This is a genomic window from Aeromonas sp. R1-2 (assembly GCF_040908505.1).
Classification (GTDB): Bacteria; Pseudomonadota; Gammaproteobacteria; order Enterobacterales; family Aeromonadaceae; genus Aeromonas; species Aeromonas veronii.
Genome location: NZ_JBFODU010000020.1, coordinates 56,363 through 114,033, shown reverse-complemented (window position 1 = coordinate 114,033; position 57,671 = coordinate 56,363). Strand labels below are relative to the sequence as shown.

Here is a 57,671-nt window from a genome sequence, read left to right as displayed (position 1 = left end):
CTCTCTATCAACGATCCGGCCACCTCGCTGGCGGTGATCGAGATGGTGCAGAAGCACTTCCCGCACCTGAAGATCCTGGCGCGAGCGCTGGATCGACCCCATGCCCACGAGATCCTGCGCCACGGGGTCGAAAGCGTGCACCGGGAAACCCTGGGCTCTGCGGTCGATCTGGGGGTGGAAGCCCTGACCCAGCTCGGTTTTCGGGCCAACCAGGCCTGGCGGGCGGGGCAGACCTTCAAGCAACACGATAACTGGCTGTTGCGCGAGCAGGTCAACTATCTCGACGACGAACACACTTATATCAACAAGAGCCTGCAATACCGGGAGATCCTCTCCGATCTGTTGCAAGACGACGAGGAGGGGCAGGAGCGTATCCATGCCCACAACTGGAACAGCGGGCTACCCGACGACGACAAGGAAGCAAAATGATTGCCTATTATCCCATGTTCAAACACCTGCATATGACGCTGGCTCTGGTCAGTCTGCTGCTCTTTATCTATCGCTGGAGTCTGGCGCTGGCCGGCAGCGATCGGTTGCAGCAGAAGTGGCTGAAGATCCTGCCGCATATCAACGACACCTTCCTGCTGCTGTTTGGTGTGTTGCTGGCGGTGGCCTTGCAGTTGAGCCCGGGTCAACAACCCTGGCTGATGGCCAAGCTGATTGCACTGGTGCTCTATATCGGTCTGGGTGTCATGGCGCTCAAGCGCCCGGCCCGCGGTCAGAAGCTGGTGGCCGGTGTGGCAGCGCTGGCGGTATTTGGCTACATGGTCGGTGCGGCCATCACCAAGTCAGCCTGGTCGTGGCTGATGTGAGCAAAAGGGGAGAGTCATGCTCTCCCCTGAAATCATATTCTGAGATGAATTAATTAATCGGAGTTTTATGCTAACAATAAATCGCAACATAGAACTTTCATTTGAGGTATTTCTGGCTAATTTTAGCCTCTAGCGGCTCCTTTTTTGAGTGCATTGTCTTTATAAATCAATTGTTTAGTGTGTTTTGTATGAAAATGGCGACAGTTGTCGCAGCAAAACTTGCGACATAGACTGTCGCAAGTCACGACTAGCATACAGTCAACGCTAAACCAGTGAAGGCAAGCACCATGAGCAAGAAGCTGTTACGACAACTGACCTTGGCGCGTTGCATCCCGCACCGCCCTTACAAGCTGACCGCCAGCCAACTCCAGGTAAAACTGGAAGAGGAAGGTATCCACGTCAGTCTGCGTACCGTGCAACGGGACCTGGAGGAGATGTCCGGCATGGGACTGTTCGACCTCACCTCGGACGAGCGCAGCAAACCCCATGGCTGGTGCTTCGAGCGCCACGGCCTCAACGACTTTGCCAATATCATGCCGCTCTCGCTGGCGGTGGCCCTGAAAACCTGGAGTGATCAGGCGAGCCAACTGTTGCCGGCGAGTGTACTGACAGAATTGAATCCGCTGGTCGACAAGGCGAGCCAGGTGATCCGCGACAGCCAGAGCGAACTGGCCGAACGCTGGCTGGAGAGTGTCCACCAGTCACCGCGTCCGTTTGCCGGCAACCCGGAGATCCGCCGCAGCACCCTGATCCGCGATGCGCTCTGGCGTGGTCGCAAGTTCAGTGCCGAGATCCAGCGCGTGATCAAAGAGCGCACCGTATGGCTCTGCTACGACCGTATCAACCCGCTCGGCATTCTCAATCAGCCGGACGGCCCGATCCTGCTCTGCACTCTGTCCGAGCTGGATCCCAAGGTCTACGGCATCCCGTTTGACCATATCAAGAACGTGGAGCTGACCAACTTCAGCGCCACCCAGCCGAAGGATTTCAATATCCAGAAGCTGATCCGCGATCAGGGCTATCAGGATGTGAGCGGCCCGATCCGCTTCGTCGGCCGGATCGATGCCAACAGCCAGTCGCTGGTGGATAACCAGATCCCCGGCAACAATCCGCGCATGACCCGTTATGACAAGCGCAGCGTGGTGGTGGAGACCGAAGTGCAGGACACCCCGGAGTTTCGCAGCTGGTTGAACAACATCGGCGGTGAACTGGAAGTGCTGGCACCGGAATCGCTGCGCAAGGCCTATCTCAATCCGGCCAACCGCTTGAGCTGATTAAAAAATTGGAATGTTGAAGAGTCGAGCCTGGCCTCGGCTCTTTTTTTTGCGGTTTTTTTAAGCATATTTATTCAACTAATTTTTAAGTCTTAACGTCAGGATTGAACCGTTTTCCTGCCCCGTTTTCGGGGGCGAAACCCGTGTAAGAGATCTGCCATAGCGACTGTAAGAGGCTGGCGCTTTGAGCCGTACGCGAAGCCATGCCAGAATGATCGCGTTTTCCTGTGAAACTAAATAAATGACTGATATTAAAGGATTAGTTTTTAAGTTCGTATTTTTGGATGGGAGCTGCATCGGATCTTTATCATTGGATGGCCCTTGTTCGGGGTGCGCATTTCCTTAGTATGGGTCTCACAAGGACGGAGCTGGTCCGGCAGGATGCAGGGCAGCGCATAAAGATGGAATAGTCCGCAGGATGTGAACAAGGGACACCTCAGGATGAGCTCGATAATCAGGATGATTATCGTCACGGATGAATAAAGGAACACCGCGGGATGCGGCAGGACACTCTCGGGATGGGAGCAGAACGAACGGAACCTCGTTCTTCAGGATGAACAGGACCTCGCCGGATGCGAGAGGAATACTTCAGGATGAAGTGAGATAACCCGGATGGTTATCTGTCAGGAAGACGCAAGGAACCCCACAGGACGTGGTAATGGACACCTCCAGGATGGAGACAGGGAAGCAGTTCAGGATGAATTGCCAGGCCAGGAACGCCGCAGGACACGCCAACGGATTGGAAAGGGGATATTCCAAAGGATTAGGATAACGTCAGGGATTGCAGGGAGCATTGCAGTTCTACGGACAGGACGACACGACTCTAGGGGACGGCTACCGCCGTCCCCTTTTCTTTTATGGTTTGTCCGAGAGATTGCCGCGCTGGGCGGCGTTGACGATCTCTTGCAGGCGCTGACGAATGTCGACCATGCCAAACACGCCAAAGATCAGCACAGTGACAAACTCGGTCTTGGTGACCGCGAAGTAGCGTTTGCAAGCTGCCTTGATCATGCTGGCCTGCAGCCAGTGCAGCAGGGCGACGATCACGCCGCAGACCGGCAGAAAGCCGTTGAGTTTGCCGGGCAGCGGGGCAATCAGGCTCACCAGCACGCCAAACCAGAAGAACAATATCAGCCCCATCGCCAACAGATTAAAGACTCGCTTCATTGTTTACCTCTCTTAGATAGAGTTGATAGCAGACCTGACCTGCTTGTTTGTCCTTGAGTAACTGCCAGTTGGCGGGCAGCGCCAGATCGGCCATCTCTTTTTCCCGCTCCAGATAGATGAGGGCGTCCGGCGCCAGCCAGCCGCGCTGCTCCAGCAGTTCGCACACTTGCGGCAGCAGCTCGCGGCGAAACGGCGGATCGAGGAATACCAGATCAAACGGCGTGGCCGGGCCTTGCAGCCAGCTCACGGCATCTGACTGGATCACCTGACCCTGACTGCTGCCGAGGGCGGTCAGGTTCTTCTTGATCTGGTCGGCGGCCCCTTTGTCCATCTCGATCAGGGTCACCTGCTCGGCATAGCGCGACAGCGCCTCCAGTCCGAGTCCGCCGCTACCGGCAAACAGATCCAGGCAGCGGGTGCCGCGAATGTGGGGGGCCAGCCAGTTGAAGATGGTCTCCTTGACGCGATCCGTGGTGGGTCTGAGCCCCTCCACATCCTTGACCGGCAATTTGCGGCCTCGCCACTGGCCGCTGATGATTCTTACAAAGCCCGATTTTCCTTGCGGGGCGGGACTCTTGCTCGGGTTGCTACGGCTGGATTTCACTCTGGGCATCGCGTTTCATCGTCAGAAAATAAAGTGGTAGTATAAGGCGGTTCATTTTTATGCCGACCCGCCAAGGGACGGCTATCTTAGCAGTCAGCCTTTGATGTGAGTATTTTTAGATGGCAAAAGGTTTGTTTTCCTGGCTGGGTTTCGGCCGCAAGAAAGAAGAGGCTGAGGCTGTCCAACCACAGACACCCCAAGCCACCCCCGTTACCGTTGAGCCCGAGGTCACTGCTACCCCCGCTCCCGTTTCCGATACCACTGTTTCCGATAGTACGCCGGCCGTTGCCCCCGAAGTGCCTGCCAGCGCACAGAATTCCGTTTTGCAAGATGATTGCTGCCTGCCGACCGAGCTGGACGATCACGGCCCGCTGGTGGTGGAGGAGTGCGCCTCCGATCTGGAGCCGGTGATCGTCAACGAAGCGCTGATCGCCGAAGAGGAGCGTGCCGCTGAAGCCGCTCGCATTGCTGCCGAAGCACAATCTGCAGAAGAGGCTCGTATTGCTGCCGAGGCTCGCGCTGCAGAGGAGGCTCGTATTGCTGCCGAGGCTCGCGCTGCGGAAGAGGCCCGCATCGCTGCCGAAGCCCGTGCTGCGGAAGAGGCTCGTATCGCTGCCGAGGCTCGCGCCGCAGAAGAATCTCGCATTGCCGCCGAAGCCCGCGCCGCGGAAGAGGCTCGTATCGCGGCCGAAGCCCGCGCTGCAGAAGATGCTCGTATCGCCGCCGAGGCTCGCGCCGCAGAAGAGGCCCGCATCGCCGCCGAAGCCCGCGCTGCGGAAGAAGCTCGCATTGCTGCCGAGGCTCGCGCCGCGGAAGAGGCTCACATTGCTGCCGAGGCTCGCGCCGCGGAAGAGGCTCGTATTGCTGCCGAAGCCCGTGCTGCGGAAGAGGCTCGCATTGCCGCTGAAGCTCAGGCTGCGGAAGAAGCCCGTATCGCCAAAGAGGCCCAGCGCGCGGAAGATATGCGCCTGGTCGCCGCGATGGAGGCTGAGGCCGCAGCCCTGGCCGCTCTGCCGCTGGCCGCCAAGGTGGACGACGACACCCAGGACAAACCGCAGCGGGAGGGCTTCTTTGCTCGCCTCAAGCGCAGTCTGGTGCGCACCAAAGAGAATATCGGCTCCGGTTTCTTCGGCCTGTTCCGTGGCAAGAAGATCGACGATGAGCTGTTTGAAGAGCTGGAGACCCAGCTGCTGACCGCCGATCTCGGCGTCGACACCACCACCCGCATCATCGAAGGGCTGGTGCAGCACGCGGATCGCAAGCAGCTCAAGGATGCCGAGGCGCTCTACGGTTTGCTCAAACAGGACATGGGCGAGATGTTGGCCAAGGTCGAGCAGCCGCTGGTGATCGACACCAGCAAAAAGCCTTACGTGATCCTGATGGTCGGTGTGAACGGCGTCGGCAAGACCACCACCATCGGCAAGCTGGCCAAGCAGTTCCAGGCCGAGGGCAAGAGCGTGATGCTGGCCGCGGGCGACACCTTCCGTGCCGCAGCGGTCGAACAGCTGCAGGTTTGGGGTCAGCGCAACAACATTCCGGTGATTGCCCAGCATACCGGTGCCGACTCTGCTTCCGTCATTTATGACGCCATCGAGGCCGCCCGCTCCCGCGGGGCTGATGTGCTGATCGCCGACACCGCCGGTCGCCTGCAGAACAAGAGCAACCTGATGGAAGAGCTCAAGAAGGTGGTGCGGGTGATGAAGAAGCTGGATGAAGAGGCGCCCCACGAGATCATGCTGACGCTGGACGCCGGCACCGGCCAGAACGCGCTGAGCCAGGCCAAGCTGTTCAGCGAGGCGGTTGGCCTGACCGGCATCACCCTCACCAAGCTGGATGGCACGGCCAAGGGCGGCGTCATCTTCGCGGTGGCCGACAAGTTCCAGATCCCGATCCGCTACATCGGGGTGGGCGAGGGGATCGACGATCTGCGTCCCTTCGTTGCCAACGATTTCATCGAGGCGCTCTTTAGCCGCGATGAATAAGTCCGGCCGCGATGAGTCAGCTCAGCCGTGATGAGTAAGTGTTCCATGCCCCGACTCCGGTCGGGGTTTGTCAATTTCAGGGAACCGTTATGATTCGTTTTGACAAGGTCAGCAAGGTATACAGCGGCGGCCATCAGGCGCTGCAAAAGGTCAGCTTTCACCTGCGCAAGGGAGAGATGGCCTTTCTGACCGGGCACTCGGGGGCGGGCAAGAGTACCCTCCTCAAACTGATCAGCGTGATGGAGCGCCCGACCGATGGTCGTGTCTTCTTTCATGGCGATGATGTTAGCCATATCCAGCGCAGCCAGATCCCCTATGTTCGCCGCCAGATCGGGATGATCTTTCAGGATCACCGCCTGCTGATGGACCGCACCGTGTTTGACAACGTGGCGCTGCCGCTGGTGATCGATGGCTACAGCCACGCCGATATCAACAAGCGCGTAGCGGCGGCGCTGGACAAGGTGGGGCTGCTCGGCAAGGAGCGCTACCAGCCGCGCATGCTCTCCGGTGGTGAGCAGCAGCGGGTCGGCATCGCCCGCGCCATCGTCAACAAGCCGCCGCTGCTGCTGGCGGATGAACCGACCGGTAACCTGGACCCCCAGCTCTCCATGGATATCATGCGGCTATTCCAGGAGTTCAACAATTTTGGGGTCTCGGTACTGATTGCCACCCACGATCTGGGGCTGATCGCCCGTATGCGCTATCGCACCCTGACCCTCAAGGCGGGCCGCATGTATTCGGCCGGGGAGGAGCTCTGATGGCTATCGTTCGTCATAAACAACCGCCGCTGCGCCGTCTGATGATGTACGGGGTTGACCATGTGCGGCAGGCGTTTGCCAGTCTCGGGGAGCTGTGGCGCAATCCGCTCGCCTCACTGATGACGCTGGCGGTGCTCGGCGTCAGCTTGGCACTGCCCTCCTGTTTCCATGTGCTGCTGAAAAACGCCGAGGTGGTGGAGGGGAGCTGGCAGAGCAGTTCCCAGATCTCTCTTTATCTGCGCAAGGATCTGCCGGAGCAGAGCATTCTCGATCTGCAGCACAGGATCCTGCTCTATCCCGAGGTGGATTCGGTCACCTACCTGAGCCGTGACGATGCGTTGCGGGAGTTTCGCGAGATCTCAGGCTTTGGCGATGCCCTCGATTATCTGGACAGCAACCCGTTACCGCCTGTGCTGAGCGTGATCCCGGATCCGCGCTGGCAGAACCCGGAAGGGGCCGCCGAGCTGCTCAGCAAGCTCAATAACGAGGTGGGGGTCGAACAGGGCAAGCTGGATCTGCAGTGGCTGACCCGGTTGCAGGGGATCATGAACCTGCTGCGCCACACCATTACCGGTATCGCGGTGCTGCTGCTCTCCGCCGTGTTGCTGATCGTTGGTAATACCCTGCGTCTCAACATCCTCAACCAGCGTTCCGAGATTGAAGTGCTCAAGCTGGTGGGGGCGACCGATTCCTTTATTCATCGCCCTTTCCTCTATACCGGTATCTGGTTCGGGGTGATCGGCGGCATGCTGGCCTGGTGGCTGACCGAAGTGATGGTGATCTGGAGCGAAGGGGTGGTGAAGGAGCTGGCGGGCTTGTATAACAGTAACTTCCGGTTGGTTGGCATGGGGGCGGTAGACGGGATCAATCTGATCTTGCTGGGCGCCCTGCTGGGGCTGATTGCCTCCTGGTTCTCGGTCCATCGCCACATTCGCGACATCGAACCATCCTGATTACTTTGTCATCAAAGTAAATCGCTGGATTTTGAGAGGCGGATCAAGTAAAAGAGGGGCCGTTTCTGGCTTGGCCCCCATAGTCAGAGTATTCTGAATAACAATGATCTTCCGGATCTTCGCTAGATCCAGTGAACCTTCTGATTTATAAGCAGTCTATTAAAGCTGAAGCATTTATACGGGTGTGGCCCCTCTGCCTTGCTCGTCAGACTTGGCAAGCATGTGAAGGTTGCGAGCTCCGCAACAATGGACTTAGCATGCTACTTTTCGGGGGTCCTTCATTGTGACCCCCTTTTTTTGACTGTTCATTCATGATTCATCCTGCAGGCTTAAGATAAGCCGGTCTAAAACTGGGCATGTTCTTTGATACACGCCGCAGAATGGCATCCGGTCAGTAGACAGACCCTCTCAGGGTGTTAGACTGATTCGATTGAAAAGTAAGAGGTAACAGATGGGAACTTCATTGCAGCGCACTATGGCTCTGATTCCGCAAGGTAGTCTGGAAGGCTATATCCAGGCAGTAAACTCTATTCCTGTGCTGAGCGCAGAGGAAGAGCGTGAACTGGCTGAGCGTTTGCAGCAGGATGGCGATCTCGAGGCTGCTCGTCAGCTGGTTATGTCGCATCTGCGCTTTGTCGTTCATGTCGCCAAGAGTTATGCCGGTTACGGTCTGCCTCAGGCCGATCTGGTTCAGGAAGGCAACATCGGCCTGATGAAGGCGGTCAAGCGCTTCGACCCGACGGTCGGCGTGCGTCTGGTCTCCTTTGCCGTGCACTGGATCAAGGCCGAAATCCACGAATATGTCCTGCGCAACTGGCGTATGGTCAAGGTGGCGACCACCAAGGCCCAGCGCAAGCTCTTCTTCAACCTGCGCAAATCCAAAAAACGTCTGGGCTGGCTGAACCACGAAGAGGTTCAGGCCGTGGCGGCCGATCTCGGCGTTTCTGCCGCTGACGTGACCGAGATGGAAGCGCGGATGGCCAACTACGATCAGGCGTTCGATCTGGTGGGTGACGATGAGGAAGAGGGCGGTTTCGCTCCGGTTCACTATCTGGAGGACAAATCCTCCGATCTGGCCGCGACCATCGAGAATGACAACTGGGACGATCACGCGACCCGTCGCCTGAGCTCGGCCCTCGCCACCCTGGATGAGCGCAGCCAGCACATCATCCGCGCCCGCTGGCTCGATGATGACAGCAAGACCACTCTGCAGGAGCTGGCCGATACCTACGGCGTCTCTGCCGAGCGTGTGCGTCAGCTTGAGAAAAACGCACTCAAGAAGCTGAAAGATGCCATGGAAGCCTGATGCTTCCTCTCATAAAAACAGGGCCTGATGGCCCTGTTTTTGTTTCGCAGGGATCTGGTCGGCCTTGCTTTGGTTACCCTTGAGTGTGTTATGTTGCCGCCACTGCCACATTAGGGAGAGCAGAAGTGAAACTGTTGAACGACCTGTTTACCAACAACCGTGAGTGGGCCGAACGGATCAAAGCCGAAGATCCCAATTTCTTTGCCACTCTTTCTGCCCAGCAGGCCCCCGAATACCTCTGGATCGGTTGTTCCGACAGCCGGGTCCCCGCCAACCAACTGATGGGGTTGCTGCCGGGGGACGTCTTCGTCCACCGCAACGTCGCCAATCTGGTGGTACATACCGATTTCAACTGCCTCTCCGTGCTGCAATACGCGGTAGAAGTGCTCAAGGTGAAGCACATCATCGTCTGCGGTCACTATGGCTGCGGCGGCGTCAAGGCCGCGATGCAGAATCAGGAGCTGGGTCTCATCGACAACTGGCTGCGCAACATCAAGGATGTCTACTTCAAATACGGTGAAGAGCTCGAGGCCATCGAGGATGAGCACGAGCGCTTCGACTACCTGTGCGAGCTGAACGTCGCCGAGCAGGTCGCCAACGTCTGCCACACCACCATCATCCAGAATGCCTGGCGCAAGGGGCAGGAGCTGGCGGTGCATGGCTGGATCTACGGGATTAAAGACGGTCTGCTGCACGATCTTGATCTCTGCATCAGCGGCCCGGATCAGATCCCCGATGTCTATCGTGCCTGGCCGGACATGCGTCCGCCCCACCGTCGGCGCTAGGGAGCTTCATGGTGGTGCCAGCCCTCTATCTGCAGATCAAGCAGCATATTCTGGACGGGATCCGCGAACGCCACTATCAGGCGGGGGACAGGATCCCGACCGAAGCGGCCCTGTGCGAGCAGTTCACCGTGAGCCGGATGACGGTCAACCGTGCGTTGCGGGAACTGGTGGCGGAAGGGTGGTTGGTGCGTACCGCCGGTTCCGGTAGCTTCGTGGCGGACAGGCGCACCGAGTCACCGCTGCTGGCTATTCGCAATATTGCCGACGAGATCGCCGAGCGTGGCGGTGAGTACAGCGCCCGGGTGATCCGGCTGCAGCGGCTGGCCGCCGACGAGAAGGTGGCGGTGCAACTGGGGCTGCGGGTGGGCGCCCCCATCTTTCACAGCCTGATCGTCCATCAGGCCGATGGGGAGCCGTTGCAGCTGGAGGAGCGCTTTGTCGATGCCGGGCGCCTGCCTGGCTACGGCGAGCAGGATTTCACCCTGCAAACTCCCAACCGCTATCTGATGGATGTCTGCCCCCTCTCCGAGATGGAGCACGTAGTGGAAGCCGTGTTACCCAGCGCCGGTGAGGCGGGATTGTTGCAGATCCGCGTAGATTCCCCCTGCCTGTTGTTGCACCGGCGTACCTGGTCGGAGGGGCATCTGGTCTCCTACGCCCGTTTGCTCTCCCCCGGTTCCCGCTACAAGCTAAGCTCCAAGACTCAGTTGGAGTGAATGTATATACAACTAGATTTTGCAAAGCCCACCTCCTGGTGGGCTTTTTTGTGCTTAAACTCTAAGTTTGATGCTGTTATCAGGATGTGAACTTCGCTCTTTCTTTCGTCATAGAGATCGACTATAAGAATATGTATATACATTTGAGGTCGCTATGAACAAGGAACTGTTGAACTGCGAGCGGGTCTGGCTCAACGTGACGCCCGCTACCCTGAATGATGAGCTTGCCGACTACGGCCTGCTGCCGCTCCACGCCATCGGCGTGAAGGATGGCAAGATCCACGCGCTGGTGCCGATGGCCGAACTGAAGGGGCCCCATCCTGCTCACTGGCAGGATATGCAGGGCAAGCTGGCTACCCCCGGCCTTATCGATTGCCACACCCATCTGGTCTTCGCCGGCAGCCGTGCCGAAGAGTTCGAACTGCGTCAGCAGGGTGTGCCCTATGCCGAGATCGCCCGTCGGGGCGGCGGCATCATCAGCACGGTGCGTGCCACCCGTGCCGCCAGCGAAGAGCAACTGTTCGAGCTGGCGTTGCCGAGGGTGACATCCCTGATCCGCGAGGGTGTTACCACTGTGGAGATCAAGTCCGGCTATGGCCTGACGCTGGATGACGAACTCAAGATGCTGCGGGTGGCCCGCCGACTGGGAGAGGCGTTGCCGATCCGGGTCAAGACCACTCTGCTGGCGGCCCATGCTGTGCCGCCGGAGTATCGCGATGATCCCGACAGCTGGGTTGAGACCATCTGCCAAGAGATCATTCCGGCCGTAGCCGAGGCGGCTCTGGCTGATGCGGTAGATGTCTTCTGCGAGCATATCGGCTTCTCGCTGGCCCAGACCGAGCAGGTCTATCTGGCGGCGGATCAATACGGCCTGCCGGTGAAGGGGCATATGGATCAGCTCTCCAATCTCGGCGGCAGCACGCTGGCCGCCAACTTCGGCGCCCTCTCGGTGGATCATCTGGAGTATCTGGATCCGGAAGGGATCCTGGCGCTGGCCCACCGTGGCGTGGTCGCCACCCTGCTGCCCACCGCCTTCTACTTCCTCAAAGAGACCAAGCTGCCGCCGGTTGCCGCCTTGCGTAAGGCGGGGGTGGCGATGGCGGTCTCCTCCGATATCAACCCGGGTACGGCCCCCATCGTCTCGCTGCGGATGGCGATGAACATGGCTTGTACCCTGTTTGGTCTGACGCCGGTGGAGGCCATGGTCGGGGTGACCCGTCACGCTGCCAAAGCGCTTGGCGAGCAGGATCGCCTTGGCCAGCTCAGGGTTGGCATGGCGGCCGATTTCCTGATCTGGCACTGCGCCCATCCGGCCGAGCTGAGCTACATGGTTGGCGTCGATCAGCTGGCAGGCCGCATCTTCAACGGCGAGGAGACCCTCCATGGATAAGTTCAACCCGATCGACATGTCGCTCTGGCAGGGGCGGCAGGATCCGGAAGATGGTGAACTGGCCCTGCGTTGGCACGACAAAGTTCTGCCTTGGCAAGAGGCGCAGCCTAGGCAAGCCGATAGCGAGCCCGGAGTGGTGCTGCTCGGCTTTGCCTGCGATGAAGGGGTTCGCCGCAACAAGGGGCGTGTCGGCGCCGCCGGTGCTCCGCAAGCGGTGCGCAAGCTGCTGGCCAACACCGCCTGGCACCTGAATCGACCTGTCTACGATGGTGGGGATGTGAGCTGTACCGATGGCAATCTCGACGCCGCCCACGGCCATCTGGCCGAGCGGGTCGCCGCTGCGCTCGATCTGGGCCACTTCCCGCTGGTGCTGGGGGGCGGCCACGAGGTGGCTTTCGGTAGCTGGAGCGGCCTTAACAATCATCTGGGCGGCAATGGCAAGATAGGCATCATCAACCTCGACGCCCACTTCGACCTGCGCATGAAGCAGGAATTGGCAAGCTCCGGTACCCCCTTCTTCCAGATCGCCGAGCAGTGCGCCGCTCAGGGCACACCGTTTCACTACGCCTGCCTCGGGGTAGCCGAGACCGCCAATACCCAAGCCCTGTTTGCCCGCGCCAAGGCGCTGGGAGTGTGGCATGTGCTGGACGAGGCGATGACTCAGGCCGGGCTGCCTGCCTTGCTAAGCGGGCTGGACGCCTTTATCGCCGATTGTGATCACCTCTATCTAACCATCGACCTTGATGTGCTGCCCGGAGCCGTGATGCCGGGAGTGAGCGCCCCCGCCGCCCGTGGTGTGGAGCTGGCGGTGATCGAACCGCTCATTGCCCATATCCGGGCCAGCGGCAAGCTCAGGCTCGCCGATCTGGCCGAGTACAACCCGACGCTGGATCAGGACAACCGCAGTGCCCGCGTGGCCGCGCGACTGGTTCATCTGTTGACCCGTTAACCCTTTGGCCGCCCGTCGCCAAAGGCACCCTATTGATACAACAAGGAGTGTGTATGTCTGTGCAACAGCAGGATCCCCGTCATGATCCGAACCGCGTGATCCGTGCCCCGCGCGGTACCGAGCTGACCGCCAAGAGCTGGCTCACCGAGGCGCCGCTGCGGATGCTGATGAACAACCTGGACCCTGAGGTGGCCGAGCATCCTCAGTCGCTGGTGGTCTATGGCGGCATCGGTCGCGCTGCCCGCAACTGGGCCTGCTTTGACAAGATCGTCGAGGTGCTGACCCGGCTCGAGGAGGATCAGACCCTGCTGGTGCAATCCGGCAAGCCGGTCGGGGTGTTCCAGACCCACAAGGATGCGCCGCGGGTGCTGATCGCCAACTCCAATCTGGTGCCGCATTGGGCCAACTGGGAGCACTTCAACGAGCTCGATAAGAAGGGCCTGATGATGTACGGCCAGATGACTGCGGGTTCCTGGATCTACATCGGCACCCAGGGAATAGTGCAGGGCACCTACGAAACCTTTTTCGCGGTGGCCAACCAGCACTTCAACGGCTCGCCTGCGGGCCGCTGGATCCTCACCGGTGGGCTCGGCGGCATGGGCGGCGCCCAGCCGCTGGCTGCCACCATGGCCGGCTTCTCGATGATCGCCGTCGAGTGCGACGAGACCCGCATCGATTTTCGTCTGCGCACCCGTTATGTGGACAAGAAGGCTCACAGTCTGGATGAGGCGCTGGCCATGATCGAAGAGGCCAAACAGAGCGGCACCGCCATCTCCATCGGTCTGCTCGGCAACGCCGCCGACGTCTTCGCCGAGCTGGTGGCCCGTGGCATCACCCCTGACGTGGTGACCGACCAGACCTCCGCCCACGACCCGGTGCACGGCTACCTGCCGCAGGGCTGGAGCGTGGCCAAGTGGCGCGAGCTGCAGCAGAGTGCCCCGCAGGAGGTGAATCTGGCCGCTCGTCGCTCCATGGCCCGTCAGGTGGAGGCGATGCTGACCCTGCAAGAGCGCGGCGCGGCGACTCTGGATTACGGCAACAACATCCGCCAGATGGCGTTGGAGGAGGGGGTGGCGAACGCCTTCGATTTCCCCGGCTTCGTCCCCGCCTACATTCGCCCGCTGTTCTGCGAGGGGATTGGGCCGTTCCGCTGGGTGGCCCTCTCTGGCGATCCGGAAGATATCTACAAGACAGATCAGAAGGTGAAAGAGCTGATCCCCGATGATCCTCACCTGCACAACTGGCTCGACATGGCCCGCGAGCGCATCGCGTTTCAGGGACTGCCGGCGCGGATCTGCTGGGTCGGGGTCAAGGATCGGGTACGGCTCGGTCTGGCCTTCAACGAGATGGTGAAAAACGGCGAGCTGAAAGCCCCCATCGTCATCGGTCGCGACCATCTGGATTCCGGCTCGGTGGCGAGCCCGAACCGCGAGACCGAGTCGATGATGGATGGCTCCGATGCCGTCTCCGACTGGCCGCTGCTCAACGCCCTGCTCAACACCGCCGGTGGCGCGACCTGGGTTTCGCTGCATCACGGCGGCGGGGTCGGCATGGGCTTCTCCCAGCACTCCGGCGTGGTGATCGTCTGTGACGGCTCCGATGACGCTGCCCGCCGCGTCGGTCGGGTGCTGCGCAACGATCCGGCCACCGGGGTGATGCGCCACGCGGATGCCGGCTACGATATTGCCATCAACTGTGCCCATGAGGCGAAACTGGATCTGCCGATGATTGACGGCGCCAACGGTGTCAAAGGAAAGGTGTAACACCATGTTTGAATTGACTATTACTCCGGGCGAGCTGGATCTTGCCACCCTGCGCCGCGTCAGCCGCGAGCCGGTACATGTTTCACTGGATCCGGCCGCGCTGCCGGGGATCCACGCCTCCGCCGCCGTGGTTACCAAGGTGATCGAACAGAACCGGGTGGTGTATGGCATCAACACCGGTTTTGGCCTGCTGGCCAACACCCGCATTCCGGTGGAGCAGCTGGACGAGCTGCAGCGCTCCATCGTGCTTTCCCATGCGGCAGGGATTGGCGAGTACATGGATGACGCTACCGTGCGGCTGATGATGGTGCTCAAGCTCAACTCGCTGGCGCGCGGCTTCTCCGGCATCCGGCTGACGGTGCTTGAGGCCTTGATGACCCTTATCAACGCCGAAGTCTATCCGGTAGTCCCGAAGAAGGGATCCGTCGGTGCCTCCGGCGATCTGGCGCCGCTGGCTCATATGAGCTGCCTGCTGATCGGTGAAGGCAAGGCCCGCCACAAGGGCGAGCTGATCGACGCCGCTACTGCGCTGAAAATTGCCGGGCTCGAGCCTATCGCGCTGGCGCCCAAAGAAGGATTGGCGCTGCTCAACGGCACTCAGGCGAGCACCGCCTTCGCGCTGGAAGGGCTGTTCCATGCCGAGGATCTCTATGCCGGTGCCATCACCATCGGCGCCATGAGCGTGGAGGCGGCGCTTGGCAGCCGCCGGCCGTTCGATGCACGCATCCACGTGGTGCGTGGTCAGCGCGGCCAGATCGACGCGGCCGCCTGCTATCGCCACCTGCTGGTGGATGGCAGCGAGATCGGCATGTCCCATCACAACTGCGAGAAGGTGCAGGATCCCTACTCATTGCGCTGCCAGCCGCAGGTGATGGGCGCCTGCCTGACCCAGATCCGCCACGCCGCCGAGGTGCTAGTGTGCGAGGCCAACGCGGTCTCCGACAACCCGCTGGTGTTTGCCGATGACGAGGAGATCATCTCCGGCGGCAACTTCCACGCAGAACCCGTGGCCTTCGCCGCCGACAATCTGGCGCTGGCCATCGCCGAAATCGGCTCGCTCTCCGAGCGGCGGATGGCACTGCTGATCGACTCGCGGATGTCCGGTCTGCCGGCGTTTCTGGTCAACAACGGCGGGGTGAATTCGGGCTTTATGATCGCCCAGGTCACCTCGGCGGCGCTGGCCTCCGAGAACAAGACTCTGGCTCATCCCGCTTCGGTGGACAGCCTGCCGACTTCGGCCAATCAGGAGGATCACGTCTCCATGGCGACCTTCGCTGGCCGCCGGCTTGCCGATATGGCCGAGAATACCCGTGGCATTCTGGCTGTTGAACTGCTGGCGGCGGCACAGGGGCTCGATTTTCGCGCGCCGCTGCGTAGTACCGAGCTGATCGAGCTGGCCAAGGGGCGACTGCGGACAGAGGTGAGCTTCTACGACAAAGACAGGCACTTCGCGCCGGATATCGAAGCGGCCGCCGCCCTGCTGGGCCGTGCCATCTACAACGATCTGATTCCGGCCGGGGTGCTGCCCAGCCTGTAAGCCTTGATCACCCTTCTCCCCTGGTGGGGGAAGGGTTGGGGATGAGGGGGAAGCCGCTTCACAGGCGCCGGTGAGAGCCGGGAGCAGATGACAAAAGACCGCCCAATCGGGCGGTCTTTGCATTTCTGGTGTTTGCTGAACGCGGTTATTCGTGTTCGAACATCAGGAACAGATAGACCACGAACAACACCAGATGGGTCGCACCATGGAGTACATTGGTGCGGCCGCTGCTGAAGGTCACTTTACAGACCATCAAGGTCGTGACCAGCAGCACCATATCGGCGGGGGAGAGGCCGAGGCGCACCTCCTGATCCAGCATGGAGCCGATAAAGAGCACGGCAGGCACGGTGAGGGCGATGGTGGCCAGCACAGAGCCGAAGTAGAGGTTCATTGCCCGCTGCAGCTGGTTGTTGAAGGCGGCTTTGATGGCGCCGACTGCTTCGGGGGCCAGCACGATGCAGGCCACGATAAAGCCGCCCAGTGCGGCGGGTGCTTCCATCACATGCACCCCGTAGTTGATGGGGATGGCCAGGGTCTTGGCCAGCAGGATCACTACCAGCAGGTAGGCGAGCAGCAGGATGGTGTGATAGACGTTGCTCTGCAGCGGGCCGTGGTGCTCCTCGTAATCCTCGTGATCGCTGTCGACGAAGAAGTGGCTGTGGCTGCGGGTCTGGATCAGCAGAAAGACCCCGTAGAGCAGGATTGAGATGATGATCAGCATCCACGACATGGCGCGCGACATACTGCCGATTGCACCGCCCTCGGTGAAGTTGGGCAGCACCAGACAGAGCAGGGCCAGCGGGATGATGGCCACCAGATAGGATTTCACTCCGTCCAGATTGAAGCTCTGGGTGTGGTAGCGCCAGCCGCCAAACAGCAGGGTGAAGCCCACCAGACCGGTACTCACCAACATCACTACCGCAAACATGGTATCGCGGGCCATGGTGGGGTTGGGTTCACCGGTCAGCATCACCGAGGAGATCATCACCACCTCCAGTGAGATGACCGAGAGGGTGAGGATCAGAGTGCCGAAGGGCTCGCCCAGCTTGATGGCGAGGGCATCGGAGTGGCGCACCACCGAGAAGATGGCCCAGGTGACGATGGCCAGTAATGCCGCCGAAACCGGAAGATAGATCCCGAGCGGAGTTGTCTCTGTCAGCAGGTCACTGCCCAGGGTCTTGAAAAAGAGCAGGGTCAGCAGGCCAACGGGCAGGGCAATCTCTTGCCGGATAACTGTCTTCATAGGCAATGGTTCTCTATTGGGGGTCTTGACGACCGGATGACATAAACAGGCTGCACGATTATCGGTTGCGCAATAACCGGCTCCTTATGATAAAGGTTGTTATCCCCGTCAGGGCAGATCATTTTGTTGCTGAATGTAAATAAGGGGTGGCAGGAGCCGCTTCGATTTCACCACTGAGCCGGGCTGGGTTACGGCGCTACCGCCAGCATCAACCTGATGATGTCGAACCGCTGGCCAAACTATTTCGCGGCTAGATCCTGCCATCTCTGCGTTAGCTGGCCTTCTGGTGTTGCAGCTGCCACTCCCGTTGCCAGTGGGTCAGTACCTTCAGCGGCATGGGTTTGCCGAAGAAGTAGCCCTGGATCAGATAGACGCCGTGCTGGCTCAGATAGTCGACCTGCAGCTGGCTCTCGACCCCTTCGGCGATCATCTCCATGCCCGATTCCCGACCGAAGATGATGATGGCATCCAGTACGCTGCGCTTGAGGTCGTTGGTGCCTATGGTATCGACGAACATCTTGTCGATCTTGATCTGGCGGATCCCCAGGCTCTGCAGGTAGGCAAAGCCGCCGTAGCCGGTACCGAAATCATCCAGCTTGAAGTGATACCCCATCTGTTGCAGCAGGGTGATCTCCTCGGTGGCCGCCTTGATGTCAAGGATCGGCTTGCGCTCCGTCAGCTCGAAGGTGAGTCGGGCGGGTGAGGGGTTTTGGCTGTGAGCGAGCAGGGTGCGCAGCAGGGGCTGCTCGATATGGGCCGCCACCAGATTGACGCTGACCCACTGCTCTGGCGCCAGCTGCGGCAGGTCGGTGATCACCTGCTCCAGCAACTGTTCGGTCATCGGCAGGATCAGCCCCTGCTCCTCTGCATATTCGATAAAGGTGCCCGGGGGGATCAGCTCGTTTCCCCGCTGCCAGCGCAGCAGCGCCTCGAATCCCACCACTTGGTGGGTACGGGCATCCACTATCGGCTGGTAGAGGGGGATAAATTCCTTGCGGATCAACCCTGTTTGCAGCAGTCCCTTGAGGGAGCGCCGATAGCTGCGCAGCAGCCAGTATGTGACGCTTAACAGGGCGCCGAGCGCGATTCCGAACCAGAGACCGTAGTGATTGAGTTGGTCATGGGCATATTGCTCCAGTGCTTTTCCCGCCCAGACAGTCTGTTTGGTGAGTTCATTGGGATCGAAGAAACTGAGGCTGATATTGCTCTCTTCCTGTTTGATCTCCTTGTCGCCACGGGGAAAGTGGACTGTGCTTGCATCGGTATCCTGTCGGCTGAACTCCAGATAGAAGCAGTGGCTGCAGGGGTGTTGCAGCAGGTCGTGGCTCCAGCTGTTATCCAGCACCCAGTAGGCGAGGTTGTCACCGGATCGGTAAAAGGCCACCAGCTCCTGTTCTGTATTGTATTTGGCCACTGTGGCGGTGATCCCCAGTTTGCCGAACTTCTGCCCGCTGTTCTGGAGCTCTTTGATCAGCGGGATCTCCACCCCCAAGCTGGAGCAGCTGTTGCCGGAGGCGAGCTCCAACCCTTGCAGGCGGATATGAGCGCTGTAGAAGCGCGGATCGCGCAGCAGCTCCATGTCTTTGGCGCCGCAGTTGAACTCAAATTGTGCCAGTTGTTTGTTGATGGCGGCATCCAGCTCCCGGTGGCGTACGGCCATGGCTCCCTTGAGCTCGGCAACCTTCTCTTCCAGCATATGAAAGGCCATCGGCTTGGCAAACCACAGGCCGAGAAACTGGCTGCCCACGACAGGCAGGACGAACAGCAACAGAGCGATCCAGACGGGTGATTTACGCAAAGGAAGTACCTGCCAGTTTCATGAGACACAAATGGACTTAGCCATCATAGAGCATTAGTGCAATCAATTTGAGTCCGACTTGTCACACTTGTTGATTGATTTTTTAACTACATGATTTTAAATGTGTTTATTATTAACTTTGGCTAGATTCAATCGCTGACCTGTCATAAATGACAATTGCTCAGCTTATCCGAACTGCATTAGAGTAGCCCTGCGGTTTGACTCACCGTGTGTTCAATACTCCTGTATCTGTTTTTTGTCAGTAGCACAGAGTGTTAGTTTTGATATGAGTGTTCCTTTTGGTCCCCTTTGAGGGACCATTTTTCTGCCTGTCATCCCGCCCTTTCCCGCGTCTGTAGCCCGTCATCCTTGGTATTCTTCCTCTGCTTTGGGTTATGCTTGCCCGCTTAAATTGCAGAAGCGGGATCTTCATCCATAGCTGTGGCCCGATCGCCGCTGCTACCATGAGGCGACATGGATGATGCTGGGCATACGGAAAGGCGCATGAAACTTACTACACAGCTTGTCTCATTTATCACCCTTTGCGTGATCGCAGCCATGGCGACCGTGCTGATTGGCGGGGTGTTCAGCTTTCGCGAGCTGGGCATGGAGTTGCAGCAAAAGAAGGTCGATGCGCTGGTCGAAGTGATCGACAAGCAGCTCGATGTTGCTCACGACATGGAAGATATGAGCCACTGGCTGCCCACCCTGCTGCGTGCTGCCCATGTGGTAGAGCTGGAGGTGCGCCAGAATAACCAGCGGGTCTACTGGTTCCGCGATGTGCGCAATCCGGTCGACGAACAGCTGCTGGTGCCATACAGCCACCCGCTGCCCCATCAGGCCGGCATGCAGGCCAATTTCAAACTGGAGCGCCCCTTCAAGGAGGCGGAATACTCCATCAAGGCGATGTCCGGCATCTCGCTGGGTATCTTTATCGTGGTGTTCGGTCTCTGGTACTCCATCCGCTGGCTGCGCCAGCAGTTGCGCGGGGCCGAGCTGCTGGGCATTCGCGCTCAGCTGATCCTCGATGACAAACTTTCCAAACTGAGTCATGACCCCGCCGAAGAGTGGCCGGTGGCCGCCAGTCAGGCCCTCGATCATCTGCTCGCCGAGCTGGCGGATGCCCGCAAGGAGCGCAGCCGCTTCGACAACTTCATTCGCAGCAACGCCTTCGTCGACAAGATGACCGGCATCGGCAACCGGCTGTTTTTCGACAACCGGCTGGAGAGCGCCATCATGGAGGCGAGCGTGATGAGCGGCGGCGTGCTGTTGATCGATCTCGCCTGTCTGGAGGAGCTGGAGGCTGATCAGTTCGAGCTGCTGGGGCACGATTTGATGATGGAGGCGAGCGCCACCATAGGTGCCTTCGTGCGCAAGCATAACGGCGCCCTGCAGGCCCGCTACGCCGGTCAGGTTTTTGCGGTGTTGCTGCCCAATATGTCCGAGAGCGAGATGGTGGATAGCGCCAGCCAGCTGCTCAAGAGCCTGCAACGGCTGCATTGGCCGCAGGAGGTTAACCCGGAGACGGCGGTCTATCTCGGCGCAGTCTGTTATCAGGCACAAGACAGCCTGCTCAAGGTGCAGGAGGAGGCGGAGCTGGCCCTCAAGAGCGCCCGTCTGCAAGGGCACAACGGCTGGTTCCTCTACGAGAAGCAGCTGGATGAGGAGCAGAGCAGCAAGGGGACGGTACGCTGGCGCACCCTGATCAGCCGCCGTCTCGAAGAGCACGGCATCGAATTTTACACCCAGCCGATCCAGCAGGATCGGGGGCAGGTGGTGTTGCAGCAGGAGCTGCTCACCTATCTGCACGACGAGCAGGGACGGGCTTTGCAGGCGGGGATCTTCATGCCGATGGCGGAGAAGGTGGGCCTGTTACTGCAACTGGATCGGCTGGTGGCGGAGCAGACCCTAGCCCTGCTGCGCCAGCGTTCCGAGCAGAGCTGCCCCATCAGCCTGACCCTCAGTGCCCAGAGCCTGCTCAACCGCGAGTTCCAGCGCTGGCTCTTCTTCGCCCTGTTCCAGCTGCCGCGCAGCACCAACGAGCGGCTGATCCTGCAACTCTCGGAATCCCAAGTGACCCGTCACTTCGAGGCGCTCAAGCGGCCGCTGCGCTCCTTGCGGATGCTGGGCTGCCAGCTGGCCATCGATCATGCCGGTCAGGATGTGGTGAGCACCCAGTACATCAAGGAGTTCGAGATCAACTTTCTCAAGCTGCACCCCAGTCTGGTGCGGGAGATCCATGCCCGTCAGGTCAACCAGATGGCGGTGCGCAGTCTGGTGGGGGGCTGCGCCAACACCCGCACCCGGGTGCTGGCAGTGGGGGTGGAGAGTGGCGACGAGTGGAAGATGCTGCGCCACCTCGGGGTGCATGCCGGGCAGGGACCCTGGTTTGCCGAGCCCCAGCGGCTGGTGCTGGAACCGGCTGGTGATTGAAATAAACAAGAGAGGGTCGCCTTGGGGCGACCCTCTCTTGTTTGCGATGCTGTTTGCGGTTGCCGTAAGGCAGGGATCACAGTCGCCCCTGCTCCCGCAGCCCGGCGAGCCCTTGCATGCCGCCAGTGTGGATAAAGACAATCTTGCTGCCGGGGGCGATACGGCCTGCCGCCAGCTCGCGAAACAGACCCCACATTGCTTTGCCGCTGTAGATGGGTTCAAGGGGCAGATCGGTTGTGGCGCTGAAATCCTGCACCCACTGCCAGAGGGCCGGGCTGAATTTGGCGTAGCCACCATCGTGGTGATCGAGCGCGATGCGCCAGTCGGGGATATTGGCTGCCGCGGGATGGAGGCGACACACCTCGTCAGCGATAAAGCCGCCTCCTTTCAGTACCGCAATGGCGAGGATCTGCTCCCGATCCCTTTTGCCGGCGATCAGGCCCGCCAGGGTGCCGCCGCTGGCGCAGGGCAGTACCCAGAGATCCGGCGAGAAGGGCACCTCGCCGACCAGTTCCGCCACGCCGGGGATGGCCAGCGGGCTGCTACCCCCTTCCGGCACGATCAGGGTATCGGGTGCATCGAATTGGGCCAGCCAGTCGGGATCCTGCCGTCGCCGGTAACTCTGGCGGTCGACAAAAACGAGATCCATGCCCCAGTGCCGGGCATCCCGCAGGGTAGAGTTACTGACGGCGTCATATTCGCCCCGTATGATACCGGTAGTACGAAGACCAGATTGGCACCCCGCGGCCGCCAGCGCGTGGATATGATTGGAGTAGGCGCCGCCAAACGAGAGCAGATGCTGTTTGCCATGCTCTTTGGCATGCAGCAGGTGGTACTTGAGCTTGCGCCACTTGTTGCCGGAGATGGCCGGATGGATCAGATCATCCCGCTTGCACCACAGCTCGACCCCATAGCGGGTCAGCAACGGATGGTGGAGGCGTTGCAAGGGGGAAGGGAGGATGGCTTGACCCTCTGACTCGGCGGAAAGGTTGGCTTGCAATGGTGAGTCCGTCTTTTAATCTGGAGGCTAATCTGCTGTTTATGTTAATATTTCATACATTTAATCACTATTGATGGGCGGGCTTACATGAAACAACTGTTCAGACGGTCGACGCCAAGCCGCCAGGTCGGGCTCTTGCTGGCCAATGACAGGATCATGCTGGCTGCGGTGGGCAATCCCCCCGTCTTCGCGACGCGCACCATCAACGGCCCGCAGGAGTGGGCAGTGGCCATGAACGAGCTGTTCAGCCGTCATGGGCTGGCCAAGTCTATGGTGCGGGTGGCCCTCGCCGCCAGCCTTTATCAACAGATCCAGATCGACAAGCCTGCCGTGCCTGACGCCGAGATGGCGGGGGCGCTCCCCTGGGCCATCAAGGATTATGTCAGCGAACCCGTGCTGCAACTGGCGATGGATTATGTGGACTTGCCCACCCCGCCTGCCGGTCGTCCTCGCATCAATGTGATTTGCCTGCCCAAGAGCCGGGTGCAACAGCTGGCCGATGCCATCAACGGCATCGCCACCCTGCAATCCATCATCAGCGACGAATTGGCGCTCACCTCTCTCTATGACGCGGATGACACGGTGCGCATGCTGCTGTGGCAGCCCAAGGGGCAGGATCTGCAACTGCTGGTCTTCCATCAGGGCGGGCTCTGCTTCTCCCGCCAGCTGCGCGGTTTTACCAGCCTGACTGGCGAACATGAGCCGGACAGCATGCTGCTCGATTCACTGGCGCTGGAGATCCAGCGCTCCCTCGACTATCTGGCGGGCCAGCTGAAATTGCCCGAGCTGGGGCAGATGCAGTTTGCCGTCGCCTCGCCCTTTATCGGTACCCTGGTGCGCCACATGGAGCAGACCTTCGGCTTTGCCGTCTCCGCCATGGCCAACAAGGCGGTGCTGGCCGGCGTTGAGTACCTGTCGGCCTATGCGGCCGCCATCGGGGAGGATGCGTGATGAAACGTCAGATAAACCTCTATGGCGCCGAGTTTCGCCCCAAGCGGCAGTGGGCCAGCCTCAATCAGATGGCGCTGGTATGGGGCTTTGCGCTGCTGCTGATCCTGTTGACGGGTGTCGGTTACAGCTGGCAGCAGCAGCAGGTCAGCCGGGCGCTGGCGCAGCGCTCTGCCGAGCTGGAACTCAAGCGCAGCGAGGCGCAGCGGCTCGATGCCGAGCTGGCGCGCCATCAGGCAGATCCTTGGCTGCAACAGCAACTGGTCAACAAGCAGGATGAGCTGACGGCCAAGCAGGGGCTGATGCGCCAATTGGGCAGCCTGACCCTGCAAAAATCCCAGGGCTATGCCAGCGTGATGGCGGATCTTTCCCGCATTCGCAACAGTAACCTCTCGTTGCAGCGCATCGAGATCAACGACGGGCGGATCAACCTCTCCGGCTTTGCCGGACGCAGTCAGGATGTGCCGGCTTGGGTCAACCGCTTCAAGCAGACCCCGAGTCTGGTGGGCAAGGAGTTTGGTGAATTGACCCTCGGCCGTGACAAGGAGGGTCGCCTGACCTTCCAGTTGAGCGGCATTGCGCGGGAGAAACCCTGATGAACCTGAAAGCACAATGGCAGGCATGGGGCCAGCGTATCGCCGTGTTGAGCCAGCGGGAGCGGGTGTTGATCCTGCTGACTGGTCTGGTGCTGCTGGGCGCGGCCGGACTCTACGGCTGGATCGATGGTGCCGATACCCGTCTGCAACAGGATCGCATGGCCCTGAGCGCCGCCGAGCGCGACCTCGAGATCATCGAGCTGGAAAACCTCGGCAAGCAGGCCCGGCTCAAGCGGGATCCCAATCAGGGAGTTCGCGACCAGCTGGCGCAGGTCGAGGCGGATCTGGCCCGGATCGACGATGAGCTCAAGGCCCAGACCGTCGATCTGATCCCGGCGCACGAGATGCCGCTAGTGCTGGAGGCGCTGCTCTCCCGCTCCGCCAATCTCCATATGCTGGCCCTCAGTTCGCTGGAGCCGACCCCGCTGATGGCGGGGGAGCAGAAGGTCAATCTCTACAAGCATGGTATCCGGCTTCAGCTTGAAGGCGGCTATTTCGATGTGTATCAATATCTTAAAGCGCTGGAAGCCTTGCCGCGCCACTTCTACTGGAAGCAGTTCGACTATCAGGTCAAAGCCTATCCCGGCGCGGTGGTGGAGATGGAGATCTACACCCTGAGTACCAGCAAGGAGTTTATCCGTGGCTAGAGTGTTTGCGTTGTGCTGTTGCCTGTTCAGCTTGCTGGTACAGGCGGAGCAGATCGAGGTATTGCAGGATCCCACCGCGCCACTGGCTGATGTGGCGGTTGGCGCCCGTGCGACCAGCGAGAGCAGCGCCGGTTTGCCGAAGCTGCAGAGTGTCGTGCTGGGCAATGGCCCGGCACTGGCGGTACTCAATGGCAAGAGTTATCGGGTCGGACAACAGGTGGACGGCTATACGCTGGTGGCCATCAATGCCGATGCCGTGGTGCTGGAAAAGGCGGGAAAACGCCATGCGGTAACACTGTTTGCCAGCAAGATCCGGGTTTGAGTCGTGCTTGCCTCTCGAGAGGTGAATCGGCTTTATCGAGTTTAATTGCAAGTCAGGGTGCCCTAATTACATGAAAAAACACCGTCTCTGTCTGATCACCGTGGCCATGATGGCTGCAGGCTGTACCACGTATCAGCACCCCGAGCCGACCCAGGCCAAGGATGCCCTCAAACAGGCCATGAACGAACAGCAGAAACAGGCTGCCCCTCTGACCGCGTTGCCCAAATCGGTGCAAAGTGAATTGCTGCAGCTGAACCGGCCGCAGATGCCGGTCGGCATGCCGGAGAAGCGGCTGCGTATCGCGGCTCACGACGTGGAGGCGGTAGAGTTTTTCGGTTCCCTGTTCAAGGGCTCCCGCTACAGCGTGGCGGTTCACCCCGGGGTGGCCGGGCTGGTCTCCGTCGAGCTCAAGGATGTGACTCTGCCAGAGGTGCTGGCGGTGGTGGGCGACATGTACGGCTTCGACGTGCAGCGCAAGGGCAATGTCTTCCATATCTATCCGGCGGGTCTGCGTACCGAAACCATCCCGGTCAACTACCTGATGATGTCCCGTCGTGGTCTCTCGCGCACCTCGGTCAGCACCGGCGGGGTGACGGCCAATGACAGCAATAACAGCAGCGACAGCAGTTTTGACAGTGCATCGAACAACAACAGCACCAATAACTCCTCCGGCAACAACTCGAACGGCGATAGCAACAACGGCACCCGTATCGAAACCGACACCAACAGCGACTACTGGACTGATCTGCGCGACTCCCTGCAGACCCTGATTGGCACGGGTGACGGTCGCGCGGTGATCACCAGCCCGCAGGCGGGTCTGGTCACCATCCGCGCCTACCCGAAAGAGCTCAAGGCAGTGCGTGAATTCCTGACTCAGTCCGAGAGTCACCTCAAGCGGCAGGTGGTGCTGGAGGCGCGGATCATCGAAGTTGCCCTCAATGAAGGGTATGAGCAGGGGGTGGACTGGAGCGGTCTCTCTGCCAGCTGGGATGGCAACAAGGGGATTACCGGTGGCAAGTCGTTGGCCAATACCCAGTTGCCTTCCACCCCCAACCAGATCTTTACTGCGCTCGGGGGGGGGGCTGGCTTTACCATCTCTGATGGCAACTTCAATGTAGCGGTTAACCTGCTCAAGACCCAGGGTGATGTGAATACCCTCTCCAGTCCCCGTGTCACCGCGACCAACAACCAGAAGGCGGTGATCAAGGTGGGGACGGACGAGTATTACGTCACCAATGCGTCCACCACCATTACCACTACCTCGACGGGCACAGACAAGACACCTAACGTGGAGCTGACCCCCTTCTTCTCCGGTATAGCGCTGGACGTAACGCCGCAGATCGATGAAGAGGGGAAGGTGCTGCTGCATATCCATCCCTCGGTTATCGATACCGAAGAGCAAAACAAGGTAATCGACATGGGTACCTCGGGTGGCAAGTTGCAACTGCCGCTCGCCAAGAGCTCGATCCGCGAATCCGATACCGTGGTGCAGGCCAATAACGGTGACATCATCGTTATCGGCGGTCTGATGAAGACCGACAAGCAGGAGATCGTCAGCAAGGTGCCGCTGCTGGGGGATATTCCCTGGGTGGGTGAAGCCTTTACCAACCGCCGAGAGAGCACCAAGAAGGTGGAGCTGGTGATCATGCTCAAACCGACCGTGGTGGAGAAAGATACCTGGCAAAACGAGCTGCAACGCTCTTCCGAGCTGCTCGACAAGTGGTATCCGGCCAAGGGCTGACCCATGACACCAGATGCGGTCACCCTTATCCCGAACGGCCTGTGCAGTATTGACTGCACAGGCTGCTTGCTTGCCGTGGCAGGTGAGGTCTCATGTACCTGACCCACTTCGGCCTGCAGGAGGCACCGTTCAGCCTCACTCCCAATACCTGCTTCTACTACGGCCTGCCGCCTCACGAAGAGGCGCTGCAGGTGCTGAACTGGGCGCTGGCGCAGGGGGAGGGCTTTATCAAGGTGACCGGCGAGGTGGGCACCGGCAAGACCCTGCTCTGCCGCAAGCTGCTCAGCGAGCTGGGCTCGGAAGCGCGTCCGGTGCGGCTTGCCTGGTTGCCCAATCCCCACCTCACTCCGGCCGAACTGCGCATCGCGCTGGCGCTGGAGCTGGGGTTGGCGGTACGGGATCAGAGCGAGCTGGATCTGACCGATCGTATCCATCGTCACCTGATCAGTCTGCACCAGCAGGGCAGCCGGGTGGTGGTGCTGATCGACGAGGCGCAAGCGCTGCCGGACGAGACGCTGGAGGCGATCCGCCTGTTCGGCAATCTCGAGACCGAATCGAGCAAGCTGCTGCAGATCGTGCTGTTCGGCCAGCCGGAGCTGGATGCCAGACTGGCCAAGCCGCATCTGCGCCAATTGCGCCAGCGGATTGGCTTCTCCTACTGCCTGCGGCCGCTGCGTTTTGACGAGACCCGCGCCTATCTGGAGCACAGATTGCAGGTCTCCGGTTACCGCGGGGCACCGCTGTTTGCAGGTCGCGCCATGCGCCTGTTGTGGCGCGCATCGCGAGGGATCCCGAGACTGATCAATATCCTGGCGCAGAAGTGCCTGATGCTGGCCTATGGTCAGGGTGTGCGTCAGGTCGATAGCCGTCTGGTGCGGCTCGCCATTCGCGATACCGACGATGCCCGCCGCTTTGCGCCACGGCGCTGGTGGCCCCTGTTACTGTTGCTGGGGTGCGCCCTGGCTTATGGAGTCTGGCCATGAGCGTTATCAACCAGATGCTGAAAGATCTGGATCGGCGCCAGCAAGGATCCGAAGGTGCTGCCGTCTATATTGCCCCTGCGCGCCAGCAGGGATGGTGGATGTTGCTGCTGACCCTGATCTGCGGTCTGGCACTGGGGATCCTTGGTTGGCGAACCTGGATCTACTGGCAGCAGACCCAACCCGTGACGGCTGCCAGCGAAGTGGTCGCCCCCGATGTGGTGGCAAGGGCCGCCGCGCCCGTCAGTCAGCCCGAGCCGGTCGAGGTGGCGGCCGCGCTGCCGCTGCCAAGTCAGGACGAGGTGAATGATGAGGTCGGGGGATATGACTCTGGCGACACGGCCGACGGTGCACCCTTTGATGCCTCCAGCGATGTTGACGAGTCCGAGCCGACCGATGAAGAGCTGCAGCCCGAGCTTTACGCCGAACTGGCGGCAGAGCAGCAGGCAGTCGCCAGCGCGCCGCGCAAGCCGAGCGTATTGAAGATCGAGACGGTCGAGCTGTCGGCCAAGGAGCTGGCGGCACTGGCGGAGCGCAAGGCGACGACCGCCATGGCCAAGGGAAGCCTGCGGGATGCGCAGGACAACTACTATCAGGTGCTGGCCCACGACCCCTACAACCAGGGGGCGCGCGAGCAGCTGGCGGGGCTGCTCTACGGCGAGGGCCGCCTGACCGAGGCGCGTCAGCTGCTGGAAGAGGGGATCCGGCTCGATCCCCAACAGGCCGATTTTCGTCTGCTGCTGGCCCGCCTTGCCATCAGCGAGGGGCAACAGCAGCAGGCGCTTGGCTGGCTGTCCGGCTATCAGCCGGATCTCGCCAGCAACATGGACTATTACGCGACCTGGGCCGGGCTGACTCAGGAGCTGGGCCAGAATGCCGATGCGGCGGCGCTCTATGTGAAGCTGCTGCGTCAGCAGCCGGATCAGGGCCGCTGGTGGCTTGGTCTCGGCGTGGCCGAGGATGGTCAGGGTCACAGCCAGCGGGCGCTCGATGCCTATCGCAACGCTTTGTTGCACGGCAACCTCGGCGAGGCGTCGACCAACTGGCTGGAACAACGAATTGGTCAACTAACCCCTTGATAAACAGCAGGTTCGATTAGCTAAGCCTAATCGGATGCGGCAACGGGTGTGAAGTAACAGAGATCGGAGCAAACATGGCACAACCCAGACTGAAAATGCGCCTCGGCGACCTGCTGGTACAAGAGCAGATCATCTCTGATGATCAGCTGCAGCTTGCCCTGCAGCAGCAGCGTCAGACCGGCCGCAAGCTGGGCACCACCCTCATCGACCTCGGCTTTATCAGCGAGGTGCAGCTGTTGCAGTTCCTCGCCCGCCAGCTGGATGTGCCCTTCTTCGATCTCAACAACCTCACCATCGACGCCGCCGCGGTGCCGCTGCTGCCCGAAGTGCAGGCGCGCCGTTATCGAGCGCTGGCGGTCAACCTTACCGACGACAAGGTGACGGTGGCCATGTCGGATCCGGCTGATCTGAGCGCACTGGATGCCATCGCGGCCCTGCTCAGCCCGCGCATCATGGTGCTGGCGGTGGCGCGGGAAGGGCAGTTGCTGGAGTATTTCGACCGCCTCTATCGCCGGACCCGCGAGATCGAGAGCTTCGCCGAACAGCTGCAGGAGGAGTATCAGGACTCCGGCTTCGAGCTGGGCTCCAGCAATCTGGGGGCTAACGATGAGGGGGAGGCGACGGTGGCCAAGCTGCTGCGCTCCCTGTTCGAGGATGCGGTGCAGGTAGGTGCGTCGGATATCCACATCGAACCGGACGAGAAGGTGCTGCGCATTCGCCAGCGGATCGACGGCATCCTCCACGAGAACATCCTCAACGAGGTGCGCATCGCCCAGGCGCTGGTGCTGCGCCTCAAGCTGGTGGCGGGGCTCGATATCTCCGAGAAGCGCTTGCCGCAGGATGGCCGTTTCAATATGAAGGTGCGCGGTCGAGATGTGGATGTGCGGATGTCCACCATGCCGGTGCAGTATGGCGAGTCTGTGGTGATGCGTCTGCTGGATCAATCCTCCGGCATTCTGTCGCTGACCGAGACCGGCATGCCGCCTGAGATCCTGACCCGTTTCCGTCGCCAGCTCAAACGCCCGCACGGCATGATCCTGGTGACCGGCCCGACCGGTAGCGGCAAGACCACCACCCTCTATGGCGCCCTCTCCGAGCTCAACCAGTCCAGCAACAAGATCATCACGGTAGAAGACCCGGTGGAGTATCGTCTTTCCCGCGTCAATCAGGTGCAGGTCAACCCCAAGATCGGCCTCACCTTCTCCAACGTGCTGCGCTCCACCCTGCGTCAGGATCCGGACATCCTGCTGGTGGGTGAGATGCGTGACAACGAGACGGTAGAGATCGGTCTGCGTGGCGCCATCACAGGTCACCTGGTGCTGACCACCTTGCACACCAACGATGCGGTGACCAGTGCCTTGCGCCTTATCGACATGGGGGCGCCCGGCTATCTGGTGGCGAGCGCCCTGCGGGCGGTGGTCGCCCAGCGGCTGGTGCGGCGGGTATGTGAACACTGCGTTGAGGAGAAGGCGCCCGACGAAGGGCAGGCCACCTGGCTCACCGTACTCTCCGGCGAGGCGCCTGGCCAACACACCTATCACAAGGGCCGGGGTTGCCAGAGCTGCAACTTTACCGGTTATTCCGGCCGGATCGGGGTCTACGAGCTGCTGGAGCTGGATCAGCCGATGATGGATGCCCTGCGCCGCAACGATGCGGAAGGGTTCGCCAAGGCGGCCCGTCAACACGAACACTATCGGCCGCTGGCCCTCACAGCCCTCGATTATGCCCGTCAGGGGATCACCTCGGTGGACGAGGTGCTGCGACTGGCCGAGGATTTGGGGTAAGCGATGGCTAACTTTGCCTACAAGGGGCGTGACAGCCAGGGCAACGCCACCAGTGGCGTGGTAGAAGCGGCCAACGAGATGGCGGCCGCCGAGCAGCTGATGCGCCGTGGCGTGATGCCCACCGAGCTCAAACCGGGCAAGGCCAAGTCCGCCGCCATCGACTGGTCACTGTTGCTGGAAGGGGGCGTCAAGCTGGACGAGCTGGTGATCTTCAGCCGCCAGATGTATGCCCTGACCCGGGCCGGGATCCCGATCCTGCGCGCCATCGCCGGGCTGGAGGAGAGCACTCACAGCAAGCCGCTCAAGCGGGCGCTTCACTCGCTGGGGGAAGATCTCGGCAACGGTCGTCCGCTGTCGAGCTCGATGCAGGCGCACCCCAAGGTATTCAGCAGCCTGTTCGTCGCCATCATCCATGTGGGTGAGAACACAGGTCAGCTGGAAGAGTCCTTTTTGCAGCTCGCCAACTATTTCGAGCTGGAGCTGGAGACTCGCAAGCGGATCAAGACTGCCATGCGCTACCCCAGCTTCGTGATGATCGCCATCGGTATCGCCATGGTGATCCTCAATATCATGGTGATCCCGGTGTTTGCCGGCATGTTCGCCAAATTCGGGGTGGAGTTGCCGCTGGCGACCCGCATTCTGCTAGCGACTTCCCACTTTTTCGTCCACTACTGGTGGCTGCTGCTCGCCATTCTGGCTGGGATGGTGTTCGGCTGGCGCCGCTGGGTCGCCACCACCAAGGGCAAGCTGACCTGGCACCGCTGGCAGCTCAAGTTGCCGATCGTCGGCACTATCATAGAGCGCTCCCTGCTGGCCCGTTTTGCTCGCAGTTTTTCCATGATGCTCAAAGCCGGGGTGCCGCTGAACACGGCGCTGACCCTGGTGGCCGATGCAGTAGATAACGCTTATATGGCGGGACGGGTGCGGGATATGCGCGCCGGTATCGAGCGGGGCGAGAGCCTGCTTCGCACTGCCAGCAGCAGCGGCCTGTTCACCCCGCTGGTGATGCAGATGATCGCCGTGGGGGAGGAGACCGGTCAGGTCGATGACCTGCTGCACGAAGCGGCCGAGTATTACGAGCGGGAGGTGGATTATGACCTCAAGAGTCTCACCGCCCGCATCGAGCCGATTCTGATCGGGATCGTGGCAGTAATGGTGTTGATCCTGGCGCTGGGTATCTTCACGCCTATGTGGGACATGATGCGCGCAGTTCGCGGCAAGTAATCTTGCTGGAACTGGATATCTTCACGCCTGGGTGGTGGGACATGATGCAAGCCGTAAGAGACAAGTGAGCGGTGGAGTCGAGGGCTGGATGAACAGACAGACGCAGCAGGATGATCGCTGGCTGACCGGATATCGGCGGATCGCCGTGATCATCCTGTTGATGGTGATTGTGGCGACCCTGGTGCGCAGCTATCAGGTCCACCGGGAAGAGGCGCAGCAGCTCACTCTCACCTTGCTGGGGGAACAATTTGCCGAGCGGGCACAGCGTTTGCACGGCATTTGGCTCGATGAGCGGCGCCCGCAGACACTGCATGCCGCCGGCAAGGGGTGGCAGTTTGATGCCCGAGGGTGGCCCTTGGGGCTGGTGCCGCTGCAATCTCCTTCGGAAAATTGCCGTCAGTTGTGGCTGGCACTGATGGGTGAGACGAAGGGGGGCATGCCTCCCCTGCAGGTTCTGGCCCGCCCCGATGGCAGTGGTTGCGAGATGGGGTGGGATGGTTATTGGCTGGTTTATCAGTTTTCTGACGGGCGGGTGATGAAAAAGCCTTGAATGAAACTAATCATATGACCCAACTACATGATTTTTTTGGGCCTGCATGAAATAATGCGGGGCATTACGGAGGGAGCATGACAATGAAACCAATGGCACCAACAATGCCGGAAAACGGGATGAGAAGACGGTCTGCCGGCTTTTCCCTCATTGAGCTGGTGATCGTTATCGTGATCCTGGGGATCCTGGCGGTGACTGCGCTGCCGCGCTTTCTCGATGTGACTGACGAAGCGAAGAAGGCCAGCGTGGAAGGGGTCTCCGGCGGTTTTGCTACCGGCGTTTCGCTGGTGCGTGCTCAATGGGAGGCGGAAGGTCGCGCCAAACAGGACAGCCTCAATACCGTGCTCTATGACGGCAGCCGCTTCTATCTGACCACTCCGACCGATACCCAGATCAGCAACGGCGAGCTGTCGCCTGGCTATCCCATGGATACCGTTGCAAGCGGTAATCCCGATGTGGATCCGGCCAATCTGACCGCCGAACGTTGTCTCAATATTTGGGAGGGGTTACTGCAAAACCCGCCCAAGGCTACGGCCAGCTTCAATGAAGTGCGCGGTAGCGGCAATGACCTGAAATACTATGCCACAGTGAGCAGTAATGGACTGGATTCGGTCTGCCGTTACTATTTGGTCAATAGTTTGAGTAAGGGCAGTGATGGCAAGTATCAGGATCCGCAAGGCAAGACTGATGCATTTATGAGTTTCAGTTACCGTCCGGCGTCCGGTCAGGTGACCACAAATATTAATTAACAGAGGAAAGTGAAATGAAAAAACAGGCGGGTTTTACCCTGATCGAACTGGTTATCGTGATCATCATTCTGGGTATTCTGGCGGTCACCGCTGCACCCAAGTTCCTGAATTTGCAGGATGATGCTCGTAAAGCAGCTGCAGATGGTGTCAAAGCATCTCTGCAAAGCTCTTCCCAGTTGGTATATAGCAAAGCTGCAATTCTGGGAATTGAGGGTACCTCTGGTGCTGTTTCTGTAGCCGGTACCACAGTTAACACCAAATTTGGTTACCCACTCACCACAGATGCAGGTAAAACTGTTGCTCTGGATGGATGGAGTGAAGTGTCTGGTACTCCTGGTACTTTTAAACCCAGCAACGAACCTAACAGTAAGTGTGCTGTGACTTATGCGAATACTATTACTGCTGTAGGTGGCGTACCCTCCATCGCAGTAAGTACTGAATGCGGTAAATAATGATTAAAAAGGCGAGGCTTCGGCCTCGCTTTCTCTTTTCCCTGATGAGAAAAACCATGCCTGCAACCAAGGGCTTTACCCTGATTGAACTGGTACTGGTGATCCTGTTGCTCGGGATTCTGGCCGCCTTTGCCGTGCCCAAATGGCTGGGCAAAGGCGGCTTTGAAACTCAAACCGTGCGTGACGAACTGCTGACCCGGCTGCGGCTGGTACAGACCGTCAATATGCACGAACCGGCCAATCGTTGTACCTCACTACTTGTTGAATCTAGCCAATTTGGCCACAGCACAGAATCCCCATGTGATAATCCTGCGGCCATATCGAGCTGGAACACTAATCAGCTCACCCGTGGTCGTCCGGTGGCCCTGTCTGTCGGGATCTCCCTCTCCTCGAACAAGGGCACGCCTCCTTTTGTTATCCGCTTTGATCAAATGGGCCGCCCGCTCGGTAGCTGCGCCGGTGGCTGCGAGCTGCAAGTCACCGATGGTCGCGAGAGTGGCCGTATCAAGATTGAATCCGAGGGGTTTATCCATGAGATCCCTTAGGCGTGGTTTTACCCTGATCGAGCTGATCGTCGGCATAGTGCTGCTGGCGGTGGCGCTGACCGGCATTCTCGGTTTACTCATCAATCAGGTGCCGCAGGCGGTGGATCCGGTGCAGCAGGTACGCGCCGCCCAGCTGGCCCAGCGCCTCTCCGGCGAGATCTTGCAAAAGTCGTTTGATGAACATTCGGATCATAACGGTGGTCGTTATCGTTGTGGCGAGCAGGTGGCAGGGGTGACCATCTCTTCCTGCTCCACCAGTTATGGTCCGGATGGCGAGCCCGCATCCTATGCCTATAACGATGTGGATGATTTCGATACCGCAGGTAGCTGGGTGGATGCCAACACCCTGACCCAGACTGCGGCGGGAGTCAGCAGCGAGGAGTATCGCAACTATCAGGTGAAAATTGCGGTGAGCGGTGCCGATTTCAGCGATGGCACCTTCAGGAGTTGTGCCGCGCCCTGCTCGGTGGGCAAGCGTATTGATCTGCAGATCAAGCTACCGGATCAGAGCGTGCTCGACTTCTCCTTCTACCGAGGGAACTACTGATGGATCGCTCCACTGTCGGGTGTTGCCTGTCTGCCAGAATATCCTCGCCATTAGCCAATTTCGGCGCCAGATTACGCCTGGCGGCCAATCGAACCTACCGTAAACCTCGGGGTAACCGTGGCTTTACCTTGGTCGAGCTGGTGATGGTCATCCTGCTGCTCGGCATCATGGCGACCTTTACCAGCCAGTTTATCGGTATCGGTACCCAGATTTATGGCGATGCCAGCAGCCGTGAGCAGCTGATGAGCGATGCCCGCTTCGCCATGGAGCGGCTTAACCGCGAACTGCGCGATGCGGTGCCGGGATCGGAGCGGATCGAGACGACTGGCGGGACATGGGACGACACCGGTGCCTGTTTGCGGTTCTGGCCCATCAGCACCTCGAGCCGCTATCTGGCACTTAACCGCGCCATGTCGGGGAGCACGGCCACCCTTGAGCTGGTGATGGCGACCCCGGCTTCTGCTGCCAATCCGCTGGATGTGGATGCCACCGCCGTTAAAAAAGACGATCAGCTGATTGTATTCCCCGTGCCGGACAAAAATGTCGGTTCGCTTACGGCAGGCTGCGATTATGGCCGCTGCGTAGCCAGGGTTACCGATGTGCTGACGCCCGTATCCGGAGCGCAAACTATCCGCTATACCAGTGCCGAGAGTCTGACGGGCCTCTCTCCAGGCAGCCGGGTCTATTTTGCCAACCAGCAGGTTCGCTACTGTGTGGAAGGAAACACGCTGACCCGTGCCACAGCCCCCATTGGAGCATCCTTACCTGCACAGGGCGTGTTGATGGCGGATTCCCTTCGTATTGGCACCTTCTATCGGGAAACCTCGGCGTTTAACGCCGAAGGGGAGTTTGGCATGCGCTTTGTCTTCGAGCGCAAGGGGGAGTCGGTCACCTTCAACCACAAGATAGAGGTGTTCAATGTGCCCTGATCCACACGCTTTCGGACGGATGCGAGGCAGTGCCTTGATGATCGCCCTGTTTGTGATTGTGGTGATGGCCCTGCTGGCGGCTGCAATGGGCCGTTTTCTGGTCGATAGCGGCGAGAAAAATACCGTGGAGGTGCGCAGCGTGCGGGCTCTGCTGGCCGCCCAGAGCGGGCTGGAAGTGGCGCTCTATCGGTTGTTCCCCAAGCGCACGCTTGCCCAACCGAACCCTCCTGCGGTCTGCCTGGCAAGCAGCCCACTGAGCTTTGCCAACAATCCAGGGCTGACCAACTGTCAGGCTGTGGTTCGTTGCGCCACGGTGCCGGTGACTTATAACGGATCTGTGACCAATGGCTATCGTCTCGAGAGTGTCGGAACCTGTGGCAGCTCGGACCTTGACAGTGCCAACCCTGATTTTGCCGTGAGCCGAACCCTGATGGTCGAAGCTTATGATGGAGGAACGCCATGAATCGTGATGGCGATGATGTCGGCTGTGTTAGTCACTTCTGGCTGGAGTGGTTATCGCTATTTCAGTGCAAGTCATTCGCCTGCACTTTGTACTGACGATCGATATTGCGGCAGATGATACAAGTGGAGAGGAAAGTGATGGATTTTAAATGGCTGGTTGGTTTATTACTTTTCTGCGGTACAGCTGTGGCGCAACAATATAATTTATCCATCAATCAATACCCACCATGTAATACCACATGGCAAAAGTCAGGAAATGTTTACACCTGTACTGGTGGTAATGGTCAGGTAACATTAAACGACGGTGATGTGATTGTCGCTAGTCAAGATTCAACGCTGAGTGCAGATGCCGGGATTTCTCTCACGAATAACAAGATTGGCAGTGCCTCAAGTAGAATAAACCTTAAGACTAGTTTTGGTGGCATTGTATCTCAAGGATATCAAAATACCATATACGGTGATATTTTAGCTGGCAGCTCAAATATTACACTGAACAATATCTACTTATACGGAAGTATTACTACCAGTGGGAACGTGTCGCTAAACTCGGGAGTTGTTCAGGGAAATATCACCAGCAGTAGTAACTCTGTCAGTGTGACTAATGTGCAGTTATCAGGAGATATCAGTGCAAATAGTTCGTTGACGATATCTGGCGGAACTTATAGTGGTAATATTACCATGCGCTCAAATAATCCAGTGACGTTCAACTCAGTTAATATGACTAGTGGCAGTGTCTCTGGGGCTAGCTCTTTTAATGCAACAGGTAGCCAACTGGGAACTCAGGGAAGTCCTGTCATTATCTCGACCACATCAAATAATATCACTGTTACCAATTCTACGGTTTATGGCAATCTGACTGCTGCAACAAATAATGCCGGTGGGGTGGTGAATGTCAACAATAGCTCTGTGACTGGTACTTGCCTACCAGTGTCAAATCCGGTAAATGCTTGTGCCCCGGCACCTGTTGCCTTGTATCAGCTTGAAGAGAGTAAGTGGACTGGTGTTGCAGGAGAAGTCAAAAACGCTGTTGCTGATGTGCTACATGGTCGCGCAATGAGGGGAGCTAAAACCAATACGGTGTCGCCTGCATTACCTGCAAACGCGAATAATCTTGGTACTTGTGGTTATGGTGAGTTTACTGGCAGCAGTAATCAATACATTGAAGTGCCACATGACGCTCGTTTGTCATTTTCCAATCAGTTAACTGTTTCTGCTTGGATATATCCGGTAAGTCGACCATCAGCTGGAAATTTGTATTCTATCGTGTCAAAAGATGGCAACTATGAGTTTCATCTGGATAGTCAAGGCAGAGTGTTCTGGTATTGGGAAAGAAGTTCTGGCGTGAACCAGACACTGACAACAAACACCAAAATACCGTTAAATACATGGTCCCATATAGTCATTCGCTATGATGCAATGGCTGCTGGCAATCAACGTCAAAAAATATATATCAATGGCGTCGCTGATACAGCTAGAGGTAATGATGCAAATTCATTAAGAGCAAATACACAAAATTTGGAGATTGGCCGAGATTATATTGATAGTCGCAGCTTTAATGGCCGAATTGATGAGGTTGCTATTTATGGTTCGGCCCTGTCTGACACTCAGATAGCTGAGTTATATAGTCAACGTCATCCCTGTGGTGGCTCGACATTGATTTGTGAGACCGATGACTTCTCCCAGCCGCTCGGTGATAGGTGGGCCGTCAAGCAGAGTGCTGGAGGATTTATACCATCCATTACGGCAGATCGACGTTTACGGATGACCCAAGCCAGCACGGGACAAGCAACCTCTGCGACTTATCAGCGGCTATTTCCTGCTGCTGGCAATCTGGTGACGCTGACATTTAATCACTACGCCTATGGTGGCACGAGCACTGGTGCAGATGGTATGACAGTTGTGCTTTCTGACGCGTCGGTGACGCCACAGCCAGGTGCTGCTGGGGGGCCCTTGGGTTATGGCCATTATCAACCGAGTAACTCACCTGGATTTGCTGGCGGTTGGCTCGGATTTGGCTTGGATGAATATGGCAACTTCTCATCCTTTGGGGGGGGGGGAAGTGTGGGCTATCGCCCGCAATCGGTTGTCGTGCGTGGCTCGGGATCCAATTTTTCCGGATATAACTATCTGCGAGGCACCTGTAATAACGGAACTACCAATGTTAATACCAGTTGCTTGAGTCCAAAGGTAGATGGTAACGGTAGCGCCAACCATCGTTACCGTCTGACGATTGATTCACGAACCAGTGGGCGAGCGATGGTCAAAGTAGAGCGTGATACGGGAAGCGGGTTTATTTCTCTTATCGATTCGTTTGATGCGCTGGATCCTGCATTGGGGCAAAGTCCGTTACCGCAAGACTTTTATGTGTCATTGACAGGTTCTACAGGTGCCCTGACCAATATTCACGAACTCGATAACGTAGAAATATGTGCGCTGAAATCAAGAGAGGTAGGCGTTCAGGTAGATCATTTCGAGTTGCAGTATTCGGGTCAACCTCTGACCTGCAATCCGGAAGAGATCACTATCAAGGCGTGTGCAAATCCAGATTGCAGTCTGCTGATTACCGAACAAGTTGCTGTTTCCTTGTTGCCACAGAGCCTCCAGGATGGTGGTTGGTACCCATTGTCTGGTGCCAACAATGTGAGTGGCAATACGGTGACCTTTACCGGTGGAACGGGCAAAGTTTTGTTGCGTAACAATACTCAGACCCAAGTGACGTTGGGCGTGAACAATTCCGTTCCTGCTGTCAAACCACTCAGTGAAACCTTGTGCAAGGCCGGGGCCGGTACGCCCAGTGCGGCAGCCTGTACCCTGAACTTTGCCGATAGCGGCTTCTTCTTTGATGTGCCTGATACTTATTCCAATCAGCCTCAGGATGTGACTATCAGTGCGGTCAAAAAAGACGATATTACCAAGCAATGTGTGCCCGGATTTACCGGCGTGAGGTCTGTCGGCTTTTGGGGAACGTACAACAATCCAAATACCAATAGCTTTGGTAGCAAGATCTCCATCGATGGCAACGCCATTGCAACTTATGCCGCCAGTGTTCCTTCACCAACACCAACCACCCTCAACCTGACTTTTGATAATCAGGGTAAAGCGACCTTGAAAAAAGTGACCTACCCGGATGCGGGTCAGATGCAGCTTTCAGCCAGTCATAATGGCAGTGGTGAGACGGCTGGTCTAGTGATGACGGGGTCCGACACGTTTGTGGCACGTCCGGTCGGCCTGTGCATTATGCCCCCGCAAGGGGTCTGCGCGGCAGGTGACAGCAGCTGTCCGGTATTCAAAAAAGCGGGGGAAACGTTCCTGGTAGATATCAAGGCGATGGCCTGGGAATCCGCCAATGATGGAGATATCTGCGCAGGGAATCTGACTACGCCCAACTTTGCCCTGCCCAATGTTGCTCTGGGCAGTACGCTGGTGGCACCCAATCCGGGCACCAATGCAACGCTGGGTACTACCGCCTATAGCCATGTGGCTGCGCTCAACAGCATCAATAGCATTAGCCAGACGGTGAGCGAGGTGGGGGTATTCCGGATGACGGCGACGCCACCGGTGGCAAAGCCGCCAGAAGGAAGCACTGTATCTACGGGCTATTTCGGCTACACCATCCCTCCCGCCAGCAGCGTGCCGGTGGGACGTTTTGTCCCTTGGGATTTCAATTTGCTGAGCGGGGTGCTTACTCCTGCTTGCGGGCAGTTCAGCTATATGAGTCAGCCATTCGGGGTCAAGATGACGGTACAGGCTCGTAACAAGAGTGCCGGGGTGACCAAAAACTATGGTGGCGAGTTCGCGAAGGGGCGGCTCTATCTGGTTGCAGGAAATAATCATGATGGGATTGATCGCACGGATCGAGTGGGAAGCATGATGGCCAGCTGGGCATCAGGCGAAGTCAATATTGACAGCCAGAGCCGCTTCGCCCGGCTTTCTGAGCGTGATCCCGGCCTGACTACTCCCGAAGAGCCCTTTAAGTTACTGCGTTTTGGCCTGCAAGTGCTTGATGAGGAGTCACCCTCAGTCACCTTCATGGCTGACGCTGACCTGCATCCTGGCATCAAGAATGGTTGTACCAAAGGGGTCAACTGCAATGCCAAGCAGTTGACGATTCCTACGCGGGTGAATAACACCATGACGGCTTATTATGGCCGCCTGCAGGCTAGTACGGCGGCGGGTCTGGCCTCGGCGCCGCTGGCCATTCCACTGCAGATGCAATATTACGAAGCGGGCAACTGGCTGCAAAACAAGGAAGATCAATGTACCCAGCTCTCTTTGGCCAATCAGGGGTTCACTTTCCTCAATCCGAGTCACACCTTTGATGCGGCGACTCGCGAGCTGAATTTGGGGGCGGGTCGCAAGATCAAGCTGGGGTTGGGCAGTTCGGCACCGGGTGGGGATGCTGCACTGGCGAAAGATGGGGAGATCTTGTTCCACTTTGCCAAGCCGGACATCTCGGTGCGCATCCCCTACAAGGTCGATTTGGCAAAACAGCCATCATCGCCACTCTGGTTGTCTGACCCAACGAGTGCCAATGACGGCAACCTGCAAGGTGAGGCCATTTTCGGCTCCAGCCGGGGTAATGACAGAATTATTTATCGGCGCGAAGTATTGCAGTAATTGATGTGTAAGGGGGGTTGGCTCAACAGCATCCCCCTAAATCCTTGTTTATTAGTGTTTGCAAGCGTGTGCGAGTGAGTGATGACTCGCATTTTTGTCGCGCCTGATTGATTGGCGACAGTTTGAGCGCTTGCCCATTGGGGTGGGCATTGGTAAAGTTAGCCGGTTTTCTGCACCTCCAAATTCTTAGGATTTCCCGTAGCCATGTTCAAAAAGCTCAGAGGCGTCTTTTCCAACGATCTGTCGATCGATTTGGGAACTGCCAACACCCTGATCTATGTAAAAGATCAAGGGATCGTCCTTAACGAACCCTCAGTTGTCGCCATTCGCCAAGAGCGCGGGAACGCCAAATCGGTCGCTGCTGTCGGTCATGCCGCCAAGCAGATGCTGGGCCGTACCCCGGGCAACATTTCCGCAATCCGCCCGATGAAAGATGGCGTGATCGCCGATTTCTACGTGACCGAGAAGATGCTGCAGCACTTCATCAAACAGGTTCACGACAACAACTATTTCCGCCCCAGCCCGCGTGTGCTGGTGTGTGTACCGTGCGGTTCAACTCAGGTTGAGCGTCGCGCCATCAAGGAGTCCGCACTGGGCGCCGGTGCCCGCGAGGTCTACCTGATCGACGAGCCTATGGCTGCTGCCATCGGTGCCGGCCTGCCGGTGTCCGAAGCGACCGGTTCCATGGTGGTCGATATCGGTGGTGGTACCACTGAAGTGGCCATCATCTCTCTAAACGGTGTGGTCTACTCCCAGTCCGTCCGTATCGGTGGCGACAAGTTTGACGAGGCGATCATCAGCTACGTCCGTCGCAACTACGGCAGCCTGATCGGTGAAGCGACTGCCGAGCGCATCAAACACGAGATCGGCTCCGCCTATCCGGGCGAAGAGGTGCGCGAGATTGAAGTCCGTGGTCGCAACCTGGCTGAAGGTGTACCGCGCAGCTTCACTCTCAACTCCAACGAAATCCTGGAAGCGCTGCAAGAGCCGCTGTCCGGTATCGTGGCTGCCGTCATGGTGGCGCTGGAGCAATCTCCGCCGGAACTGGCTTCCGACATCTCCGAGCGCGGCATGGTGCTGACCGGTGGTGGCGCACTGTTGAAAGATATCGACCGTCTGCTGATGGAAGAGACCGGCATTCCTGTCGTCGTGGCCGAAGATCCCCTCACCTGTGTGGCCCGTGGCGGCGGCAAGGCGCTGGAGCTGATCGATATGCACGGTGGCGATCTGTTCCACTACGAATAAGACCCAAAGCCGGCCAGCGTGCCGGCTCTTTTTTGACGACCCATGAAACCCATTTTTGGTAGAGGCCCTTCGCTTCAGTTACGGTTGTTTCTCGCCGTCATCATCTCCATCGCTGCCATCGTCGCGGATTCCCGCTTCGGTGTGTTTACCCATGTCCGCGTCTACCTCAGTTCGTTAGTCAGTCCCCTGCAATACATGGCCAATGCGCCCGGTACCCTGCTCGACACCATGTCGACCCAGGTGCAGACCCGCGCCGATCTCATCGAGCAGACCAAACAGCAGGAGCAACAGCTGTTTACCCTGCGTGCCCGTCTGCTCAAAATGGATCAGCTGGAGCACGAGAATCAGCGGCTGCGTGAGCTGCTGGGCTCGCCGGTGCACAAGGAGTCCCGCAAGATGGTGGCCGAGCTGCTGTCGGTGGATTCCGACCCCTTCAGCCATCAGGTGCTGATCAACAAGGGGGCGCTGGATGGCGTCTACAACGGTCAGGCGGTGATCAACGATCAGGGTGTGATTGGCCAGGTGCTCCACGTGGGCTCCACCACCAGTCGCGTGCTGCTGATCACCGACTCCAGCCACGGCATTCCGGTGCGGGTGCTGCGCAACGACTTGCGCGCCATTGCCTCCGGCAGTGGCGAGCTCGACAAGCTTGAGCTGCGCAACCTGCCGCGCAACACCGATATTCAGGTGGGTGACCTGCTGGTCACCTCGGGTCTGGGTGGCCGCTTCCCGGAAGGTTATCCGGTGGCGACAGTGACCCGCTCCGAGTATGTGGAGGGCAAGCCCTTCGCCCAGGTCGAGGCCAAGCCGCTGGTGGAGCTGGACAGACTGCGTTATCTGCTGCTGCTGTGGACCGACAAGAAGCCTGAAGTACACGATGAGGATGGCGAACGGGCGGCTCCCGCTGCGTCCGCCGCAGGAGCCACCCGCTGATGCTAGAACCCGCCAGCGGCAGGATCTGGATCTGGATCTCGATCCTGCTGGCCTTGAGCCTGTCGATCCTGCCGCTTCCTTTCGAATTTGACCCCTTCCGTCCGGACTGGCTGGCCATGGTGCTCATCTACTGGGCGCTGGCCTTGCCGCACCGGACCAACGTCGGCACCGCCTGGGTGGCGGGCCTGCTGCTGGATGTGCTGCTTGGCAGCACCCTCGGCGTGCGGGCGATGGCGATGGCCATTACCACCTATCTGGCGGCCTTCCAGTTCCAGAAGATCCGCAACTTCTCCCTCTGGCAGCAGGCACTGATCATCGGTGGCCTCTCGCTGGTGGGTAAAATGACGGTATTCTGGGCCGAGCATCTGTTCAGTCAGGCCAGTCTCAACTTCTCCTACTTTTGGTCGACGTTGACGACGATGCTAATATGGCCCTGGGTGTTTCTGGTGCTGCGCAAGGTGCGGCGCCGCTTCAATATCAGGTAAATATGAACAAAAACAACGAACCACAACTCTATCTCGCCTCGGCTTCTCCCCGTCGCCGTGAACTGCTGACCCAGATTGGCTACCGCTTCGAGGTGCTGAAACTGGATGTGCCCGAGCAGCGGGAAGAGGGTGAAAAGGCGCAGGATTACGTCTGCCGCCTCGCCCGTGACAAGGCGATGGCGGGCGTGGCGTGTGCGCCGACGGCGTTGCCGGTGCTGGGTGCCGACACCATAGTGGTGCTGGGCGACCGGGTACTGGAGAAACCGTCCGATCTGCTGGATGCCAAAGATATGCTGGAGTCCCTCTCCGGCAAGGTGCATCAGGTGATGACGGCGGTAGCGCTGGCCAGCAAGGATCGTTGTGACGTGCGTCTGGTCACCACCAACGTGGCGTTTCGCAAGCTGGACGAGGCCGAGATTGAGGCCTACTGGCAGACCGGTGAGCCCTGTGACAAGGCCGGGGCGTATGGCATTCAGGGTATTGCCGGCAAGTTTGTCAGCCGCATCGAAGGGAGCTATAGCGCCGTGGTCGGCCTGCCCCTGCTGGAGACAGACCTGCTGATCAAGCATCATCTGGAACAGCTCAAATAATTTCCCGTCAGCTGTGCTCTGCTGCGTTTCTCCCTTGCGCGCGTTGTACCGGATTGGCTCTATAGAATTCAAAACTGGAACAGGCAAGGTTACTTATGTCGGTAGAACTGCTGGTTAACGTTACCCCCTCCGAAACCCGGGTCGCTCTGGTCGAAAACGGTCTGCTGCAGGAAGTGCATGTAGAACGTCAGGCCAAACGCGGCATCGTGGGCAATATCTACAAAGGCAAGATCAGTCGGGTGCTGCCCGGCATGCAGGCAGCCTTCGTCGATATCGGCATGGACAAGGCGGCCTTTTTGCACGCCTCCGATATTGTGCCCCATACCGAGTGTGTGGCGGTGAAGGAAAAGGAGCAGTTCCAGGTCGGCAATATCGCCGAGCTGGTGCGTCAGGGGCAGGACATCATGGTGCAGGTGGTGAAAGATCCGCTGGGTACCAAGGGTGCCCGTCTCACTACCGATATCACCCTGCCATCCCGCTATCTGGTCTTTATGCCGGGCAGTGCCCACGTCGGTGTCTCCCAGCGTATCGAGTCCGAAGCCGAGCGGGAGCGTCTCAAGCGCACCGTGGCCGGTTATGTGGACGAGCTGGGTGGCTACATCATCCGCACCGCCGCCGAAGGGGTGGGGGAGCAGGAGCTGGAGCAGGATGCTGCCTTCCTGAAACGCCTGTGGCGCAAGATCCTCGAGCGCAAGCAGAAGTATCCCCCCTGCAAGATCCTCTACGAGGATCCCAGTTTGGCATTTCGGGTAGTGCGTGACTTCGTCGGTGCCGAGCTCGACAAGATCCGCGTCGACTCGCGCCAGAGCTTCGATCAGCTCAAGCGCTTCACCGAAGAGTACGTGCCGGAGCTGGCCAGCAAGCTGGAGTACTACCCCGGCGAGTCGCCCATCTTCGATCTCTACGATGTGGAGAACGAGATCCAGCGGGCGCTGGAGCGCAAGGTGGAGCTGAAATCCGGCGGCTACCTCATCATCGACCAGACCGAAGCCATGACCACGGTGGATATCAACACCGGTGCCTTCGTTGGCCATCGCAATCTGGAAGAGACCATCTTCAACACCAACGTCGAGGCGACGGCGGCCATCGCCCGTCACCTGCGCCTGCGCAATCTCGGCGGCATCATCATCATCGACTTCATCGACATGCAGTCGGAAGATCATCGCCGTCGGGTGCTGCACAGCCTGGAGCAGGCGCTCTCAAAGGATCGCGCCAAGACCAACGTCAATGGCTTCTCCCAGCTTGGTCTGGTGGAGATGACCCGCAAGCGCACCCGCGAGAGTCTGGAGCATGTGCTCTGCTCCGAGTGCCCCGAGTGCAAGGGGCGCGGCCGGGTCAAGACGGTGGAATCGGTCTGCTTCGAGATCCTGCGGGAGATCATCCGGGTTAATCGTGCCTACGATGCGGATCAGTTCACCGTCTATGCGGCCCCGGCCGTAGCCGACTACCTCCATGGCGAGGAGTCCCACAGTCTGGCTGAGCTGGAAGTGTTCATCGGCAAGCAGGTGCGGGTAGTGAGCGAACCCCTCTGTGGTCAGGAGCAGTTCGACGTGGTGATGATGTAATTGGTCTATCGCTGGCTGAGTCGGGGCTGGTTGGCCCTGGGGGTCCTGTTCGTACTGATGGCCATGCTGGTCACCTTGGTACGGGTTGGGGGCCCTTTGCTGAATCAATACCGGGAGAGTCTGATCCACACTCTGCTGGGCGATTCACAACTCAAGGTCAGCGTGGAGCAAGTGGGGCTGGACTGGACACAATCCGGGCCCGCGCTCGAACTACAGCAACTCGCCATCGCCCCGGATTCGGGGCGTTTTACCGTACAGCTTGGCAAAGCCTGGGTGCATCTCGACTTCTGGCGCACCATTAACGAGCTCAAGCCGGTGTTTGGCGAGCTGATCCTGAGCGATGGCGATATCACCATCGACTTGCGCCAACCGGCTGACGAGAGCCCCTCCGGCGATCCCCAGCAGGGCGCCCTGCTGCGCTTTCTGCTGACCCAGCTATCTACCTTCGATGTGCACAATACCCGCCTCAGCGTCACCACCTCCCTCGGTGATCTGCGCGCCCTCGACATCGCCCAACTGCGCTGGCAGAACCGTGGCAAGCGCCATCAGGGGGTCGGCAAGGCTTATCTCATCAACGGGGTGGGCGAGAGCACCATCGATCTGATTCTGGATGTGGACGCCCCGACTGCCCGGCTCGATCGCCTCAAAGGGCAACTCTATCTGGGGGCCCGCCAGCTCGATATCACCCCGACCTTGGCCAAGATCCATGCGGGCGAACCCAAGGTTGCCGGTCAGCTCGACTTCCAGCTCTGGAGCGAGTTTGACAGCGGCAAGCTGGGCAATACCCTGCTGGCGTTTGGCAACAACTACCTGATCTGGAAGGATCCCAAGAAAGGGGAGATGCACCGTTTCGGCCTCGATGGCGGCAAGATCCAGCTGCGTCGGGATGGCACCGACTGGCAACTGGCGAGCCACAACGTCACCTTCAAGCTGGACGGCAAACCCTGGTTGCAGAGCCGGTTGCAGCTGGAGCGGATTGGGGATCGGGTGCAGGGCTATCTGCCCAGCATAGAGTTCGACAAGATCACTCAGATCAGTCAGCTGGTCTCGGCGCTCTACCCCACACTCTGCGAGACCCTGCGCCAGACCAATCCGCAGGGGTCGGTGCAGGATCTGACGCTGCTGGCCAATGCCGACTGGCAGGATCTCTCCCTCAGTGGCCGCTTCAGCAAGGTGCGCCTCAAGGCGTGGCAGGATATACCCGGGATGCAGGATCTCAACGGCGAGTTCTGGCTTACCCCGACCGGCGGTAGCGCCAGATTGGCGCTGGCGAATGACAAGGTGGATCCCGCCCGTCACTTCAAGATGCCAATCCCGGTCGACCACTTCTCGGCCCGCCTCGACTGGTGGCGCGAGGAACAGGGCTGGGTGCTCTACGGGCAGGATATCGCGCTGGATAACCCGGATCTGACCCTGACCAGCCGTTTCCGCCTCGATCTGTTCGAACACCCCTTCCTCGCCCTGACCGGTCGCATCAATGTGAAGAACGCGGGCCATGCGGATCGCTACTTCCCGCTGCAGGCGATGGACAAGGGGCTGGTGGATTACCTGAGCGGCGCCATCAAGGGGGGCAAGGCCAAGGGGGCCGACCTGCTCTGGTATGGGGAGTTTCGGGATTTCCCCTACGACAACGGCAAGGGCATCTTCCAGGTGGCGGTGCCGCTGGAGCAGGCCACCTACGAATTCTTCCCCGGTTGGCAACCGCTCACCGACCTGCAGATCGACCTGTTGTTCCAGAATGCCGGTCTCGATATGCGCAGCCGATCCACCAAACTCGGCAAGGCGAGCTCCGACTCGGTGCATGCCTGGATCCCGGATCTCTCCCCCGGCGCCCACCTCTATGTGGATGCCAAGGTGCAGGGGGAGGGCAAGGCCATCAGCGACTACCTGCAGGACTCTCCGCTGGGCAGTTCGGTAGGTCAGGCGCTGCGGGAGATCGAGATCCGCGGCCCGATGGCCGGTTCGGTCAAGCTCGACATTCCTCTCGATGGCGAGAGCGAGGTGAAGGCGAGCGGCGATGCCACCTTCAGCAACAACAAGGTGCGGGTCGCCAGTCTGGATCTGCCGCTGGAGAAGGTGCAGGGGCGCCTCGAATATGACAACGAACAGACCCGTTTCAGCAACCTCAAGGCGAGCCTGTGGAACCAGCCGCTGACCCTCGACTATCAGGGGCGCCAGCATCCGGATCACTATCAGGTCGACCTCGATTTCAAGGGGCAGTGGGATAGCCGCCGCCAGCCCACCGCCATCTCTTCGTACGGTATCCTCAACGGTCGCAGCAACTGGGGCGGCAAGCTCGGGTTGACCCTGCCCGAGAGCAAGCCGTTCAGTTTCCAGCTGGCGCTCGACTCCAACCTGCAGGGGATGGCGCTGGATCTGCCGCTGCCGCTGGCCAAGAGCAGCGCCAGCCGGCTGCCGCTCAAGGTGATCGCTCGTGGCCGGGATGGCAGCGCCGACATTCGTGCCGTACTGGGGGCTGATGTGGATATGCAGACCCGACTGGTCTACGGCGAAGGGGTACCTTATCTCAGCCGGGTGCGGGTCGATGTGGGTCAGCCGGGCGCCCGGGTAATGCGCGATGCCCCCATGCTGCTTGCCATCAACCAGCAGGAGGCCGATGTGGGCGGCTGGCTGGCCAGACTCAAGCAGTGGTTGCCAGCGCAGAACCAGACTGGCAATGCGGTGGTTGGCCCGGCCTTCCTGCCGCAGGAGTGGTGGGTGGATGGACAGCTGGCTCGCGCCTATATCGGCAGTGCTACCCTCAAGGCGGCGCGTTTCACCGTGGGGCCGACCAATCAGGCTACCGAAGTGATGATCGACAGCCCCGATGTGATGGGGGTGATCCGCCTGCCTGCAGTAGCCAATCGCCCGGTGGATGCCAAGTTTGCCCGCATCTACTGGTCTGGCAAGAGTTCGGATCTCAGCCCGGATCCCGATGCCAAACAGGACAACGCCATCATGGCCTCCATCCCCTGGTTGAAGGTGAGCTGCGTCGATTGCCGCTTTGGCGAGCTACCTCTTGGGGAAGTGAAAGGGGAGCTGGTGCCCGGCGCCAACAAGGTGACCCTCAAGGGGCTGGATGTGCGGCTGGCGGGGAGTCAGCTCACCGGCAGCGTCGACTGGCTGGCCGATGGCAACCGGATGGAGACCCGCGCCCGTGGCAAGCTGACCAGCAACAACAGCGAACTGCTGCTCAAGCGGCTCGGCTACACCTCGCCCATCGGCGATGCCCCCGGCTCCCTCGCTTTTGATCTGAACTGGCAGGATGTGCCCTATCGCCCAAGCCTGCCGACCTTGGGGGGGCGTGCCAACTATCAGCTGGAGGGCGGCACCCTGCGGGAGGTCAACGACAAGGGGGCGCGACTGCTCTCCCTGCTCAGTCTCGACTCCCTGCTGCGCAAGCTGCGGCTCGATTTTCGCGATGTGTTCGACAAGGGCTTCTACTTCGAATCCATGTCCGCCTCTGCCACCATCAAGCAGGGGCAGGTCAGCAACGATGATTTCTATATGAAGGGGGCGGCAGGCAACCTGCGCGGCGAAGGGATCGCCGATCTGGTGCGCTGGCGGCTCGACTACGAGCTGAGCTTCTCTCCCAATCTGGGGGGCACCCTGCCGGTGGTGGCGGCCTTCTCCATCACGCCGGTCACGGGTCTCTATGTGCTGGCCCTCTCCAAACTGCTGGAGCCGGTGGTGGATGTGGTGACCCGCATCGATTTTCGCATCTCGGGCCCGCTAGACGCACCCAAGCTGATCGAGGCGGGGCGAGATCGCGCGCGCATCAAGCTCAACCAGCAGCAGAAAGAGGCGGTTGACGCCGTTGCCCCCGGCCTGCCGACCCAAGAGGTGACCCCTTTCCTGTTGAGCCCCAAACACGCGGGGCCTGCTCAGCGCTGAACGAGCGGCCCGGCACCATCACAAGGAGTGAGCCATGATCCGACATATCCTGCTGATCGCCTTCAAGCCGGGCACCCAGCCTGCCCAGATAGATGCGGTGCGTAACGCTTTTCTCGCCATTCCCCATCAGGTCAGCGGCGTGATCGCTGTGGAGTGGGGTCGGGATGACAGCCCGGAGGGGCGAGCCGAGGGGTTTACCCACAGCGTGCTGATGACCTTCGCCGACGAAGCCGCCCGCCAGCGCTATCTGCCCCATCCTGATCACGATGCCCTCAAGGCCATCTTCCGCCCGGTGCTGGAGCGCATCATAGTGCTGGATTACACCCTGCAACCCGGGGATGCGGTTGCTGTCGGGGTTCCGTCATGATGGTGGATGAGCACTGGGCTGCCATTCCTCCACTGCAGCGCGCACTGCTGGAGTCGGTGATGCAACATGGCGCAGCCCATCCTGCGATTGATGCTGGGGTAGTGGTTGGGTCGCTCGCCAAGGGCAAGGCAGACAGGGTATCCGATGTCGATCTCTTGCTGCTGGCCGAGCCTGGCTTCCATAAGCAGGGAGACGAACTGGTGCGCACCATTGTGGGGGAGCGGCCCATCTTTCACTGCTGGCAAGGAAGACATGAAGAGGTCTGTTCATACTGGCGCTTCATATTCCTCGACATGTCCAGCATCGAGATCCACATCCTTGATCGGGGGGCTGAGTTCCCCCTTGCCAAACCTTATTTGCCACTGTTCGATAAAACTTCCTCCCTTGGTGCGCTTGAGGTATCTGGCCCTGCCCCAAGCCATTGGGACTTTCCTGCCTATATGGCCGAAGGGGATGGCCTGGTTTGGGAGTTGTTCGATTGCCTCAAATGGGCGGAGCGGGGCCAGCGGGGATTGGTCAGGCATCATCTTCGCAAGCTGCTGGCCGAGATGGATAAAGACCCGAATATTGTGGGTCGCGATTAATGCGGACAAGGAGAACGTCATGTGGTTAGCCGCAATACAGCTGGTATCTGGCCGTCACTGGCAGGATAACCGGGAGCAGATCGCCGCTGAACTGGCGGCCTTGCCCAAAGAGCGGCCGCTGCTGGTGCTGCTGCCGGAGAACTTTGCCCTGTTTGGCGAACGGCAGGGTTATCTGGATGGGGCCGAGGCCATAGGTAAGGGCCCGATCCAGCAGCAACTGGCTGAATGGGCCCGCGATTATGGCATCTGGCTGGTGGCCGGGGCCATGCCGACCACCATCTCAGGTTCTGACCATATCCACACCAGCTCGCTGGTGTTTGACCCCAGCGGTGAGCTTAGGGGCCAATACCACAAAATCCACCTGTTCGACGTGGATGTGGCGGATAATCACGGTCGCTACCGTGAGTCGGAGACCTTCAGCCCGGGAGAGGCGCCTGTGCTGGTGGACTCTCCCTTTGGTCCCCTCGGCCTCTCGATCTGTTATGATTTGCGCTTTCCCGAGCTCTACCGTCAGTTGGCCCGTGCCGATGCCCGCGTGCTGCTGGTGCCTGCCGCCTTTACCGCCGTAACCGGCGAGGCGCACTGGGAGCCGCTGCTGCGGGCTCGCGCCATCGAAAACCAGTGCTACGTAGTCGCTGCCAATCAGGGCGGCACTCACGAAACGGGGCGCCAGACCTGGGGCCACAGCATGGTGATCGACCCCTGGGGTCGGGTGCTGGCGAGCAAAGAGTCCGGGCGCGGTACCGTGCTGGCGCAGATGGAGCCCGGGCTTATCGACGAATTGAAACGCACCATGCCAGTGCTGCAACACGCCCGTTTGCTCTGATGGTGTGGTGAAAAATTGAAACGCAGCCGTTTGCCCGTGCTGGAGCATGCCCGTTTGTTGTGATGGTGTGGCTTGTTGCCAACCCGTCGGCAAGACGATTTAAAACAGCTCGTTACGAGAGTGGAGAAGAAGATTGAGTCTATTGAGCCAGGTTAGTGCCTCCCTGTTGGCCCCGAACGACCTCGACGAAGGGCGCCTGCAGCAGCTGCTCGGCAGCCTGATGAGCCATCAGGTGGAGTTCGGCGATCTCTATTTCCAGCGCAGCTGGCACGAGTCCTGGATGCTGGAAGATGGCATCGTCAAGGATGGCAGCTACAACATCGATCAGGGGGTCGGGGTGCGCGCCGTCAGCGGCGAGAAGACTGGCTTCGCCTACTCGGACGAGCTGAGCCTGCTGGCGCTGCAACAGTCGGTGACTGCCGCTCGCGGCATCGCCGCAGCCGGTGCTCACGGCAAGGTGAAGGCGTGGGCCCGCACCGAAGCGAACCTGCTCTATCCGGCCATGGATCCGCTGCAGACCCTCGACAAGCATCAGAAGATCGCCCTGCTGGAGCAGATGGACAAGTTCGCCAGAAGTCTGGATCCCGCCATCAATCAGGTGATGGCCTCCATCAGCGGCGTTTACGAAGAGGTGCTGGTGGCCGCCACCGACGGCACCCTGGCCGCGGATGTGCGTCCGCTGGTGCGTCTGTCGGTGACTGTGATCGCCGAGAAGGGCGATCGCCGCGAGCGTGGCAGTGCCGGTGGCGGCGGGCGCTTTGGTTACGACTGGTTCCTCGAACTGGACGGGCTGGAGAGCCGCGCCTTTGGCTATGTGCGTGAAGCGGTGCGTCAGGCGCTGGTCAATCTGGAAGCCATCGACGCGCCAGCAGGCACCATGCCAGTGGTGCTGGGCTCCGGCTGGCCCGGCGTGTTGCTGCACGAGGCGGTGGGGCACGGTCTGGAGGGGGATTTCAACCGCAAGGGATCTTCCGCATTTGCTGGCCGCATCGGCGAGCAGGTGGCCTCCAAGCACTGTACCATCGTCGATGATGGCACCCTGCCGGGTCGCCGTGGTTCCGTCTCCATCGATGACGAGGGCACACCGGGTGGCTACAACGTGCTGATCGAGAACGGTATCCTCAAGGGCTATCTGCAAGACAAGCAGAACGCCCGTCTGATGGGGGTACCGCTCACCGGCAACGGGCGCCGCGAATCCTACGCCGCCATGCCGATGCCGCGCATGACCAACACCTACATGCTGGCGGGCCAGTATGATCCGGCGGAGATCATCGCTTCGGTGAAGAAGGGCATTTATGCCCCCAACTTCGGTGGCGGTCAGGTGGACATCACCTCCGGCAAGTTTGTCTTCTCCGCCTCCGAGGCCTACCTCATCGAGGATGGCAAGATCACCGCTCCCATCAAGGGCGCGACCCTGATCGGCAACGGCCCCGAGGCGATGAGCCAGGTCTCCATGGTGGGCAGCGACCTTGCGCTGGATCGCGGGGTCGGCATCTGCGGCAAGGAGGGGCAGAGCGTGCCGGTCGGTGTCGGCCAGCCCACCCTCAAACTGGATCAGCTCACCGTGGGTGGCACTTCGTAGGTTCGGGTTAGCCGCGCAGCGGCGTAACCCGACGCATTCAAACCCCGGCTCTTGCCGGGGTTTTGCTATTCAGGGAACCACTGGCAACAAAAAGCCCCGGTCGTTGGACCGGGGCTGGCGGGTTATTCGGTATCAGTTGACGGATATGGCGCGGGCGTCGATGAAATAGCGAGCGTTACCCTGTTTGTCGATCTGGATTTTGGCAACCAGCTGCTCTTGATCTTTATATTCCCAGCGTTGCTCGATCTTGGCGAGGGATGGGCTCGCAATCCCAACCACGTTCAGGTACTCGTGAAACAGGCTATGGCTCCCTATTTCGGTCAGCATCTTGTCCATCTGCATACTCTCCTGAAGTTGAGTGGGTATTCATCAACAAACCTATCAGCGTCCATCTGAATACAGTCTGTATGAAAAACAAACTAACTCATTTGTGTGTCAATAACATGATCAGGAACAAGATCAGTGCAGATCGTCAGGGACTTTTTGATACCGTTTTCAATCAGAGCCGGTGGGCTTTTGCGGCAACTGATCAAACGTGCCGGAAGCCTTTGGGAGTGCCGGTGCGGTTTGCACAGCCTGGCCGCCGTGGAAGGCCGGATCCTGTGCCACTTCCTTGATGCCATTGATGCAAAACTGCATACCCATGCAGACCAGCAGGAAGCCCATGATGCGGGTCATGGCATCGATGCCGGTGGCGCCCAGGATCTTGCAGACCGGATCCGCCAGCTTCAATACTCCCCAGCTGATCAGGCTCATCAGGGCAAACGCCGTTACCACACCGGCGTAGATGGTGATGCGGTTGTACTCGTCAGGCAGCTCGGCAATCTGGGCGGCACCGCTTATTACCAGCGCCATGGTGCCCGGCCCGCACATGCTGGGCATGGTGAGCGGTACGAAGGCAATGCTCTGGTTTATATCGACCCCGCTCTGCTGGCTGGGGGCGGGGAACAGCATGCGAAAGCCGATAAAGCCGATGATGAGGCCACCGGCCAGGCGCAAGCCCGGAATGGAGATCCCGAACAGATCCAGGATCGAGGATCCGATAAAGAAGGTGATGCAGAGGGTGCAGAACAGATAGATGGCGGCCAGATTGACCTGACGGCGCACGTGTTCGCGCGACATCCCCTTGCTCAGCCCCAGCAGCAGGGTGGCCGTGGTGGGCGGGTTGACCATGGGCAGCAGCGCCAGCAAGGTGAGTAATACGACCTGAAAGAACATCTTGAGCCTCGGATAAAGAGTGGGAAGCCATGGGGCGATGCGGGTGGCAGGCCCCAGAGGGAGGTTATCTTATGCTGGCGAAACTGAACATAAGCAGTACAAAAAAGCCCCGGCAGATACCGGGGCTTGTTGTTCGGGTCAGGCCGCTTGCGGCGCTTGCTGCTGCCGGATGGCCCGTTGCTGGAACCAGAGCCAGAGACCGATGGCGAAACCCAGCACCGACAGGCTCACTACATAGTGGGAGGGGGCCAGCATGTCGCTCTTCATCCAGAGGGTCACCGCCATCGGGGTGAGGCCGCCGAAGATGGCGTAGGCCACGTTGTAGGAGAATGACAGACCGGAGAAACGCACCACCGGCGGGAAGGCGTTGACCATCACGTAAGGCACGGCGCCGACAATCCCGACCGCAAAGCCTGCCAGCATGTAGAGCGGCACCAGCTGGCTCGTACCGGCCGCCAGACCGTGATAGAAGGCGTAGCTGGAGCCCGCCAGCAGCAGGGAGCCGAACATGAAGGTGAGACCGCTGCCCAGCAGGTCGATCAGTCGACCATAGACGATGCAGCCGAGGGTCAGGGCAACGATCGCCAGCGAGTTTGCGGTCAGGGCGTCCGCCGGGGTGATGCCGTAGACCTTCTGCAGATAGGTGGGGGTCATCAGGATCACCACCACGATACCGGCGGAGAGCAGCCAGGTGAGCAGCATGGAGACCACCACGCTGCTCTTGTGGTTGCGCAGCACCGACTTGAGGGGGAGCTCATCGGCCAAGGTCTTGTTGGCTTTCATCTCGGCGAAGACCGGGGTCTCGTGCAACCAGCGACGCAGGTACATGGCGACGATGCCGAAGATACCGCCCAGCAGGAAGGGCACTCGCCAGCCCCACTCGCTCACTTCGGCTGGTGTCAGGCTCTTGTTGACCGCAGTGGCGATGAGGGAGCCGAGCAGTATGCCGGCCGTCAATCCCGCCGTGAGCGTGCCGCAGGCGACCCCGACCCGACGGGCAGGAACGTGCTCGGCGACAAATACCCAGGCGCCGGGCACTTCACCGCCGATGGCGGCGCCTTGCAGGATCCGCAGTCCCAGCAGAGCGATGGGTGCGCCGATGCCGAGCACCGCATAGGTGGGCAGCAGACCGATCAACAGGGTCGGCAGCGCCATCATTATGATGCTGAGGGTGAACATCCGCTTGCGACCGATGAGATCGCCAAAGTGGGCCATGATGATGCCGCCAAGCGGGCGGGCCAGATAACCGGCGGCGAAGATGCCGAAGGTCTGGAACTGGCGCAGCCACTCGGGAATATCGGCCGGGAAGAACAGCTCGCCGATGACCACGGCGAAGAAGACGAAGATGATGAAGTCGTAAAACTCCAGCGCGCCGCCGAGGGCAGCCAGACTCAGGGTTTTGTAATCCTGTCGATTGAGGGGGCGGGCGTGATCATGTTGTTGTGTGCTTGTGGTCATATCCGTATGTTTCCCATCGGTTTTTTTAGTTATTGTCGCCCCGGATAAGGGGCATATACAGGTGATCGAGAGTATGCTGCCTGCCTCTTGTGTGTAAATCGCGCAATTCGCAACACTGTCTTGCATCTTTTTGGGGCAATCCGAATGCCCCGCTGGCGGAGGAATGATGGAAAAGAAACGGGTACTGCTCTCCTGGAGCAGCGGCAAGGATTGCGCATGGGCACTGCATCAGTTGCGGCAAGATCCCGCCATCGAAGTGGTGGGGCTGTTTACCACCCTCAATCAGGCATTCGAGCGGGTGGCGATGCACGGGGTGCGCAAGCAGCTGTTGACCGAGCAGGCCGCCTGCGTCGGGCTGCCCCTCATCACCATCGATCTGCCCTGGCCCTGCAGCAACGAGGATTACGCCCGCATCATGACCGGCTTTATCGCTGATGTGGTGGCACAGGGGATCCGCCATATGGCCTTTGGCGACTTGTTCCTTGAGGATGTGCGCGCCTACCGTGAAAAGCAGCTGGCAGGCACAGGCATCGAACCACTGTTCCCGCTGTGGGGCAGCAATACCCGTGAACTGGCGCCGCAGATGATGGCCGCTGGCTTGAAGGCGCGGATCAGTGCCCTCGATCCGAACAAGCTGGATGCCAGTCTGGGTGGCCACGATTTTGACGAGGCGCTGCTAGCGGCGCTGCCGGAGGGCGTTGACCCATGTGGCGAGAACGGCGAGTTTCACACCCTGGCCTATGATGGCCCCATGTTCTCCCGTCCGCTCGGCATTCGGGTCGGTGAAACAGTGCTGCGCGACGGCTTTGTCTTTACCGATCTGCTGCCAATCAAGGATTAATTATCGGGCGTCAAATGCTCCCTTTTTGCAGGAGCATTCACAGATTTGAGAGGCGGGATGGGGGCACTATTGGCCCCCTCTTTTGATTGAAGGTGACAACCTGCCTTATGAAACACATCTCTCGTCCGGCGCTGCTTGCCTCCTTGCTGGCTGCGGCCCTCTCTCTGCCTGCCGTGGCGGGTCAAGCCGCTACCGTTCAGCCGATCCCTGCCGGTGTCACCACCGTCACTCTGGCCCAGCAGGCACCGATCCACTGGGTATCAGTGGAGCAGATTGCCAAGAGTCTGGATGGCCTGCCCCCGATGGCGGTCGGGTTTGATATCGACGATACCCTGCTCTTCTCCAGCCCGGGTTTTTATCGCGGCAAACAGGAGTTCTCGCCCAACGACGAGAGCTATCTGAAGAACCCCGCCTTCTGGGAGAAGATGAATAACGGCTGGGATGCGTTCAGCATGCCGAAAGAGGTGGGCAAGGCGCTCATCGCCATGCATCTCAAGCGCGGTGACCACATCTATTTCGTCACCGGCCGCTCGGCCACCAAGACCGAAACCGTGAGCCAGACTCTGCAGCAGACCATGAATATTCCGGCCGACCAGCTCAATCCGGTGATCTTCGCCGGTGATCAGCCGGGCCAGAACACCAAGGTGCAGTGGCTCAAGGATAAGCAGATGAAGCTCTTCTACGGCGACGCCGACGGGGATATCAAGGCGGCGCAGGAGGTCGGCATTCGCGGCATTCGTCTGCTGCGGGCCGCCAACTCCAGCTATCGGCCACTGCCGTTGGCAGGGGCGCTGGGGGAAGAGGTGATCATCAACTCCCAGTTCTGATCCGGAGTGGATCCATGCAACAAGGGCGGGGGCCATTGGCACCCGCCCTTTTTGCATCCGTCATCCAGCTCGGGTCACTCGTCTGCCCACGGCATCTCGGGCAGGCTGTCGAGAAACTCGCCGTAACGGGTCAGATTGAAGGGGCCCTGATCGGCCTCCATCGCCATCAGCTCGGCCCCGAGGGCGCAGGCGATATATTGCAGCGCCTCTTCCCGCGGGGTGCCCTTCATCACCAGCCGCATCAGGGTCGCCTTCACATGGGGCGGGTGACCGTCGTTGAGTTGGTTCTCCACCATCTCCAGCAGCGCGTCTTCATCAAAAAATTCCTGAGTGTCGTTCATGGGATATCCGCAACAGTGAATGTGGCGGCCAGTATAGCCTGAATGTGACTAACACCTTGAATGACCAGCGAATAAACAATCCGATGGGGAGGCCATTTGTTACCCATAATTAGGAGGAGTTTGCCAAGGCAAACAGGTTGGAACACAGATAACATGGATGGACACGCCTATGCCCACGATAGATTCCCTGCTGGCCGAGCCCAAGCTACTGCCCCAGATCCCGGAAGTGATGCGCGATTTGATCCAGACCTTCAATGAAAAGGAGCCGGATCT

53 protein-coding genes (2 of these 53 running past the window's edge) are annotated in these 57,671 nt (G+C 59.5%); 44 read left to right on the top strand and 9 right to left on the bottom strand.

The features are described from left to right. The 3 genes from AB5Y76_RS08440 to AB5Y76_RS08430 form a co-directional block, all read left to right on the top strand. Positions 1-429, top strand: partial view of a monovalent cation:proton antiporter-2 (CPA2) family protein gene (locus AB5Y76_RS08440; protein ID WP_103251137.1) — the 3' end only. The gene continues 1,428 nt to the left of window position 1, outside the view; 429 of the gene's 1,857 nt are visible here — the last part of the coding sequence; the start codon falls outside the window, past its left edge; the stop codon is at positions 427-429. Next, a complete protein-coding gene (locus AB5Y76_RS08435) occupies positions 426-812 on the top strand; it encodes a SirB2 family protein (RefSeq protein ID WP_042081419.1) in 387 nt (128 codons plus the stop codon). Before AB5Y76_RS08440 ends, AB5Y76_RS08435 begins: the two co-directional genes overlap by 4 nt. A 287-nt stretch (positions 813-1,099) precedes the next feature. Continuing rightward, positions 1,100-2,086 carry a YafY family protein gene (locus AB5Y76_RS08430; protein WP_005339987.1) on the top strand — a complete coding sequence of 329 codons (987 nt, stop codon included), beginning with the start codon at positions 1,100-1,102 and terminating at the stop codon, positions 2,084-2,086. Positions 2,087-2,941: 855 nt separating this feature from the next. Here the strand turns inward: AB5Y76_RS08430 and AB5Y76_RS08425 are convergent. Together AB5Y76_RS08425 and rsmD are read right to left on the bottom strand one after the other, a co-directional pair. After that, positions 2,942-3,253: a DUF1145 domain-containing protein gene (locus tag AB5Y76_RS08425; protein ID WP_263718210.1), complete on the bottom strand. Its 312-nt coding sequence runs from the start codon at positions 3,251-3,253 to the stop codon at positions 2,942-2,944. Next, the gene (rsmD, locus tag AB5Y76_RS08420) at positions 3,237-3,866 is read right to left on the bottom strand and encodes a 16S rRNA (guanine(966)-N(2))-methyltransferase RsmD (protein WP_088870315.1); all 630 of its coding nucleotides are present in this window, start codon (positions 3,864-3,866) and stop codon (positions 3,237-3,239) included. The genes AB5Y76_RS08425 and rsmD overlap by 17 nt, the downstream gene beginning before the upstream one ends. 110 nt (positions 3,867-3,976) lie before the next feature. Here rsmD and ftsY point away from each other — a divergent pair, with 110 nt between their 5' ends. The 10 genes from ftsY to hutH all read left to right on the top strand — a co-directional run bounded on the left by ftsY (position 3,977) and on the right by hutH (position 15,996). Further along, a complete protein-coding gene (ftsY, locus tag AB5Y76_RS08415; RefSeq protein ID WP_257697262.1) occupies positions 3,977-5,839 on the top strand; it encodes a signal recognition particle-docking protein FtsY in 1,863 nt (620 codons plus the stop codon). Between the two features lie 89 nt (positions 5,840-5,928). After that, on the top strand, positions 5,929-6,597 hold the full coding sequence (gene ftsE, locus AB5Y76_RS08410; protein ID WP_005339995.1) for a cell division ATP-binding protein FtsE: 669 nt from the start codon (positions 5,929-5,931) through the stop codon (positions 6,595-6,597). Continuing rightward, positions 6,597-7,550 carry a permease-like cell division protein FtsX gene (ftsX, locus tag AB5Y76_RS08405; RefSeq protein ID WP_005339996.1) on the top strand — a complete coding sequence of 318 codons (954 nt, stop codon included), beginning with the start codon at positions 6,597-6,599 and terminating at the stop codon, positions 7,548-7,550. The genes ftsE and ftsX overlap by 1 nt, the downstream gene beginning before the upstream one ends. A gap of 451 nt (positions 7,551-8,001) precedes the next feature. After that, a complete protein-coding gene (gene rpoH / locus AB5Y76_RS08400; protein WP_005339997.1) occupies positions 8,002-8,856 on the top strand; it encodes an RNA polymerase sigma factor RpoH in 855 nt (284 codons plus the stop codon). A 125-nt stretch (positions 8,857-8,981) separates the two neighbouring features. Then, entirely contained in the window at positions 8,982-9,641 is a 660-nt protein-coding gene (gene can, locus AB5Y76_RS08395; protein WP_042076162.1) for a carbonate dehydratase, read from the top strand. A gap of 11 nt (positions 9,642-9,652) precedes the next feature. Beyond that, positions 9,653-10,357, top strand: coding sequence for a histidine utilization repressor (hutC, locus tag AB5Y76_RS08390; protein ID WP_263718256.1), 705 nt, complete (start codon positions 9,653-9,655; stop codon positions 10,355-10,357). 154 nt (positions 10,358-10,511) lie between these two features. Further along, entirely contained in the window at positions 10,512-11,747 is a 1,236-nt protein-coding gene (hutI, locus tag AB5Y76_RS08385) for an imidazolonepropionase (protein WP_263718199.1), read from the top strand. Further along, positions 11,740-12,696, top strand: coding sequence for a formimidoylglutamase (gene hutG / locus AB5Y76_RS08380; RefSeq protein WP_263718197.1), 957 nt, complete (start codon positions 11,740-11,742; stop codon positions 12,694-12,696). The genes hutI and hutG overlap by 8 nt, the downstream gene beginning before the upstream one ends. Positions 12,697-12,749: 53 nt before the next feature. Further along, positions 12,750-14,459: a urocanate hydratase gene (gene hutU / locus AB5Y76_RS08375; protein ID WP_263718195.1), complete on the top strand. Its 1,710-nt coding sequence runs from the start codon at positions 12,750-12,752 to the stop codon at positions 14,457-14,459. A 4-nt stretch (positions 14,460-14,463) separates the two neighbouring features. Beyond that, positions 14,464-15,996 carry a histidine ammonia-lyase gene (gene hutH, locus AB5Y76_RS08370; protein ID WP_263718194.1) on the top strand — a complete coding sequence of 511 codons (1,533 nt, stop codon included), beginning with the start codon at positions 14,464-14,466 and terminating at the stop codon, positions 15,994-15,996. Between the two features lie 145 nt (positions 15,997-16,141). Here the strand turns inward: hutH and AB5Y76_RS08365 are convergent, their stop codons facing one another. Together AB5Y76_RS08365 and AB5Y76_RS08360 are read right to left on the bottom strand one after the other, a co-directional pair. Then, the gene (locus tag AB5Y76_RS08365) at positions 16,142-17,239 is read right to left on the bottom strand and encodes a calcium:proton antiporter (protein WP_005348596.1); all 1,098 of its coding nucleotides are present in this window, start codon (positions 17,237-17,239) and stop codon (positions 16,142-16,144) included. Between the two features lie 271 nt (positions 17,240-17,510). Then, positions 17,511-19,037 (bottom strand): EAL domain-containing protein, encoded by a 1,527-nt coding sequence (locus tag AB5Y76_RS08360; RefSeq protein ID WP_263718191.1) that lies wholly within the window; start codon positions 19,035-19,037, stop codon positions 17,511-17,513. A gap of 504 nt (positions 19,038-19,541) precedes the next feature. On the opposite strand from AB5Y76_RS08360, the gene AB5Y76_RS08355 reads away from it, so the two are divergent. Continuing rightward, positions 19,542-21,470, top strand: a complete 1,929-nt coding sequence (locus tag AB5Y76_RS08355; protein WP_042081406.1) for an EAL domain-containing protein — start codon at positions 19,542-19,544, stop codon at positions 21,468-21,470. Positions 21,471-21,546: 76 nt separating this feature from the next. On the opposite strand, the gene AB5Y76_RS08350 is transcribed toward AB5Y76_RS08355, so the two are convergent. Then, entirely contained in the window at positions 21,547-22,470 is a 924-nt protein-coding gene (locus AB5Y76_RS08350) for a 1-aminocyclopropane-1-carboxylate deaminase/D-cysteine desulfhydrase (protein ID WP_263718188.1), read from the bottom strand. Positions 22,471-22,557: 87 nt separating this feature from the next. Between AB5Y76_RS08350 and AB5Y76_RS08345 the strand changes: the two genes are divergently transcribed. The 27 genes from AB5Y76_RS08345 (at position 22,558) to tldD (ending at position 52,713) form a co-directional block, all read left to right on the top strand. Beyond that, positions 22,558-23,421 carry an MSHA biogenesis protein MshI gene (locus tag AB5Y76_RS08345; protein WP_263718186.1) on the top strand — a complete coding sequence of 288 codons (864 nt, stop codon included), beginning with the start codon at positions 22,558-22,560 and terminating at the stop codon, positions 23,419-23,421. Continuing rightward, on the top strand, positions 23,421-24,014 hold the full coding sequence (locus AB5Y76_RS08340) for a PilN domain-containing protein (RefSeq protein ID WP_263718184.1): 594 nt from the start codon (positions 23,421-23,423) through the stop codon (positions 24,012-24,014). The genes AB5Y76_RS08345 and AB5Y76_RS08340 overlap by 1 nt, the downstream gene beginning before the upstream one ends. Next, on the top strand, positions 24,014-24,661 hold the full coding sequence (locus AB5Y76_RS08335; protein WP_263718182.1) for an MSHA biogenesis protein MshJ: 648 nt from the start codon (positions 24,014-24,016) through the stop codon (positions 24,659-24,661). Before AB5Y76_RS08340 ends, AB5Y76_RS08335 begins: the two co-directional genes overlap by 1 nt. Then, positions 24,654-24,983, top strand: a complete 330-nt coding sequence (locus AB5Y76_RS08330; RefSeq protein ID WP_263718181.1) for an MSHA biogenesis protein MshK — start codon at positions 24,654-24,656, stop codon at positions 24,981-24,983. The genes AB5Y76_RS08335 and AB5Y76_RS08330 overlap by 8 nt, the downstream gene beginning before the upstream one ends. 70 nt (positions 24,984-25,053) lie before the next feature. Beyond that, positions 25,054-26,724 (top strand): pilus (MSHA type) biogenesis protein MshL, encoded by a 1,671-nt coding sequence (mshL, locus tag AB5Y76_RS08325; protein WP_263718180.1) that lies wholly within the window; start codon positions 25,054-25,056, stop codon positions 26,722-26,724. A 92-nt stretch (positions 26,725-26,816) separates the two neighbouring features. After that, the gene (gene mshM, locus AB5Y76_RS08320; RefSeq protein WP_263718178.1) at positions 26,817-27,707 is read left to right on the top strand and encodes an MSHA fimbrial biogenesis protein MshM; all 891 of its coding nucleotides are present in this window, start codon (positions 26,817-26,819) and stop codon (positions 27,705-27,707) included. After that, positions 27,704-28,783, top strand: coding sequence for a tetratricopeptide repeat protein (locus tag AB5Y76_RS08315; protein WP_263718176.1), 1,080 nt, complete (start codon positions 27,704-27,706; stop codon positions 28,781-28,783). The genes mshM and AB5Y76_RS08315 overlap by 4 nt, the downstream gene beginning before the upstream one ends. A gap of 74 nt (positions 28,784-28,857) precedes the next feature. Beyond that, positions 28,858-30,567 carry an MSHA fimbrial ATPase MshE gene (gene mshE / locus AB5Y76_RS08310; protein WP_005340025.1) on the top strand — a complete coding sequence of 570 codons (1,710 nt, stop codon included), beginning with the start codon at positions 28,858-28,860 and terminating at the stop codon, positions 30,565-30,567. 3 nt (positions 30,568-30,570) lie between these two features. Next, positions 30,571-31,791, top strand: coding sequence for a type II secretion system F family protein (locus tag AB5Y76_RS08305; protein WP_043826246.1), 1,221 nt, complete (start codon positions 30,571-30,573; stop codon positions 31,789-31,791). An 88-nt stretch (positions 31,792-31,879) separates the two neighbouring features. Beyond that, positions 31,880-32,341, top strand: a complete 462-nt coding sequence (locus AB5Y76_RS08300; RefSeq protein ID WP_263718172.1) for a hypothetical protein — start codon at positions 31,880-31,882, stop codon at positions 32,339-32,341. A 77-nt stretch (positions 32,342-32,418) separates the two neighbouring features. Further along, on the top strand, positions 32,419-33,090 hold the full coding sequence (locus AB5Y76_RS08295; RefSeq protein ID WP_005348617.1) for a prepilin-type N-terminal cleavage/methylation domain-containing protein: 672 nt from the start codon (positions 32,419-32,421) through the stop codon (positions 33,088-33,090). 14 nt (positions 33,091-33,104) lie between these two features. Continuing rightward, positions 33,105-33,542, top strand: a complete 438-nt coding sequence (locus tag AB5Y76_RS08290) for a prepilin-type N-terminal cleavage/methylation domain-containing protein (RefSeq protein WP_139409366.1) — start codon at positions 33,105-33,107, stop codon at positions 33,540-33,542. Positions 33,543-33,598: 56 nt separating this feature from the next. Continuing rightward, complete coding sequence (locus AB5Y76_RS08285; RefSeq protein WP_263718166.1) at positions 33,599-34,087, top strand: prepilin-type N-terminal cleavage/methylation domain-containing protein; 489 nt, start codon at positions 33,599-33,601, stop codon at positions 34,085-34,087. After that, entirely contained in the window at positions 34,074-34,634 is a 561-nt protein-coding gene (locus AB5Y76_RS08280) for a prepilin-type N-terminal cleavage/methylation domain-containing protein (RefSeq protein ID WP_263718164.1), read from the top strand. The genes AB5Y76_RS08285 and AB5Y76_RS08280 overlap by 14 nt, the downstream gene beginning before the upstream one ends. Then, positions 34,634-35,563, top strand: coding sequence for a PilW family protein (locus tag AB5Y76_RS08275; protein WP_263718162.1), 930 nt, complete (start codon positions 34,634-34,636; stop codon positions 35,561-35,563). Before AB5Y76_RS08280 ends, AB5Y76_RS08275 begins: the two co-directional genes overlap by 1 nt. A gap of 37 nt (positions 35,564-35,600) precedes the next feature. After that, a complete protein-coding gene (locus tag AB5Y76_RS08270; protein ID WP_263718160.1) occupies positions 35,601-36,026 on the top strand; it encodes an MSHA biogenesis protein MshP in 426 nt (141 codons plus the stop codon). 134 nt (positions 36,027-36,160) lie between these two features. Then, positions 36,161-40,642: a DUF6701 domain-containing protein gene (locus AB5Y76_RS08265; RefSeq protein WP_368177709.1), complete on the top strand. Its 4,482-nt coding sequence runs from the start codon at positions 36,161-36,163 to the stop codon at positions 40,640-40,642. Between the two features lie 204 nt (positions 40,643-40,846). Next, a complete protein-coding gene (locus AB5Y76_RS08260) occupies positions 40,847-41,887 on the top strand; it encodes a rod shape-determining protein (RefSeq protein WP_005340051.1) in 1,041 nt (346 codons plus the stop codon). A 42-nt stretch (positions 41,888-41,929) separates the two neighbouring features. Then, positions 41,930-42,820, top strand: coding sequence for a rod shape-determining protein MreC (gene mreC / locus AB5Y76_RS08255; protein ID WP_005340053.1), 891 nt, complete (start codon positions 41,930-41,932; stop codon positions 42,818-42,820). Continuing rightward, positions 42,820-43,305, top strand: coding sequence for a rod shape-determining protein MreD (gene mreD, locus AB5Y76_RS08250; RefSeq protein ID WP_005340054.1), 486 nt, complete (start codon positions 42,820-42,822; stop codon positions 43,303-43,305). The genes mreC and mreD overlap by 1 nt, the downstream gene beginning before the upstream one ends. Positions 43,306-43,307: 2 nt before the next feature. Further along, complete coding sequence (locus tag AB5Y76_RS08245; protein WP_005340055.1) at positions 43,308-43,895, top strand: nucleoside triphosphate pyrophosphatase; 588 nt, start codon at positions 43,308-43,310, stop codon at positions 43,893-43,895. A gap of 95 nt (positions 43,896-43,990) precedes the next feature. Then, the gene (gene rng, locus AB5Y76_RS08240) at positions 43,991-45,460 is read left to right on the top strand and encodes a ribonuclease G (RefSeq protein ID WP_005340056.1); all 1,470 of its coding nucleotides are present in this window, start codon (positions 43,991-43,993) and stop codon (positions 45,458-45,460) included. Then, entirely contained in the window at positions 45,461-49,354 is a 3,894-nt protein-coding gene (locus AB5Y76_RS08235) for a YhdP family protein (protein WP_263718154.1), read from the top strand. It abuts the gene before it with no gap. A gap of 34 nt (positions 49,355-49,388) precedes the next feature. Beyond that, positions 49,389-49,721 carry a Dabb family protein gene (locus AB5Y76_RS08230; protein ID WP_263718152.1) on the top strand — a complete coding sequence of 111 codons (333 nt, stop codon included), beginning with the start codon at positions 49,389-49,391 and terminating at the stop codon, positions 49,719-49,721. Continuing rightward, positions 49,718-50,305, top strand: a complete 588-nt coding sequence (locus AB5Y76_RS08225; protein ID WP_263718150.1) for a nucleotidyltransferase domain-containing protein — start codon at positions 49,718-49,720, stop codon at positions 50,303-50,305. The genes AB5Y76_RS08230 and AB5Y76_RS08225 overlap by 4 nt, the downstream gene beginning before the upstream one ends. 19 nt (positions 50,306-50,324) lie before the next feature. After that, entirely contained in the window at positions 50,325-51,131 is an 807-nt protein-coding gene (locus AB5Y76_RS08220; RefSeq protein WP_263718148.1) for a carbon-nitrogen hydrolase family protein, read from the top strand. 133 nt (positions 51,132-51,264) lie between these two features. After that, positions 51,265-52,713: a metalloprotease TldD gene (gene tldD, locus AB5Y76_RS08215; protein WP_026035085.1), complete on the top strand. Its 1,449-nt coding sequence runs from the start codon at positions 51,265-51,267 to the stop codon at positions 52,711-52,713. 132 nt (positions 52,714-52,845) lie between these two features. Here the strand turns inward: tldD and AB5Y76_RS08210 are convergent, their stop codons facing one another. The 3 genes from AB5Y76_RS08210 to AB5Y76_RS08200 form a co-directional block, all read right to left on the bottom strand. Next, positions 52,846-53,049 carry a hypothetical protein gene (locus AB5Y76_RS08210; RefSeq protein ID WP_005340062.1) on the bottom strand — a complete coding sequence of 68 codons (204 nt, stop codon included), beginning with the start codon at positions 53,047-53,049 and terminating at the stop codon, positions 52,846-52,848. Between the two features lie 159 nt (positions 53,050-53,208). After that, on the bottom strand, positions 53,209-53,931 hold the full coding sequence (locus tag AB5Y76_RS08205; protein ID WP_263718144.1) for a MarC family NAAT transporter: 723 nt from the start codon (positions 53,929-53,931) through the stop codon (positions 53,209-53,211). 138 nt (positions 53,932-54,069) lie between these two features. Next, positions 54,070-55,389 carry an MFS transporter gene (locus tag AB5Y76_RS08200; RefSeq protein ID WP_139438608.1) on the bottom strand — a complete coding sequence of 440 codons (1,320 nt, stop codon included), beginning with the start codon at positions 55,387-55,389 and terminating at the stop codon, positions 54,070-54,072. Positions 55,390-55,555: 166 nt separating this feature from the next. On the opposite strand from AB5Y76_RS08200, the gene AB5Y76_RS08195 reads away from it, so the two are divergent. Together AB5Y76_RS08195 and aphA are read left to right on the top strand one after the other, a co-directional pair. Next, positions 55,556-56,230, top strand: coding sequence for an adenine nucleotide alpha hydrolase (locus AB5Y76_RS08195; RefSeq protein WP_236358282.1), 675 nt, complete (start codon positions 55,556-55,558; stop codon positions 56,228-56,230). A 107-nt stretch (positions 56,231-56,337) separates the two neighbouring features. Next, on the top strand, positions 56,338-57,057 hold the full coding sequence (aphA, locus tag AB5Y76_RS08190) for an acid phosphatase AphA (RefSeq protein WP_005342927.1): 720 nt from the start codon (positions 56,338-56,340) through the stop codon (positions 57,055-57,057). 74 nt (positions 57,058-57,131) lie between these two features. Here the strand turns inward: aphA and AB5Y76_RS08185 are convergent, their stop codons facing one another. Then, on the bottom strand, positions 57,132-57,398 hold the full coding sequence (locus AB5Y76_RS08185) for a hypothetical protein (RefSeq protein WP_005340078.1): 267 nt from the start codon (positions 57,396-57,398) through the stop codon (positions 57,132-57,134). Positions 57,399-57,567: 169 nt separating this feature from the next. Between AB5Y76_RS08185 and AB5Y76_RS08180 the strand changes: the two genes are divergently transcribed. Further along, positions 57,568-57,671: the beginning of an HDOD domain-containing protein gene (locus tag AB5Y76_RS08180; RefSeq protein WP_201905942.1), read on the top strand. The gene runs 718 nt beyond the window's last position; the window shows 104 of its 822 coding nt (coding positions 1-104); its start codon is at positions 57,568-57,570; the stop codon falls past the right edge of the window.

Bases quoted from the DNA above. Each gene is read 5' to 3' on its own strand.
- AB5Y76_RS08435 (WP_042081419.1), top strand. From the start codon at position 426: ATGATTGCCTATTATCCCATGTTCAAACACCTGCATATGACGCTGGCT.
- AB5Y76_RS08430 (WP_005339987.1), top strand. From the start codon at position 1,100: ATGAGCAAGAAGCTGTTACGACAACTGACCTTGGCGCGTTGCATCCCG.
- AB5Y76_RS08425 (WP_263718210.1), bottom strand. From the start codon at position 3,253: ATGAAGCGAGTCTTTAATCTGTTGGCGATGGGGCTGATATTGTTCTTC.
- rsmD (WP_088870315.1), bottom strand. From the start codon at position 3,866: ATGCCCAGAGTGAAATCCAGCCGTAGCAACCCGAGCAAGAGTCCCGCC.
- ftsY (WP_257697262.1), top strand. From the start codon at position 3,977: ATGGCAAAAGGTTTGTTTTCCTGGCTGGGTTTCGGCCGCAAGAAAGAA.
- ftsE (WP_005339995.1), top strand. From the start codon at position 5,929: ATGATTCGTTTTGACAAGGTCAGCAAGGTATACAGCGGCGGCCATCAG.
- ftsX (WP_005339996.1), top strand. From the start codon at position 6,597: ATGGCTATCGTTCGTCATAAACAACCGCCGCTGCGCCGTCTGATGATG.
- rpoH (WP_005339997.1), top strand. From the start codon at position 8,002: ATGGGAACTTCATTGCAGCGCACTATGGCTCTGATTCCGCAAGGTAGT.
- hutI (WP_263718199.1), top strand. From the start codon at position 10,512: ATGAACAAGGAACTGTTGAACTGCGAGCGGGTCTGGCTCAACGTGACG.
- hutG (WP_263718197.1), top strand. From the start codon at position 11,740: ATGGATAAGTTCAACCCGATCGACATGTCGCTCTGGCAGGGGCGGCAG.
- hutU (WP_263718195.1), top strand. From the start codon at position 12,750: ATGTCTGTGCAACAGCAGGATCCCCGTCATGATCCGAACCGCGTGATC.
- hutH (WP_263718194.1), top strand. From the start codon at position 14,464: ATGTTTGAATTGACTATTACTCCGGGCGAGCTGGATCTTGCCACCCTG.
- AB5Y76_RS08365 (WP_005348596.1), bottom strand. From the start codon at position 17,239: ATGAAGACAGTTATCCGGCAAGAGATTGCCCTGCCCGTTGGCCTGCTG.
- AB5Y76_RS08355 (WP_042081406.1), top strand. From the start codon at position 19,542: ATGAAACTTACTACACAGCTTGTCTCATTTATCACCCTTTGCGTGATC.
- AB5Y76_RS08345 (WP_263718186.1), top strand. From the start codon at position 22,558: ATGAAACAACTGTTCAGACGGTCGACGCCAAGCCGCCAGGTCGGGCTC.
- AB5Y76_RS08340 (WP_263718184.1), top strand. From the start codon at position 23,421: ATGAAACGTCAGATAAACCTCTATGGCGCCGAGTTTCGCCCCAAGCGG.
- AB5Y76_RS08335 (WP_263718182.1), top strand. From the start codon at position 24,014: ATGAACCTGAAAGCACAATGGCAGGCATGGGGCCAGCGTATCGCCGTG.
- mshL (WP_263718180.1), top strand. From the start codon at position 25,054: ATGAAAAAACACCGTCTCTGTCTGATCACCGTGGCCATGATGGCTGCA.
- mshM (WP_263718178.1), top strand. From the start codon at position 26,817: ATGTACCTGACCCACTTCGGCCTGCAGGAGGCACCGTTCAGCCTCACT.
- AB5Y76_RS08315 (WP_263718176.1), top strand. From the start codon at position 27,704: ATGAGCGTTATCAACCAGATGCTGAAAGATCTGGATCGGCGCCAGCAA.
- mshE (WP_005340025.1), top strand. From the start codon at position 28,858: ATGGCACAACCCAGACTGAAAATGCGCCTCGGCGACCTGCTGGTACAA.
- AB5Y76_RS08305 (WP_043826246.1), top strand. From the start codon at position 30,571: ATGGCTAACTTTGCCTACAAGGGGCGTGACAGCCAGGGCAACGCCACC.
- AB5Y76_RS08300 (WP_263718172.1), top strand. From the start codon at position 31,880: ATGAACAGACAGACGCAGCAGGATGATCGCTGGCTGACCGGATATCGG.
- AB5Y76_RS08295 (WP_005348617.1), top strand. From the start codon at position 32,419: ATGACAATGAAACCAATGGCACCAACAATGCCGGAAAACGGGATGAGA.
- AB5Y76_RS08290 (WP_139409366.1), top strand. From the start codon at position 33,105: ATGAAAAAACAGGCGGGTTTTACCCTGATCGAACTGGTTATCGTGATC.
- AB5Y76_RS08285 (WP_263718166.1), top strand. From the start codon at position 33,599: ATGCCTGCAACCAAGGGCTTTACCCTGATTGAACTGGTACTGGTGATC.
- AB5Y76_RS08280 (WP_263718164.1), top strand. From the start codon at position 34,074: ATGAGATCCCTTAGGCGTGGTTTTACCCTGATCGAGCTGATCGTCGGC.
- AB5Y76_RS08275 (WP_263718162.1), top strand. From the start codon at position 34,634: ATGGATCGCTCCACTGTCGGGTGTTGCCTGTCTGCCAGAATATCCTCG.
- AB5Y76_RS08270 (WP_263718160.1), top strand. From the start codon at position 35,601: ATGATCGCCCTGTTTGTGATTGTGGTGATGGCCCTGCTGGCGGCTGCA.
- AB5Y76_RS08260 (WP_005340051.1), top strand. From the start codon at position 40,847: ATGTTCAAAAAGCTCAGAGGCGTCTTTTCCAACGATCTGTCGATCGAT.
- mreC (WP_005340053.1), top strand. From the start codon at position 41,930: ATGAAACCCATTTTTGGTAGAGGCCCTTCGCTTCAGTTACGGTTGTTT.
- mreD (WP_005340054.1), top strand. From the start codon at position 42,820: ATGCTAGAACCCGCCAGCGGCAGGATCTGGATCTGGATCTCGATCCTG.
- AB5Y76_RS08245 (WP_005340055.1), top strand. From the start codon at position 43,308: ATGAACAAAAACAACGAACCACAACTCTATCTCGCCTCGGCTTCTCCC.
- rng (WP_005340056.1), top strand. From the start codon at position 43,991: ATGTCGGTAGAACTGCTGGTTAACGTTACCCCCTCCGAAACCCGGGTC.
- AB5Y76_RS08230 (WP_263718152.1), top strand. From the start codon at position 49,389: ATGATCCGACATATCCTGCTGATCGCCTTCAAGCCGGGCACCCAGCCT.
- AB5Y76_RS08225 (WP_263718150.1), top strand. From the start codon at position 49,718: ATGATGGTGGATGAGCACTGGGCTGCCATTCCTCCACTGCAGCGCGCA.
- AB5Y76_RS08220 (WP_263718148.1), top strand. From the start codon at position 50,325: ATGTGGTTAGCCGCAATACAGCTGGTATCTGGCCGTCACTGGCAGGAT.
- AB5Y76_RS08210 (WP_005340062.1), bottom strand. From the start codon at position 53,049: ATGGACAAGATGCTGACCGAAATAGGGAGCCATAGCCTGTTTCACGAG.
- AB5Y76_RS08205 (WP_263718144.1), bottom strand. From the start codon at position 53,931: ATGTTCTTTCAGGTCGTATTACTCACCTTGCTGGCGCTGCTGCCCATG.
- AB5Y76_RS08200 (WP_139438608.1), bottom strand. From the start codon at position 55,389: ATGACCACAAGCACACAACAACATGATCACGCCCGCCCCCTCAATCGA.
- AB5Y76_RS08195 (WP_236358282.1), top strand. From the start codon at position 55,556: ATGGAAAAGAAACGGGTACTGCTCTCCTGGAGCAGCGGCAAGGATTGC.
- aphA (WP_005342927.1), top strand. From the start codon at position 56,338: ATGAAACACATCTCTCGTCCGGCGCTGCTTGCCTCCTTGCTGGCTGCG.
- AB5Y76_RS08185 (WP_005340078.1), bottom strand. From the start codon at position 57,398: ATGAACGACACTCAGGAATTTTTTGATGAAGACGCGCTGCTGGAGATG.